Annotated in this window: 48 protein-coding genes; 17 read left to right on the top strand and 31 right to left on the bottom strand. The window is 64.5% G+C overall.

Annotated elements, in window-relative coordinates:
• Positions 1 to 269 precede the first annotated feature (269 nt).
• Positions 270 to 1,904, top strand: a complete 1,635-nt coding sequence (locus QCE69_RS13195) for an NAD(P)/FAD-dependent oxidoreductase (protein WP_309931118.1) — start codon at positions 270 to 272, stop codon at positions 1,902 to 1,904.
• 5 nt (positions 1,905 to 1,909) lie between these two features.
• Here QCE69_RS13195 and QCE69_RS13190 read toward each other — a convergent pair whose 3' ends face one another.
• The 3 genes from QCE69_RS13190 to QCE69_RS13180 all read right to left on the bottom strand — a co-directional run bounded on the left by QCE69_RS13190 (position 1,910) and on the right by QCE69_RS13180 (position 5,971).
• A complete protein-coding gene (locus QCE69_RS13190) occupies positions 1,910 to 3,451 on the bottom strand; it encodes an altronate dehydratase family protein (protein ID WP_309931117.1) in 1,542 nt (513 codons plus the stop codon).
• 11 nt (positions 3,452 to 3,462) lie between these two features.
• Positions 3,463 to 4,746 (bottom strand): MFS transporter, encoded by a 1,284-nt coding sequence (locus QCE69_RS13185; protein ID WP_309810161.1) that lies wholly within the window; start codon positions 4,744 to 4,746, stop codon positions 3,463 to 3,465.
• 100 nt (positions 4,747 to 4,846) lie between these two features.
• Positions 4,847 to 5,971, bottom strand: coding sequence for a mannitol dehydrogenase family protein (locus tag QCE69_RS13180; protein WP_309918708.1), 1,125 nt, complete (start codon positions 5,969 to 5,971; stop codon positions 4,847 to 4,849).
• Between the two features lie 253 nt (positions 5,972 to 6,224).
• On the opposite strand from QCE69_RS13180, the gene QCE69_RS13175 reads away from it, so the two are divergent.
• Positions 6,225 to 6,923, top strand: coding sequence for a FadR/GntR family transcriptional regulator (locus QCE69_RS13175; RefSeq protein ID WP_309810157.1), 699 nt, complete (start codon positions 6,225 to 6,227; stop codon positions 6,921 to 6,923).
• Positions 6,924 to 6,983: 60 nt separating this feature from the next.
• Here the strand turns inward: QCE69_RS13175 and QCE69_RS13170 are convergent, their stop codons facing one another.
• Positions 6,984 to 7,304 carry a DNA-binding protein gene (locus QCE69_RS13170; RefSeq protein ID WP_309810154.1) on the bottom strand — a complete coding sequence of 107 codons (321 nt, stop codon included), beginning with the start codon at positions 7,302 to 7,304 and terminating at the stop codon, positions 6,984 to 6,986.
• Positions 7,305 to 7,681: 377 nt separating this feature from the next.
• On the opposite strand from QCE69_RS13170, the gene QCE69_RS13165 reads away from it, so the two are divergent.
• Positions 7,682 to 8,557, top strand: coding sequence for an SAM-dependent methyltransferase (locus QCE69_RS13165; RefSeq protein WP_309931116.1), 876 nt, complete (start codon positions 7,682 to 7,684; stop codon positions 8,555 to 8,557).
• Here QCE69_RS13165 and QCE69_RS13160 read toward each other — a convergent pair whose 3' ends face one another.
• Both QCE69_RS13160 and QCE69_RS13155 read right to left on the bottom strand, forming a co-directional pair.
• Positions 8,558 to 9,115: a DUF1415 domain-containing protein gene (locus tag QCE69_RS13160; RefSeq protein WP_309931113.1), complete on the bottom strand. Its 558-nt coding sequence runs from the start codon at positions 9,113 to 9,115 to the stop codon at positions 8,558 to 8,560.
• Positions 9,112 to 9,759 (bottom strand): TetR/AcrR family transcriptional regulator, encoded by a 648-nt coding sequence (locus QCE69_RS13155; protein WP_309931109.1) that lies wholly within the window; start codon positions 9,757 to 9,759, stop codon positions 9,112 to 9,114. Before QCE69_RS13155 ends, QCE69_RS13160 begins: the two co-directional genes overlap by 4 nt.
• Positions 9,760 to 9,897: 138 nt before the next feature.
• On the opposite strand from QCE69_RS13155, the gene QCE69_RS13150 reads away from it, so the two are divergent.
• Both QCE69_RS13150 and QCE69_RS13145 read left to right on the top strand, forming a co-directional pair.
• A complete protein-coding gene (locus QCE69_RS13150) occupies positions 9,898 to 11,181 on the top strand; it encodes an MFS transporter (protein WP_309918699.1) in 1,284 nt (427 codons plus the stop codon).
• A gap of 80 nt (positions 11,182 to 11,261) precedes the next feature.
• Entirely contained in the window at positions 11,262 to 11,858 is a 597-nt protein-coding gene (locus tag QCE69_RS13145; protein ID WP_309918696.1) for a nitroreductase family protein, read from the top strand.
• Positions 11,859 to 11,871: 13 nt separating this feature from the next.
• Here QCE69_RS13145 and QCE69_RS13140 read toward each other — a convergent pair whose 3' ends face one another.
• Together QCE69_RS13140 and QCE69_RS13135 are read right to left on the bottom strand one after the other, a co-directional pair.
• Complete coding sequence (locus tag QCE69_RS13140; RefSeq protein WP_309918693.1) at positions 11,872 to 13,335, bottom strand: MFS transporter; 1,464 nt, start codon at positions 13,333 to 13,335, stop codon at positions 11,872 to 11,874.
• Positions 13,336 to 13,423: 88 nt separating this feature from the next.
• Positions 13,424 to 13,663, bottom strand: coding sequence for a hypothetical protein (locus QCE69_RS13135; protein WP_309931676.1), 240 nt, complete (start codon positions 13,661 to 13,663; stop codon positions 13,424 to 13,426).
• Here QCE69_RS13135 and QCE69_RS13130 point away from each other — a divergent pair.
• The gene (locus tag QCE69_RS13130) at positions 13,554 to 14,804 is read left to right on the top strand and encodes an Hsp70 family protein (protein ID WP_309931107.1); all 1,251 of its coding nucleotides are present in this window, start codon (positions 13,554 to 13,556) and stop codon (positions 14,802 to 14,804) included. The two genes, QCE69_RS13135 and QCE69_RS13130, sit on opposite strands and share 110 nt — an antisense overlap.
• A gap of 70 nt (positions 14,805 to 14,874) precedes the next feature.
• Here QCE69_RS13130 and QCE69_RS13125 read toward each other — a convergent pair whose 3' ends face one another.
• The gene (locus tag QCE69_RS13125) at positions 14,875 to 15,078 is read right to left on the bottom strand and encodes a cold-shock protein (protein ID WP_309810134.1); all 204 of its coding nucleotides are present in this window, start codon (positions 15,076 to 15,078) and stop codon (positions 14,875 to 14,877) included.
• Positions 15,079 to 15,547: 469 nt separating this feature from the next.
• Here QCE69_RS13125 and QCE69_RS13120 point away from each other — a divergent pair, with 469 nt between their 5' ends.
• Positions 15,548 to 17,140 carry an APC family permease gene (locus QCE69_RS13120; RefSeq protein ID WP_309931105.1) on the top strand — a complete coding sequence of 531 codons (1,593 nt, stop codon included), beginning with the start codon at positions 15,548 to 15,550 and terminating at the stop codon, positions 17,138 to 17,140.
• Positions 17,141 to 17,204: 64 nt separating this feature from the next.
• Here QCE69_RS13120 and QCE69_RS13115 read toward each other — a convergent pair whose 3' ends face one another.
• From QCE69_RS13115 to hemA, 6 genes are all read right to left on the bottom strand, one after another.
• On the bottom strand, positions 17,205 to 17,990 hold the full coding sequence (locus QCE69_RS13115) for a class III extradiol ring-cleavage dioxygenase (protein WP_309918684.1): 786 nt from the start codon (positions 17,988 to 17,990) through the stop codon (positions 17,205 to 17,207).
• Positions 17,991 to 18,096: 106 nt separating this feature from the next.
• Positions 18,097 to 18,699 (bottom strand): UbiX family flavin prenyltransferase, encoded by a 603-nt coding sequence (locus QCE69_RS13110; protein WP_309918681.1) that lies wholly within the window; start codon positions 18,697 to 18,699, stop codon positions 18,097 to 18,099.
• 17 nt (positions 18,700 to 18,716) lie between these two features.
• Positions 18,717 to 19,028, bottom strand: a complete 312-nt coding sequence (grxD, locus tag QCE69_RS13105) for a Grx4 family monothiol glutaredoxin (protein ID WP_309810121.1) — start codon at positions 19,026 to 19,028, stop codon at positions 18,717 to 18,719.
• An 84-nt stretch (positions 19,029 to 19,112) separates the two neighbouring features.
• Positions 19,113 to 19,949 (bottom strand): peptide chain release factor N(5)-glutamine methyltransferase, encoded by an 837-nt coding sequence (gene prmC, locus QCE69_RS13100; protein ID WP_309931102.1) that lies wholly within the window; start codon positions 19,947 to 19,949, stop codon positions 19,113 to 19,115.
• Entirely contained in the window at positions 19,946 to 21,028 is a 1,083-nt protein-coding gene (gene prfA / locus QCE69_RS13095) for a peptide chain release factor 1 (RefSeq protein ID WP_309918675.1), read from the bottom strand. Before prfA ends, prmC begins: the two co-directional genes overlap by 4 nt.
• Before the next feature lie 95 nt (positions 21,029 to 21,123).
• Positions 21,124 to 22,419: a glutamyl-tRNA reductase gene (hemA, locus tag QCE69_RS13090; RefSeq protein WP_309931100.1), complete on the bottom strand. Its 1,296-nt coding sequence runs from the start codon at positions 22,417 to 22,419 to the stop codon at positions 21,124 to 21,126.
• Positions 22,420 to 22,770: 351 nt separating this feature from the next.
• Here hemA and QCE69_RS13085 point away from each other — a divergent pair, with 351 nt between their 5' ends.
• The 3 genes from QCE69_RS13085 (at position 22,771) to QCE69_RS13075 (ending at position 25,611) form a co-directional block, all read left to right on the top strand.
• Entirely contained in the window at positions 22,771 to 23,043 is a 273-nt protein-coding gene (locus tag QCE69_RS13085; RefSeq protein WP_309918669.1) for a hypothetical protein, read from the top strand.
• 95 nt (positions 23,044 to 23,138) lie between these two features.
• A complete protein-coding gene (locus tag QCE69_RS13080) occupies positions 23,139 to 24,968 on the top strand; it encodes an aminopeptidase P family protein (protein WP_309931098.1) in 1,830 nt (609 codons plus the stop codon).
• Between the two features lie 19 nt (positions 24,969 to 24,987).
• Positions 24,988 to 25,611, top strand: a complete 624-nt coding sequence (locus QCE69_RS13075) for an HAD-IA family hydrolase (protein ID WP_309931096.1) — start codon at positions 24,988 to 24,990, stop codon at positions 25,609 to 25,611.
• Between the two features lie 19 nt (positions 25,612 to 25,630).
• Here the strand turns inward: QCE69_RS13075 and QCE69_RS13070 are convergent, their stop codons facing one another.
• The 4 genes from QCE69_RS13070 to ychF all read right to left on the bottom strand — a co-directional run bounded on the left by QCE69_RS13070 (position 25,631) and on the right by ychF (position 30,309).
• On the bottom strand, positions 25,631 to 26,758 hold the full coding sequence (locus tag QCE69_RS13070) for a DUF748 domain-containing protein (protein WP_309918663.1): 1,128 nt from the start codon (positions 26,756 to 26,758) through the stop codon (positions 25,631 to 25,633).
• Positions 26,759 to 26,912: 154 nt separating this feature from the next.
• Complete coding sequence (ettA, locus tag QCE69_RS13065) at positions 26,913 to 28,580, bottom strand: energy-dependent translational throttle protein EttA (protein ID WP_309810097.1); 1,668 nt, start codon at positions 28,578 to 28,580, stop codon at positions 26,913 to 26,915.
• A gap of 152 nt (positions 28,581 to 28,732) precedes the next feature.
• The gene (locus tag QCE69_RS13060) at positions 28,733 to 29,038 is read right to left on the bottom strand and encodes a DUF3761 domain-containing protein (protein WP_309931094.1); all 306 of its coding nucleotides are present in this window, start codon (positions 29,036 to 29,038) and stop codon (positions 28,733 to 28,735) included.
• Between the two features lie 176 nt (positions 29,039 to 29,214).
• Positions 29,215 to 30,309 carry a redox-regulated ATPase YchF gene (gene ychF, locus QCE69_RS13055; RefSeq protein WP_309918657.1) on the bottom strand — a complete coding sequence of 365 codons (1,095 nt, stop codon included), beginning with the start codon at positions 30,307 to 30,309 and terminating at the stop codon, positions 29,215 to 29,217.
• Between the two features lie 232 nt (positions 30,310 to 30,541).
• Here ychF and QCE69_RS13050 point away from each other — a divergent pair, with 232 nt between their 5' ends.
• The 4 genes from QCE69_RS13050 (at position 30,542) to QCE69_RS13035 (ending at position 35,255) form a co-directional block, all read left to right on the top strand.
• Positions 30,542 to 31,714 carry a UbiH/UbiF family hydroxylase gene (locus tag QCE69_RS13050; RefSeq protein WP_309931092.1) on the top strand — a complete coding sequence of 391 codons (1,173 nt, stop codon included), beginning with the start codon at positions 30,542 to 30,544 and terminating at the stop codon, positions 31,712 to 31,714.
• 68 nt (positions 31,715 to 31,782) lie between these two features.
• Entirely contained in the window at positions 31,783 to 32,514 is a 732-nt protein-coding gene (locus tag QCE69_RS13045; RefSeq protein WP_309931089.1) for a DsbC family protein, read from the top strand.
• Positions 32,515 to 32,662: 148 nt separating this feature from the next.
• On the top strand, positions 32,663 to 34,462 hold the full coding sequence (locus QCE69_RS13040) for a PDZ domain-containing protein (protein WP_309931645.1): 1,800 nt from the start codon (positions 32,663 to 32,665) through the stop codon (positions 34,460 to 34,462).
• Positions 34,463 to 34,658: 196 nt separating this feature from the next.
• Positions 34,659 to 35,255: an NAD(P)H-dependent oxidoreductase gene (locus tag QCE69_RS13035; RefSeq protein ID WP_309918650.1), complete on the top strand. Its 597-nt coding sequence runs from the start codon at positions 34,659 to 34,661 to the stop codon at positions 35,253 to 35,255.
• Between the two features lie 115 nt (positions 35,256 to 35,370).
• Here the strand turns inward: QCE69_RS13035 and QCE69_RS13030 are convergent, their stop codons facing one another.
• The 8 genes from QCE69_RS13030 to rpe all read right to left on the bottom strand — a co-directional run bounded on the left by QCE69_RS13030 (position 35,371) and on the right by rpe (position 42,614).
• The gene (locus tag QCE69_RS13030; protein ID WP_309931087.1) at positions 35,371 to 36,150 is read right to left on the bottom strand and encodes a uracil-DNA glycosylase; all 780 of its coding nucleotides are present in this window, start codon (positions 36,148 to 36,150) and stop codon (positions 35,371 to 35,373) included.
• A gap of 9 nt (positions 36,151 to 36,159) precedes the next feature.
• Positions 36,160 to 36,831, bottom strand: coding sequence for a CYTH domain-containing protein (locus QCE69_RS13025; protein ID WP_309931085.1), 672 nt, complete (start codon positions 36,829 to 36,831; stop codon positions 36,160 to 36,162).
• A gap of 21 nt (positions 36,832 to 36,852) precedes the next feature.
• A complete protein-coding gene (trpC, locus tag QCE69_RS13020) occupies positions 36,853 to 37,638 on the bottom strand; it encodes an indole-3-glycerol phosphate synthase TrpC (protein WP_309810076.1) in 786 nt (261 codons plus the stop codon).
• Positions 37,639 to 37,649: 11 nt separating this feature from the next.
• Positions 37,650 to 38,684, bottom strand: a complete 1,035-nt coding sequence (gene trpD, locus QCE69_RS13015; protein ID WP_309931083.1) for an anthranilate phosphoribosyltransferase — start codon at positions 38,682 to 38,684, stop codon at positions 37,650 to 37,652.
• Between the two features lie 14 nt (positions 38,685 to 38,698).
• Complete coding sequence (locus QCE69_RS13010) at positions 38,699 to 39,286, bottom strand: aminodeoxychorismate/anthranilate synthase component II (RefSeq protein WP_309810071.1); 588 nt, start codon at positions 39,284 to 39,286, stop codon at positions 38,699 to 38,701.
• 12 nt (positions 39,287 to 39,298) lie between these two features.
• Complete coding sequence (trpE, locus tag QCE69_RS13005) at positions 39,299 to 40,795, bottom strand: anthranilate synthase component I (protein WP_309931082.1); 1,497 nt, start codon at positions 40,793 to 40,795, stop codon at positions 39,299 to 39,301.
• Positions 40,796 to 41,187: 392 nt separating this feature from the next.
• Positions 41,188 to 41,928: a phosphoglycolate phosphatase gene (locus QCE69_RS13000; protein ID WP_309918636.1), complete on the bottom strand. Its 741-nt coding sequence runs from the start codon at positions 41,926 to 41,928 to the stop codon at positions 41,188 to 41,190.
• Positions 41,925 to 42,614 (bottom strand): ribulose-phosphate 3-epimerase, encoded by a 690-nt coding sequence (gene rpe / locus QCE69_RS12995; protein WP_309810063.1) that lies wholly within the window; start codon positions 42,612 to 42,614, stop codon positions 41,925 to 41,927. Before rpe ends, QCE69_RS13000 begins: the two co-directional genes overlap by 4 nt.
• Before the next feature lie 261 nt (positions 42,615 to 42,875).
• Between rpe and apaG the strand changes: the two genes are divergently transcribed.
• Positions 42,876 to 43,250 carry a Co2+/Mg2+ efflux protein ApaG gene (apaG, locus tag QCE69_RS12990; RefSeq protein WP_309810061.1) on the top strand — a complete coding sequence of 125 codons (375 nt, stop codon included), beginning with the start codon at positions 42,876 to 42,878 and terminating at the stop codon, positions 43,248 to 43,250.
• A 101-nt stretch (positions 43,251 to 43,351) separates the two neighbouring features.
• The gene (locus tag QCE69_RS12980) at positions 43,352 to 44,605 is read left to right on the top strand and encodes a murein transglycosylase A (protein WP_404987318.1); all 1,254 of its coding nucleotides are present in this window, start codon (positions 43,352 to 43,354) and stop codon (positions 44,603 to 44,605) included.
• A gap of 68 nt (positions 44,606 to 44,673) precedes the next feature.
• Here the strand turns inward: QCE69_RS12980 and paaK are convergent, their stop codons facing one another.
• From paaK to paaN, 4 genes are all read right to left on the bottom strand, one after another.
• On the bottom strand, positions 44,674 to 45,975 hold the full coding sequence (paaK, locus tag QCE69_RS12975) for a phenylacetate--CoA ligase PaaK (RefSeq protein ID WP_309918627.1): 1,302 nt from the start codon (positions 45,973 to 45,975) through the stop codon (positions 44,674 to 44,676).
• Positions 45,976 to 46,044: 69 nt separating this feature from the next.
• Positions 46,045 to 46,431, bottom strand: coding sequence for a hydroxyphenylacetyl-CoA thioesterase PaaI (paaI, locus tag QCE69_RS12970; RefSeq protein WP_309931644.1), 387 nt, complete (start codon positions 46,429 to 46,431; stop codon positions 46,045 to 46,047).
• A 69-nt stretch (positions 46,432 to 46,500) separates the two neighbouring features.
• On the bottom strand, positions 46,501 to 47,292 hold the full coding sequence (gene paaG, locus QCE69_RS12965) for a 2-(1,2-epoxy-1,2-dihydrophenyl)acetyl-CoA isomerase PaaG (RefSeq protein WP_309931076.1): 792 nt from the start codon (positions 47,290 to 47,292) through the stop codon (positions 46,501 to 46,503).
• A gap of 169 nt (positions 47,293 to 47,461) precedes the next feature.
• Positions 47,462 to 49,171 carry a phenylacetic acid degradation protein PaaN gene (gene paaN, locus QCE69_RS12960; RefSeq protein ID WP_309931074.1) on the bottom strand — a complete coding sequence of 570 codons (1,710 nt, stop codon included), beginning with the start codon at positions 49,169 to 49,171 and terminating at the stop codon, positions 47,462 to 47,464.
• 136 nt (positions 49,172 to 49,307) lie between these two features.
• Between paaN and QCE69_RS12955 the strand changes: the two genes are divergently transcribed.
• Positions 49,308 to 50,084 (top strand): enoyl-CoA hydratase, encoded by a 777-nt coding sequence (locus QCE69_RS12955; protein WP_309931071.1) that lies wholly within the window; start codon positions 49,308 to 49,310, stop codon positions 50,082 to 50,084.
• The last annotated feature ends 233 nt before the right edge of the window (positions 50,085 to 50,317 follow it).

Raw genomic sequence — 50,317 nt, 5'->3', positions numbered from 1 at the left:
CACCCCTTCCCATCCCGAACAGGACCGTGAAACGACTCCACGCCGATGATAGTGCGGATCACCCGTGTGAAAGTAGGTAATCGTCAGGCTCCTCATGCTACAAACAAAAACCCCACCCCACAAAGGTGGGGTTTTTGCGTTTCAGACCGCCACAGCGCGCACTGCTCCCGTGGCTTCGACCATAACGCGCCGATCAGAAACAAATCAAAACCCCCGCGCGCTAGAATTTCTCTTTTGTATCCGCCAAGGCAAATGCCTACCGAGTTCCCATGCTACGTCTAAGCGAAATCAAGCTCCCGCTCGATCATCCCGAGTCTGCGATTGAAGCTGCGGTCGTCGCTCGTCTCGACGAGATCGGCGTATCGGCCAAAGAACTCGTGCATTTCCACGTGTATCGCCGGGCGCACGACGCGCGCAAGCGTGCAGACATCAAGCTCACGTACATCATCGATGTCGAATTGCAGGACGAAGCGCCCGTCCTGAAGCGTCTCGAAATGCGGCCGCTTCCGCACTGCGGTGCTACGCCAGACATGGCCTATCACTTCGTCGCGAAAGCACCGGCGGAATCGACGCAACTTAGGCCCGTCGTGATCGGCATGGGTCCTTGTGGATTGTTTGCCGGCTTGATCCTGGCCCAAATGGGTTTTCGTCCAATCATCCTCGAGCGTGGCAAAGCCGTTCGCGAGCGCACCAAGGACACATGGGGTCTGTGGCGGCGTAACGAGCTCAATCCCGAGTCGAATGTGCAATTCGGCGAAGGCGGCGCCGGCACGTTCTCCGACGGCAAGCTCTACAGCCAGATCAAGGATCCGAAACACTACGGCCGCAAGGTGCTCGACGAATTCGTCAAAGCCGGCGCGCCCGAAGACATCCTGTATCTGAGCCGGCCGCACATCGGCACATTCCGGCTCGTCAGCATGGTCGAAAAGATGCGCGCGGAGATTCATCAACTGGGCGGGGAAGTCCGATTCCAGCAGCGCGTCGAGGATATCGAGATCGAAGGCGGCAAGGTGCGCGGCCTGCGTCTGTCTTCCGGCGAGACGCTGCGGTGCGATCACATCGTGCTCGCGATCGGCCACAGCGCCCGCGATACCTTCCAGATGCTCCATGACCGCGGTGTCTACATGGAAGCGAAGCCGTTTTCACTCGGGTTCCGTATCGAGCATCCGCAAGGTGTGATCGATCGCAGCCGCTTCGGCAAGTTCGCCGGACACGAGAAACTGGGCGCCGCCGACTACAAGGTCGTCCACCACGCCAGCAACGGCCGCGCGGTCTACAGCTTCTGCATGTGCCCGGGCGGAACGGTGGTCGCGGCGACGTCGGAGCCGGGGCGCGTCGTGACGAACGGCATGAGCCAGTACTCGCGCGCCGAACGCAACGCCAATGCGGGCATCGTCGTCGGCATTACGCCGGATGATTATCCGGGCGGGCCGCTCGCCGGCATCGACTTCCAGCGCAAGTGGGAAGAGCGCGCCTTCGAACTGGGCGGTCACGATTACTGCGCGCCAGGCCAGCTGGTGGGCGACTTCATCGCCGGGCGGCCCTCGACGTCGCTCGGTTCGGTGACGCCGTCATACAAGCCGGGCGTCAAGCCGACCGACCTGAGCACCGCGCTTCCCGACTACGTGATCGAAGCGATCCGCGAAGCCCTGCCCGAACTCGACAAGAAGATCAAAGGTTTCGCCATGCACGATGCCGTGCTGACGGGCGTTGAGACGCGCACGTCGTCGCCGTTGCGGCTGCGTCGGAAGGATGATTATCAGAGCGTCAACGTCGAAGGACTGTATCCGGCGGGCGAGGGCGCCGGTTATGCGGGCGGCATCTATTCCGCGGCGATCGATGGCATCGAGGTCGCGGAAGCGCTCGCCCTGAAGATGATGGCTGAGCACGCCGCGACCGCTTGAGGCAATCAAGTCACCACACCCACCTGCCAGGGCACGAACTCGCTTTGCCCATAGCCGTGCAGTTCACTCTTCGACGCCACGCCTGACGCGCAGTCGAGCATCATCTGGAAAATCTGTTCGCCGAGTTGATCGATGGTCGCGCTGCCGTCGATCACGCCGCCGCAGTTGATGTCCATGTCCTCCTCCTGCCGCTCCCACAGCGCGGTATTGGTCGCGAGCTTGAGCGAGGGCGAGGGCGCGCAGCCGTAGGCGGAGCCGCGCCCGGTCGTGAAGCAGATCAGATTCGCGCCGGACGCGACCTGACCAGTGGCCGACATCGGATCGTAGCCGGGCGAATCCATGAACACGAAGCCCTTCGCGTCGATGCGCTGCGCATACTCGTAGACCTCGACGAGATTCGTCGTGCCGCCCTTCGCGACCGCGCCCAGCGATTTTTCGAGAATGGTCGTCAATCCGCCGACCTTGTTGCCGGCCGAAGGATTGTTGTCCATCGCGGCGCCGTTACGGGCACAGTAATCCTCCCACCATTTGATGCGCGCGAGCAGCTTTTCGCCGACCTCACGCGTGACGGCCCGTCGCGTCAACAGGTGCTCGGCGCCATACACTTCCGGCGTTTCCGAGAGAATTGCGGTGCCGCCGTGCGCGACGAGCTTGTCCACTGCCGCGCCCAGCGCCGGATTCGCCGAAATGCCCGAATAGCCGTCCGATCCGCCGCACTGCAGGCCAACGATCAGATGCGCCGCCGGAACCGGCTCGCGCGTGACACGATTTGCCTCCGCCAGCATGTCCTTCACCATCGCGATGCCGCGCTCGATCGTCTTCCGCGTGCCGCCGCTGTCCTGAATGGTGAAGCTGCGCAGTTTCTCGCCGTCCTTGAGCCCGCTCGATTCGAGCACGCCCGAAATCTGGTTCGTCTCACAGCCCAGGCCGACGAACAATACCGAGTAGAAATTCGGATGCACCGCGTAACCCGCGAGCGTGCGGCGCAGGATGCCGAGCCCGTCGCCTTTCATGTCGATGCCGCATCCCAGCCCGTGCGTCAGCGCAATCACGCCGTCCACGTTCGGATAATCCGCCAGCGCTTCCGGATGAACGTCGCGCCGGAAATGATCGGCGATGGCCCGCGCGACCGTCGCCGAACAATTCACGCTCGTCAGCACGCCGACGAAATTGCGCGTCGCCACCCGGCCGTCGTCGCGGCGGATGCCCATGAATGTGGCGGGCGCGTCGACGAAGGGCGTCGGATGGAGATCGACGCCGAATTCGTGTTCGCGCGTGAAATCGGCCATCGAGAGATTCTGGGTGTGGACATGCTGACCGCGCGCAATCGCCTCGCGCGCCACGCCGATGATCTGGTTGTAGCGCTTGACCGGCTCGCCGGCGGCGATGTCGCGGGTGGCGATCTTGTGTCCCGGCGGAATCAGCCCGGTGACGACGAGATCTTCAGATGCGATGCGCGCGCCTGAAACCAGCTGACGCGTCGCGATCACGACGTCGTCTTTCGGATGCAGCCGGATGACGGCATGGTCGTTGAGTGGGGTGGACATGGTTTATGTTCTCAGACCGTGGAGGGGGCGTGGCTGTCGCGCCGCGCCTGTTCTTCTTCGGCGCGATTGAGCGGTTCGATCTTGCCGACAATCACAAGATAGCTGAATGCGCCCAGGAAGCAGAAGCCGCCCGCGACGCACAGCGGAATCACGAACGAGCCCTTGGTGATGGCGAGCATCACGCCGGTGAAGGTCGTGATGACGATGCCCGCCAGATTCGACGCGAAATTCTGGATGCCGCCGATGGACGCGACGTGATCCGGCGTCGGTGCGACGTCGCTCGGCAACGACCAGATGCTGGCCGCGGCGAACGCGAGGCTGGCGTAGGCGATGCCGAAGAACGCGAGCATCAGGTAGATGTTCTCGACGAACGCGCAGAGCGTGATGACCGAGGACAGCAGCATGCCGCCGACCATGCAGGTCTTGCGCGCGGCGGTGAGGCTCCAGCCGCGCTTGAACAGCGCGTCGGAGACCCAGCCGCCGAACCAGCCGCCCGGAATCGACATCAGCGCGGGAATGGTGCCGAGCGTGCCGAGCGACTTGAGCGAGAAGCCGTGTGCCTGGACGAGATAGCTCGGAAACCAGGTGATGAAGAAGTAGATCACGAAGTTCAGGCAGAAGAAGCCCAGCATCATGCCCCACAGCGTGCGGTACTTGAACAGCGACGCCCACGACACCTTGTTGCGCGGCGCGACCGGCACCGGCGCGACATCGGTTTCACCGGTCAGGTCGCCGCGCGACTTGTTCCGGTAGATCACGAACCAGCCGAGAATCCACGCGAAACCGATCACGCCGGTAATGACAAACGACGCTTCCCAGCCGAACGTGCTGATGATCAGCGCGACGACCGGAATCGACAGCGCGGAGCCGACGCGCGAGCCGCTGTCGAAGATGCTGGTGGCGAACGCGCGCTGTTCCTTCCTGAACCATTGCGACACGAGTTTCGCGCACGACGGATACGCGCCCGCCTCGCCGATGCCGAGCATCAGGCGGCAGCCGAACATGCCGGCGACGCTCGTCGCGACGGCCGTCAATGCCGTGAAGACCGACCACCACCCGACCGCCAGCGGCAGCGCGATGCGCGCGCCGACGCGATCGACGAACCAGCCGAAGGGCATCTGCATCAGCGCGTAGCTCCAGAAGAAGCCGCTCAGGATGAAGCCCATTTCGGCGGGACCGATGTTGAGCGCCTTCTCGATCTGCGGCGCCGCGACGGCGAGGTTGGCGCGATCGATGTAATTGATCGCGATGGCCAGAAAGGCGAGAAAAATCACTACCCAACGCATTTTGCGCATTGCTTGTCTCCTCCGTGATGGGGCGGCACTTTTAATGTCTGATGACGTCGCCGCAATGCCGGCGCGGCGCGTCGTGATTCGAAAAGGGTCGTTCCGCTCTTCAGGCGGATTCGAGGGCGTCGCGCAGACGCTTCTGCGCGAGATCGAGCTTGAGTTCGCGCGCCAGATCGATCACCGGCTGAAAGCGGCGTTGCTTCTTTTCGCCGTGGTTCCGCGCGATGTCGGCGAGCCGGTGTACCAGGAACGGGTTCTCGAAACGGTCGCGCACGCTCGCCACATAGTCCGTGGCGACGTCGCGTTGTCCGAGCGCCGCGAAAACCGGCAGCACTTCATCGCGCCAGGTCGCTTCGAGCGGATCGCGGAAGGCGGCGTCGCGCATGGCGTCGAGGACGGTCATGTCGGCTGCGGCGTCGCGCGTGCGCCAGATTTGCGCGAGCATCGTGTGGCCGAGATTCAGCAGGAAGAGCTTGAGGCGCTCGTAGTGGGCGAGGTCGTCGGTGATCACGATGTCCTCGTGCTCGCACGGCAGCACCATGCCCGCCCGGCGCTCGATCGCCCACAGCGCGTACGGCTCGGCGATCGCGCCCACCGGCGGGATCGGCTCCGACACGATGCGGTCCACGAGCGAATTCACCCACACGCAGTCGTTCGTCAGATAGTCGATGTAGGCCGCACTCAAGTCCCAGCCGCGCGCCACGCCGATCACCAGATCGCGCAGCGTGTCGCCATTGCGGGACACCAGTTCGCAGGGCAGCAGCGTGATCGGCGCGGCTCCGGCGGCGAAGCGCGCGTGCAGCAGCACCGCGAGCTTCGCCGCGAAACCGCGCGGCGCGCGCGGGCTGTCGAGCAGGTCGCGCGTGTCCTCGTCGAAGAGGGCGTAGCCGGCATCCGCCGTGTTCGAGACGATAACCTTCACCTCTCGCTCAATGCGCGTCCTGAGCAACGGCCAGTCCTCGTCCGCATGCAGCGCTTCGCCGATGGCATCGCACTCGATGGTTGCGTCGATGGTCTCGTCCCGCCGGCGGCCGCGAATCCGCACCGGATAGCGGCCCGTTTTTTTCAGCGCCTCGATGCGGGCACGGCTGTCCGCGCTGGAGGTCGTCTGCACGACCGTGATCTTGCCGAGCGCTTTTGCCGGATCGCGCCGCGCCGCTTCGGCGACGAAGAAATCCACGTGCGCCTGCAAGAATCGGCTCGTGCCGAACTGGAGAATGGGGTGGCTCATGAATATGCGGGGCCGTTCTGACCGTCGGCGCGAGCGCTCGTCGGTCGTTTATCAAGGTGGGAACGGTTCCAGATCGCCGGAAAAAAAAGTGGCCAACCTGGCCTTACCGGATTGCATACTAGTGGCTCGAAATGGAATTGGTCAAGCCACTTGAAGGCGGCCGGTTCGAGGGTGAGCGCGGTTTTGCGGTGCTCGTCCCCTTCGGCTGATTACAATCCACGTTTTCCCCGACTCGAAAGCAGGAGCCCAGCACGTGAGCGTGAAACCTCCCGAGACGCGCCGCCTTTATCTCCAGATCGCCGACAAGTTGCGCGGGTTGATCGAGCAGCAGGATTTCGCGCCGAATGGCCGCCTGCCATCCGAGCGCGAGCTCGCGCAGCGGCTCGGCGTATCGCGGCCATCGGTGCGCGAGGCGCTGGTCGCGCTCGAACTGGAAGGGCGTGTCGAGATCCGCATGGGATCGGGGGTGTATATCGTCGCCGCGCCGGTCGCCAAGCCTCCGGCCACCGAGACGGAGCTCGGCGAAAGCCCGATCGAGATCATGAACGCGCGCAGCGTGATCGAAGGCGCGATTGCCGCGAGCGTGGCGCCGTTCGTCAAGCCGAAGGCGTTGAAGGCGCTGCGCGCGCTGTACGAATCGATGGCGCGCGAAGTCGCGAACGGCCAAGTGCCGATGGCCGCCGATCGCGCGTTCCACATCGCGATCGCGCAGATGGCCGGCAACGACGTGCTGGTGCGCACGGTCGGCAGTCTGTACGACGAACGACATAGTCCGTTGTCATCGACCTTGCGTGGGCACTTCGAAGGGGAGGAAACGTGGCTCGCCGCACTGGGCGAGCATCGGGAGATTCTGGAAGCGCTTGAAGCGCGCGACGCCGTCCAGGCGCAGGCCGCGATGCAGCGGCACATGCGTCAGTCGGCGGCGCGGCTGATGACGAGACGCAAGGGCTGAAGCCGGTACGGGTCCGCGACGCGCACCGGATTCAGCGAGCCGTGATGCCCGGCTCGCCGTTCAACCCGGATAGGCTTCATCGACTTTCAGACCAGCCAGCTTGAAGATGACGCGCAGCGTCTGCGGCGCGATTTCGCGGCGCGAGGCCAGCGTCGTCAGGACAAAGTCCATGACCTTCGCGTACTTCAGCATGGTCAGGCAGCTTTCGATATCAGTGGAGCCGTCGCGCATCGATTCGGCCAGGCGCAACATCTCCACGGAAATCTCTCGGGCCATCTCCAGTTCGAGTTGCTGCTTCTCGCTCCACGCGGGCATCGCCGTCAATGCTGCGAGCATGTCCTGGAACTGCTTCTCTGCTTTCTTGTCGGGGATCGCGTCCATCGCCGTCCTCTCATGTTCGTGGCGCCGGCGAGTCGCATCGCCGCGCTGTGCGTTAGGTGTTACGTAACAAAGCCGGGTGCGGTGACATCGCGGCGCGTGTCGAAGCGTGGCCTGCCAGCTTGCTGCTCCTGCGTGCCGCACCGGTACGCGATGCGGCGCCGCGCTGTGTGTCGTCTCTTCCAATGGCCTCATTGTCGGACGGTGCACAATCTGTTCCATGCGTTCTGCCGCTACGCATTAGCCGATCAGCCGATGGCCGGAACACAGAGCGTCTTTGCGCTTTTGGGTAAACTTCCCCTTTTCAGGCGTGAGTACCAGCGGTTAGCGCACATTCAGCGCAAACACGCTCCGCCTTATTTTTTCGACAGACCTTCACGATGACCAGGAAGTCCCCCGCGCCGGGTTCGGAGAGCCCCGATCCCTCCACCAAACACGAGATCCGTCCCGAACAGTCGATCGAACTGCTGAAGGAACTCCATATCCTCACGCGCGACGGCAAGATGAATCAGGACAGCCGCCGCAAACTGAAGCAGGTCTACCACCTCTATCAGTTCATCGAACCGCTGCTCGCCGACGTGCATGCGCGCCAGGGAGCGGTATCGCTCGTGGATCACGGCGCGGGCAAGTCTTATCTCGGGTTCATTCTCTACGATCTGTTCTTCAAGACTCTGCGCGATCGGTCACACATCTTTGGAATCGAGACGCGTGAAGAACTGGTGAAAAAGTCAGAGGAATTGGCGGCCCGACTCGGGTTTACCGGGATGTCGTTCCTCAATCTGTCGGTGGCCGAATCAATGCATTCCGACCGCTTGCCGGCTTCGGTTGATGTCGTCACCGCGCTGCACGCATGCAATACCGCCACCGACGACGCCATCCAGTTCGCTCTGCAGAAGAAGGCGAAGTACATCGTGGTCGTGCCGTGCTGTCAGGCGGAAGTAGCCTCGGTGCTGCGCAAGAACAAGGGGCACTCGCTCGCGAAGAACGTGCTGACGGAAATGTGGCGGCATCCGCTGCACACGCGCGAATTCGGGAGTCAGATCACCAACGTGCTGCGCTGCCTGCAACTCGAATCGCACGGTTATCAGGTGAGCGTGACGGAACTCGTCGGCTGGGAGCACTCGATGAAGAACGAGTTGATCGTCGCGCAGTTCAAGGACTTGCCGCGCGGGCGGCCGGCGCAACGGCTGTCGGAAGTGCTCGAGACGCTCGGACTGGATGAGTTGCGCGAGCGTTTTTTCACGCCCGCGCATTGATCAGCTTTTATCGTTCATCCACGCATTGAGGCCGTCGGGGCCGAGGCGGCGCAGGGTGTCGATGTTGCGTTCGTAGATATCCGAGGCATCGGGAAAGGCCGCCACCGCGCGGTCGATGCTGGCCTCGCGCAGCAAGTGAAAGATCGGATAGGGCGCGCGGTTCGTGTAGTTGTCGATGTCGTCCGGCTCGCTGCCTTCGAACTGATAGTGCGGATGGAAACTCGCGATCTGCACTTCGCCCGCAAGTCCCATGTCGCCGAGCAGACGGTCGGCAAAGAACAGGGCGTCGTTGTACTCGGCGAAATCAGCGAAAGCGTGGGGCGTGACGAACAACGTCGTGTCGACGACATCCGGATCCGTCTCCTTCAGCAAACGAAGCTCTTCGGCCAGTTCCACGACGAGGTCGTCCACCGCGCGCGCCTCGCTCACCACGTAGCGGATCTGTTGCTTGACATGCACGCTCTTCGCGAACGGACAGAGATTCAGTCCGATCACTGCGCGCGTGAGCCAGTGCTGCGTTGCCGCGACGACGTCTTCGGAGGAACTGCCTGGCTTCATGCGTTTTCCTGTCCGGGTTGGGCCTTGCAGGCCGCGTTGATCAACATGCGCGCGATGCGCGGCGCCGCGACCAGCGGACCGGAGCCCGGGCCGTAAGTCTGACTGCTCGCATAGACGCCCTCGACCAGCAGCGCGAGGGAATCGGCGAGTTCATGCGGCTGGGCAGCCCCCGCCGCCGTCGAGATTTCGATAAGCCGATTCATCAGATATTTTTTATTGCGCTCGACCGGCTCGCGCGCCGCGTACTCCGGATCGCCGAATTCGCATGCGACGTTCAGGAACGGACAGCCGCGATAGTCGGGTGCGGACGCGCGCTTCACCAGATCGTCGAACGCCTGGATCAGCTGCTTGACCGGCTCGCCCGGATGCTTTTCGACGCTCGCTTCGAAGCGTCCCCGAAAGCGCTCGTCCATGCGGTCGAGATACGCCACCACCAGCTCGTCCTTTGATGCGAAGCGCCGGTACAGGCTCATCTTGTTGACGCCGGCGCGCTCCACGACCGCATCGACGCCGATGGCGCGAATACCGTCGCGATAAAACAGCTCCTGCGCGGCATCCAGCAACTGTTCCTGCGCCGTCGCGCCGTCCGTGCGGACACTGCGGCGGGCAGGGCCTTTGGGTTGTTCCGCGGATGTTCGTGTCAAAGTCGCTTCCTCGTCATGCGAACTGCATGCTTGACATGTTACAGATCGGTCACTAAGCTCGCAACTCTGATGTGACAGACCGGTAACGAGTGATGTCGTCCGGGGCAAAAATCAACGGAACCACGGATTGGAGCGGCGATGAATTGGGTAGCGAGGCGGCTGAACGGCCGGATGCATTACGGATGGATCGCGGTGGGCGTGGTGTTTTTCGTGCTGCTCGCCGCGGCGGGCACGCGGGCGACGCCGAGCGTCATGATGCTGCCGCTCGAAAAGCAGTTTGGCTGGTCGCGCGGCACGATTTCGCTGGCGATCTCGATCAATCTGGCGCTGTACGGCCTCGCCGGGCCGTTCGCCGCGGCGGCGATGCAGCGCTTCGGCGTGCGCCGCACAGTATTGACCGCGCTGACCACGCTGGCGGCGGGCGTCGCGCTCTCGTCGATGATGACCGCGCCCTGGCAAATGGTGCTGGTCTGGGGCGTGATGGTGGGCAGCGCGACGGGCGTCGCCGCGCTGACGCTCTCGGCGACCATCGTCAACCGCTGGTTCACCACGCATCGCGGTCTGGCGATGGGCATTCTCACCGCCAGCTCGGCCACCGGCCAGCTCGTGTTCCTGCCGTTCCTCGCGTCGATTTCCGAGCACTACGGCTGGCGTCCTGTCGTGTTCGTCGTCGCGGGCGCGGCGGTGATCGTGCTGCCGTTCGTCGCGTGGCTCCTGCCTGAACGGCCGGCGGATCTGTCGCTGCGTCCGGTCGGCGAGAAGGCCGATCTGCCGCCCGCCGCCATTTCCGCCCCGAAGAACCCGATCAAGGTCGCGTTCAGCACGCTCGGCATGGCCAGCAAGACGCGTGATTTCTGGCTGCTGTTCTTCAGCTTCTTCGTCTGCGGTGCGAGCACGAACGGCTATGTCGGCACGCATCTGATCGCCATGTGCTCGGACTACGGCATGACGCCGGTGCAGGGCGCCAGCCTGCTCGCGGCAATGGGCATCTTCGACCTGTTCGGCACGACGCTGTCCGGTTGGCTCTCGGATCGCTTCAATGCCCGCGTGCTGCTGTTCTGGTACTACGGGCTGCGCGGGCTGTCGCTGATCTACTTGCCGTATGCGTTCGGCATCGACTTCTTCGGCCTGCCGCTGTTCGCCGTGTTCTACGGTCTCGACTGGATCGCCACCGTGCCGCCGACCGTGCGCCTCGCCACCGATGTCTACGGCAAGGAAAGCGCGCCGATCGTGTTCGGCTGGGTCGTGGCGGGACATCAGCTGGGCGCGGCGTTCGCGGCGCTCGGCGGCGGGATGCTGCGTTCGAGTCTCGGCAGCTATACGGTCGCCACGATGATTTCGGGCGGGCTGTGCCTCGTCGCGGCGGTGATCGTGCTGCGCATCAATCGCGCGGGACGTGCGATGGGCGTGGCGGCGACTTGAAGTGGTGAAATGAAGCGGCTGCGCTTGACTTGATATCCTTGACGGCCTGCCTGCTTATCCAACCGTCAAGGACTCGAACCATGAACGCAAAACCCGCTCCGACCGATATCGACATCCACGAACTGATCGCCGGCCGCTGGAGTCCGCGCGCCTATTCCACGGAGCCGGTCGGTCGTGCGCAGCTGCATCAGGTGTTCGAAGCGGCGCGCTGGGCGCCTTCGTCAAGCAATCAGCAGCCGTGGCGTCTGATCGCGTTCGACCGTCAGCGCGACGAAGCCGCCTTTCAGCGCGCATTCGACACGCTCATGCCCGGCAACCAGAAGTGGAACGGCAACGTGCCGGTGCTGGTCTGCGTGACGGCCGCGACGCTCACGGCGAAGGGCGAGCCCAACCGCACGGCCGCCTACGACACGGGCGCGGCCGCGATGGCGCTGGTCCTGCAGGCGCACGCGCTCGGCCTGGCGGCGCATCAGATGGGCGGCTTCGACCGCGACGCGTTCCGCCAGGCGTTCTCGATTCCCGAGGATGTGCAGATCATCGCGATGGTGGCGGTCGGTCATCACGGCGATGCCAGCCAGCTCGACGAGGCGTTGCAGGAGCGTGAAGCCGCACCGCGCGTGCGCAAGGCGCTCGGCGAGACGGTGTACGAAGGCGCGTGGAGCCGCGCGTTCGAATAAATCCCGCCGTGCCTTACTGCTCGTCCGCTGCCGACAGCGGACGAGCCACGTCTTCCAGCGACTTGCGCTCCGCCGCGACGCCCCAGATGCCGGCGACGACCGCAGCCGCGATCATCAGCACCGAGCCGATCAGATAGCCCGCGAACACGGCGCCGCGCTCGTGCGTGTCGATCAGATGCCCGAACAGCGCCGGCCCGATGATGCCGCCCAGCGCCGTGCCGAACGCATAGAACACGGCAATGGCGAGCGCCCGTATTTCCAGCGGGAAGGTTTCGCTGACTGTCAGGTACGCCGAACTCGCCGCCGCCGAGGCAAAGAAGAAGATCACCATCCACGCGATGGTCTGCGTCGTCACGTTCAGCATGCCGTGCATGAACATCCAGCCGCTGATGGTCAGCAGCACGCCGGACGTCGCATACGTGAACGCGATCATGCGGCGGCGGCCGAGCACGTCGAAGAGCTTGCCGAGCAGCACCGGCCCCAGGAAATTGCCGGCGGCGAACGGCAGCACGTACCAGCCGATGTGATCGCCGGGCACGTGATAGAAGTCCGTCAGCACCAGCGCGTAGGTGAAGAATATGGCGTTGTAGAAGAACGCCTGGGCGGTCATCAGCGTGAGACCCACGAGCGAGCGGCTGCGATGCGCCTTGAAGAGCGTATGTACGACCTCGCTGAGCGGCGTGCCCTCGCGCGCGCGCAGGCGCAGCGGCTTGACGGGCGTGTCGGGAATCGTCACGCCATGCTGCCGGAAATGGGCCTCGATTTCCTCGACCACCTGCTTCGCTTCGTCCGCGCGATTGTGCGTGATGAGCCAGCGCGGGCTCTCCGGCACCCACATCCGCATAAAGAGGATCGTGAGCCCGAGCACCGCGCCGATCAGGAAGCACGCGCGCCAGCCCCAGTCGGGCGGCAGCAGGCCGGGGTCGAGCAGGACCAGCGATCCCGCCGCGCCGATGCCCGCGCCGATCCAGAACGTGCCGTTGATCGCCAGATCGGTCCAGCCGCGCAACCGGGCGGGCGTGAACTCCTGGATCGTCGAATTGATCGCGGTGTACTCGCCGCCGATGCCGGCGCCCGTGAGGAAGCGAAACAGCACGAAACTCGCGAGATCCCATGAGAACGCGGTGGCGGCGGTCGCGGCCGCGTAGAGGAACAGCGTGATGAAGAACAGCTTGCGGCGGCCGAGCCGGTCCGTCAGCCAGCCGAAACCCAGCGCGCCGAGCACCGCGCCCGCGATGTACGCACTGCCCGCAATGCCGACGTCGGCGTTCGAAAATTGCAGCGCCGGACTCGTCTTCAGCGCGCTGGCGACGGCGCCCGCGAGCGTTACCTCGAGTCCGTCCAGCAGCCAGGTGATGCCGAGCGCGAGCACGATCAGCGTGTGGAAGCGTCCCCAGGGCAGGCGGTCGAGGCGCCCGGGCAGATCGGTTTCGATGATGCCCGGCTGCGTGGCGTGCTCCGTCGGTCGATCGTTCAAACGGTTCTCCTCGTCATTGTTTTGCTCATGTCGCCTGTCGTACGCCGCGAAAGCGCGGAAAAACGCAGGCGGCTTTCGAACGAGCAAGTTACATTCCGCTTTTGTCGAATGAAGTCAACGGTTTAAAAATCTCCAGCCGCGGTTGATGCCTACCGGGGAACGTGTTAAAAACGCCGTCCATGTCCAACGCGGCGTCCTGGCGGACGTGGCTCAGCATCATGAATTTTTGCGCGATCGATTTCGGCACGTCGAATTCCGCCGTCGCCCTTCCGGACGGCCCCGCCATTCGACTGGCGCCCGTCGAAGGAGAGGCGACCACGTTGCCCACCGCCGTCTTCTTCAACACCGACGAAAATAGCCAGGCCTACGGACGCGCCGCGCTGGAGGCATACATCGACGGTTTCGACGGCCGCCTGATGCGATCGATGAAGAGCATTCTCGGCTCGGCGCTCGCCGACAGCACGACGGATCTCGGCGACGGATCGGCCATCAAGTACGCCGACGTCATCACGCTGTTCTTGCAGCACCTGAAGCAGAAGGCCCAGGCGATCGCCGGCGAGCCGCTGTCGCGCGCGGTGCTCGGCCGCCCGGTGTTCTTCGTCGACGACGATCCACGCGCCGACAACCTGGCGCAGAAGCAGCTCGAGGCGTGCGCGCATGCCGTCGGCTTGCGCGAGATCCACTTCCAGTACGAACCAATTGCCGCCGCCTTCGATTACGAAGCCGGCCTGACGCAGGAAGGGCTCGTGCTGGTCGCGGATATCGGCGGCGGTACGTCAGACTTTTCGCTGGTGCGCGTTGGTCCGGAGCGCGCTCGCGAACTCGACCGCAAGAGCGACGTGCTCGCGCATCACGGCGTGCATGTCGCCGGCACGGATTTCGACCGCCGCGTCGAACTCGCGACCGTGCTGCGCGAGCTCGGCTATCAATCGCTCGATCCGCAAGGACGGGAAGTGCCGAGCCGCATCTATTTCGATCTCTCCACGTGGCATCTGATCAACACCGTCTACACGCCCAAGCGTGTCAGCGAGCTGCAGCTGATGCGCCATCTCTACCCGGAGGTGCGTCATCATGACCGCTTGATGCGCGTTGTGGATCGCCGGCTGGGGCACGCGCTCACCGCGCATGCGGAGGAGGCGAAGATCGAAGTCGCCGCGGGCGGGGCGACGGAAATCGACATGGAAGAGGTGGAGGAAGCGTTGCGCGTCGCCTTCGACGAAACGCGCTTGATCGAGGCGGGCGCGGAGGAAACGCGGCGCATCGTGGACGCCGCGCGCGAGACCATCCGGCGTGCGGGCGTCGCGGATACGGACGTCGGCGCCGTGTATTTCACAGGCGGGACGACCGGGCTGCGGTTCCTGTCGCAGGCTTTGGCGGCGGCGTTTCCTGCTGCGCAGCCGGTGTTCGGCGATCGCCTCGCCAGCGTGGCGAAGGGCCTCGGCATCTACGCACAGCGCGTTTTCGCGTGATTCCGCCCGAACGCGCGCCGCAAATAAAAAACCCCGCGCAGGCGGGGTTTTTTTACGAATCAGGCGGAACTTAGGCCGGCTTGATGTTCGCGGCTTGCTTGCCCTTCGGGCCAGTCTTCACTTCGTAGGTAACCTTCTGGTTTTCCTGAAGCGTCTTGAAGCCTTCGACACGGACTTCCGAGAAGTGCGCGAACAGATCTTCGCCGCCGCCATCCGGAGTGATGAAGCCAAAGCCCTTTGCGTCATTGAACCACTTGACGGTACCGGTTTCCATGTTACTTGTTCCAAAAAAATGATGAATAAGGCCGAAGCCCAGGGGTGCAAAAGATCAAGGAAGGGGCAATGGGGCCAACCGGAGTACCGTGATGGCGAACTCGAAAGAACCAATTCACTCGCCACTTGAAATCCTGCAAGAAGCTTTATACGGCGAAACCATTTCGCGGTCAATTAATATCCGACAACTCCAAGGGATTTTTTAACGCCATACGGATTTCAGCCGCGATGAGCGAAATCTTGTGCCGCATTGCACGAAAAAGAGGCAAAAAAAGGTGAAACTGCTCGCCCTCCGCACCGCATTCGAAAGGTGCAACCGTTAAACTACGCGACCATTTTCGAAGGGTTGCACCGGACATGCCGGGTTGGCGGGAATGATTCTGGCAACTGGTGCGGCCGCGGCCTGGCGCCGATCGAAAACCGGCCAAGCCGCAAGCAGCATGAGCGGCGCGAGACAACGGAGAAAAGAAGTGAAAAGTTCGATACAGAGAAACATCGGCCCGATGGCCCTGATGCTGACCGGTCTGGGATCCATCATCGGGTCGGGATGGCTCTTCGGGGCATGGAAGGCCGCCAAGATCGCCGGACCTGCCGCGATCGCCGCCTGGGTGATCGGCGCGATCGTCATCCTGGCGATCGCGTTGACGTATGCCGAACTGGGCGCCATGTTTCCCGAGTCCGGCGGCATGGTGCGCTACGCCCGCTATTCGCATGGCGCGCTCGTGGGTTTCGTCAGCGCGTGGGCGAACTGGATCGCGATCGTTTCGGTGATTCCGATCGAAGCCGAAGCCTCCATCCAGTACATGAGCACCTGGCCCTACGAATGGGCGCATGCACTGTTCGTCAACGAGTCGCTGACGCCGACCGGCATTGGTCTCTCGGCGTTGCTCGTGATCATCTACTTCATGCTGAACTACTGGGGCGTGAAGGTGTTCGCCCGTGCGAACTCGCTGATCACGGTCTTCAAGTTCCTCATCCCGGGCGCGACCATCGCGGGGCTGATCTTCGCCGGATTCCACCCGGAGAACTTCGGCACGTCGTCGACTTTCGCGCCTTATGGCTGGCCCGCGGTGCTGACCGCCGTCGCGACCAGCGGCATCGTGTTCAGCTTCAACGGTTTCCAGAGCCCGGTGAACCTCGCCGGCGAGGCACGCAACCCGGCGCGCAGCGTGCCGTTCGCGGTGATCGGCTCGATCCTGCTCGCGCTCGTGATCTACGTGCTGCTGCAGATCGCGTATATCGGCGCGGTGAATCCCGCTGATGTCGCGAAGGGCTGGGCGCATTTCAACTTCGCGTCGCCGTTTGCGGAACTGGCGCTGGCGCTCAACCTGAACTGGCTTGCCATCCTCCTGTATGTGGACGCCTTCGTCAGCCCGAGCGGCACCGGCACGACCTACATGGCGACGACCACCCGCATGATCTACGCGATGGAGCGCAACGGCACGATGCCGAAGATCTTCGGCAACGTGCATCCGTTTTACGGCGTGCCGCGTCCGGCGATGTGGTTCAACCTGTTCGTCGCGTTCATCTTCATGTTCTTTTTCCGTGGGTGGAGCTCGCTGGCCGCGGTGATTTCGGTGGCGACGGTGATCTCATATCTGACGGGCCCGGTGAGCCTGATGGCGCTGCGCCGCGCGGCTCCGGACCTCGAGCGTCCGCTCAAGCTGCCGATGATGGGCGTGGTCGCGCCGTTCGCGTTCGTGTGCGCGTCGCTGGTGCTGTTCTGGGCGAAGTGGCCGCTCACCGGCGAAATCATTCTGCTGATGGTCGTCGCGCTGCCGGTGTACTTCTACTTCCAGGCCAAGGCGGGCTTCGCCGGCTGGGGACGCGATCTCAAGGCTGCGTGGTGGCTGGTGGCGTATCTGCCGTGCATGGCGGTGATGTCGCTGATCGGCAGCAAGGATTTTGGGGGTAGTGGATTGCTGCCGTACGGCTGGGATATGGCCGCAGTCGCTGTGCTGGCGCTGGTGTTCTACTACTGGGGCGTGCACACCGGATATCGCACCGCGTATCTCGACGAGCGCGAAAGCCGCGACGACGTCCTTCACGAAGTCGGCGCCTGAGCGTTCCGGCATCTTGTAGCGAGACAGAAAACCGCCTGAGTGGCTGCTCAGGCGGTTTTTTTCATCATGCGTCCGAGAAGACGTAGTTCGTCATCGCCAGCGCGCGCTGGAAGGTTCCGAGCGACTGAATGCCGAGCGTGTAGTCATCCGCGGCGGCACCGAGCGCGCTGAACACCGGCAGCAGATGTTCGTCCGTCGGGTGCATCAGCGCCGCATGGGGCGCGCGCGCACGATAGTCGAGCAGCGCGTCGATGTCGCGTGCCGCCATGCGGTCCTCGAACCAGTCGGTGAATTCGGTGACGCGCGGATCGGCATCTTCGGGACGCGCGCTGAAATCGGCCATGCGCAGGTTGTGCGTGATCTGGCCGGAACCGACGATCATCACGCCCTCATCGCGCAGATCCCGCAGCGCCCGGCCCATGCCGAAATGATGCGCGGCGTCCAGGTGCGGCTGTATCGACAGCTGTGCGACCGGTACGTCGGCGTCCGGGAACATCAGCAGCAGGGGCACCCATGCGCCGTGATCCAGACCATGTTCGGTCGTCGCGGCGGGAATGCCCTGCGCGCCGAGCAAGGCGGCGGCGCGCTTCGCCAGATCGGGTGCGCCGGGCGCCGGGTAGCGCAGGTCGTACAGCGCACGCGGAAATCCGTAGAAGTCGTGGATGGTTTCCGGCCGCTCGGCGATGCTCGCAACCGGCTGCGCGGTGCCCCAGTGCGCCGACAGCATCAGGATCGCGCGCGGGCGCGGCAGCGTCGCGCTCAGCGAGGCGAATTCGGCGGAAGGCATCGACGGGTCGATCGGCAGCGTCGGCGCGCCGTGGGAAATGAAGACGGTGGGTGTCGGGCTCATGACGGCAAGGTTCCTATGGACTATGTCGTCAATGTAGGGCCGCTCGGGGCGTTAATAAACGTTCTGCAAGGCAACGGATTATGTCGCCATTGTTGCTAATAACGCACTAGTCGAGCGTTGCGCGCAATCCCTGCCACGCCGACGCAACCGGCTGCCCGAAGCCAAACAGATCGATGACGCGCGCCACGGTGTGGTCCACCATTTCGTCGATCGTCGCGGGCTTCTGATAGAACGCCGGCAACGGCGGAAAGATCACGCCGCCCATTTCCGTGACCGACGTCATGTTGCGCAGGTGCGCGAGGTTGAACGGCGTTTCCCGCACAAGCAGTACGAGTCGGCGCCGTTCCTTGAGGACGACATCGGCGGCGCGGGTAATCAGATTGTCAGAGAGACCGTGCGCGATGCTGCCGAGTGTGCGCATCGAGCAGGGCGCGACCACCATGCCGTCGGTGGCGAAGGAGCCGGAAGCGATGCTCGCGCCGACATCGCGCACGCTGTGTACGACATCCGCCCGCGCGTGGACGGCGGCGCGGTCGAGATCGAGTTCGTGCTGGATATTGAGCCAGCCGGCGCTGGAGACGAGCAGATGCGTCTCGACGCCGCCCAGGCGGCGCAGCATGTCGAGCAAACGCACGCCGTAGATGGCGCCTGTCGCCCCGGTGATTGCGACGATCAGGCGTCGCTGCGGGGCGGGCAGGCTGGTTGGCATCGGCGGGCGAGTGGGACTCAGGCGGCGGCGAAGAGCTGCTGCAGTTCGCCCGACTGATACATCTCCATCATGATGTCCGAGCCGCCGATGAACTCGCCGTTCACGTACAGCTGCGGAATGGTCGGCCAGTTGGAGAACTGCTTGATGCCCTGACGGACGGCGTCGTCTTCGAGCACGTTGACGGTGGTGATCTTGTCGACGCCGCAGGCCTTCAGGACCTGGATGGCGCGGCCCGAGAAGCCGCACATCGGGAATTGCGCCGTGCCCTTCATGAAAAGCACGACGGGATTCGATTCGACGATCTGCTTGATATGTTCTTGCGTATCCATGGCGTTCCTGCGCGTGAAAGTCGGGGGACTGATGGTTGAAATGATAGCGGATTTCGCTTTTGAGAGCTGACGACGTCCGGCGCTTCAGGCCGTGAAAACGCCGCCCGTGCAGCGCTCGATGCCGGCGAGATCGCGCAGCGAATGCACGTCACTGAAGCCGCGCGCCTGCAGGAGACGCCGCACGGCGTCAGCCTGATCGTAGCCATGCTCAAGCCACAGCGTGCCGTTCACCGCGAGCAAGAACGGCGCTTTTTCGACAATCTCGCGAATCGCCGACAAACCGTCGGATTCGTCGGTCAGCGCGCCGCGCGGTTCAAAGCGCAGGTCGCCTTGTTCGAGATGCGGATCGCTGCTCGCGATATAGGGCGGATTGCTGACGATCGCCTCGAACAGCAGCGACGGTTCGAGGTTCGCCGTCCAGTCGCTTGCGACGAAGGTAACCGGACCGCCCGCGCGCGCGGCGTCGAGCAAACGCACGGCATTTGAGCGCGCGACGTCGAGCGCGGCCGGCGAGCGATCCACGGCCCACACCTTCACATCGGGCCGCGCGTGTGCCAGCGACACCGCGATCGCGCCGCTGCCCGTGCCCAGATCGAGCACGCGCGGGTTCGGCGTGCCGGCAATGATGCCGAGCACGGTTTCCACCAGCAATTCGGTTTCCGGACGCGGAATCAGCACGTCGGGCGTGACCTCGAAGTCGAGGCCGAAGAATTCGCGCCTGCCGACCAGCTGCGCGATGGGCTCGCCATTCAGACGGCGCGCGACGAGCGCCTCGAAGTGCGCGACGGACGCGTCATCGAGCGGTTCCTGATCGCGCGTGATGAGTTCCGTGCGGCGCCAGCCGAGCACGTGCATCAGCAGCACGCGCGCGTCGAGCGGCGGCAGTCCGGACGCACGCAGCACGTCGGCCGCAGTGCTCACTCCGCTTCCCCGAGCGCCGCCAGCAATTCCGCCTGATGCTCGGAGACGAGCGCGCCGATCAGCTCGTCGATATCGCCGTCCATGATGTATTCGAGCTTGTAGAGCGTCAGGTTGATCCGGTGATCCGTCATGCGTCCTTGCGGGAAGTTGTAGGTGCGGATGCGTTCCGAGCGGTCGCCCGAGCCGATCAAACTCTTGCGCGTCGCCGCTTCCTTGGCGTGCTGCTCGTGATACTGCTTGTCCTTGATGCGCGCGGCCAGCACCTTCAGCGCGCGGTCCTTGTTCTTGTGCTGCGAGCGGTCGTCCTGGCATTCGACGACGATGCCGGTCGGCAAGTGCGTGACGCGCACGGCCGAATCGGTCTTGTTGATGTGCTGCCCGCCCGCGCCCGACGCGCGGAACGTATCGATGCGCAGATCGGCCGGATTGATCACGACTTCGCTGATTTCATCGGCTTCCGGCATCACGGCGACGGTACACGCCGAAGTGTGGATGCGGCCTTGCGTTTCGGTCGCCGGCACGCGCTGCACGCGATGCCCGCCCGATTCGAACTTGAGCCGCGAATACGCGCCCTGTCCGGCGATGCGCACGATCACTTCCTTGTAGCCGCCGAGATCAGACACGCTCTCCGACATCGTCTCGGCGCTCCAGCGGTTGCGCTCGGCGTAACGCAGATACATGCGCAACAGGTCGCCCGCGAACAGCGCCGATTCATCGCCACCCGCGCCCGCACGGATTTCGATGAAAATGTTGCGCTCGTCGTTGGGGTCCTTCGGCAGCAGCATGGTCTGCAGATCGCCTTCGATGGTTGCCATGCGCTCGCGCGCCTCGCCGATCTCCTCCTCGGCGAAATCGCGCATCGACGGATCGGCGAGCAGTTCCTGCGCCGTGGCTTCATCGGTGAGCGCCTGCCGCCAGAGCGCGTATTGATCGACGATCGGGCTGATTTCCGCGTGCTCGCGCGTGAGCTTGCGATATTGGTCCATGTCGGACGTGACGTCCTCACGGCTCAACAGTTCATTGAGATCGACCTGCCGTCTGGCGAGCTGGTCGAGCTTGCTTTGCATGCTCGTTTTCATCGTGCGGAGTTGGCGCGGCGGGCGCCGGGAATGACTGCGATCAGGAAGCCGGCGCTGGCGGCGCGCGGCCTTGGAGAATAGCAAAGATGGAGCCGCTAACGGTCCGACGAATCGGCCTTGTCGCCGTGGCGGTAGAAGCCGCTCATCAGGTCGATGAGCTGGCTGCGTTCCTCGCTGCTCGCGCGATTGAGCGCGTGCGTGGGACCGTGGATCAGCTTGTTGGTGAGCGCCTGCGACAGCGCTTCGAGCACGGCCGCGGGGTCGTCGCCGCGCGACAGCATCTTGCGGGCGCGTTCCACTTCGGCGCGGCGCAATGCGTCGGCCTGCGTGTGCATGTGGCGGATGACCGGCACGATGCTGCGCGCATCCAGCCATTGCATGAAATTCTGCACCCGCGTTTCGATGATCGATTCCGCCTGCGCCACCGCCGCCTGACGCGATGCATTGCCTTCGCGCACGATGGCGCCGAGGTCGTCGACGGTGTAGAGGAATACGTCGTGCAGGTTGCCGATTTCCGGTTCGATGTCGCGCGGCACGGCCAGGTCGACCATGAAAATGGGCCGGTGACGGCGCGCGCGCACGGCGCGCTCGACCGCGCCCAGTCCGATGATGGGCAGCGTCGACGCCGTGCACGACACGATGATGTCGAACTCGTGCATGCGCGCGGGCAGGTCGGACAGCGGAATGGCGCGGCCGTTGAAGCGGCCGGCGAGCTTCTCGCCGCGTTCGGCGGTGCGGTTCGCGACCACCAGTTCACGCGGATTCTGCGCGGCGAAATGGGTGGCGCACAGCTCGATCATCTCGCCCGCGCCGATGAACAGCACGCGCTGGCCGGAGATGTTCTCGAAGATGCGCTGCGCGAGGCGCACGGCGGCGGCGGCCATGGACACCGACTGCGCGCCGATTTCCGTGGTCGTGCGCACTTCCTTCGCGACCGCGAAGGTGCGCTGGAACAGCTGGTTCAGATAGGTGCCGAGCGCGCCGGCTTCCGAGGCCGTGCGCACCGCATCCTTCATCTGTCCGACGATCTGGGTTTCGCCGAGCACCATCGAGTCGAGGCCCGAGGCGACGCGGAAGGCGTGGCGCACGGCTTCCGATTGCGGCAGCGCGTACACGTGCGGCGCGAGTTCGGGAACCGGGATGGCGTGATACTTCGACAGCCATTCGATGGCGGCTTCGCGGGCGGCGGAGTCGTCGGTGGCGCAGTAGAGTTCGGTGCGATTGCAGGTCGACAGGATGGCCGCTTCGGGCGAAACCTTCGCGAGCGGACCGAGCCAGATGTCTTTCAGCGCGCCCAGGGCGGGCTTGAGCTGTTCGAGCGGAAACGCCACGCGTTCGCGCAAGGCGACTGGCGCAGTGTGATGATTGATTCCGATCGTGAGGAGCTGCATTGTTTTAACGATGCTCTTGGCCTAAGCCGATGGCCTTTCAATAGCCCAATATTATAGCGTTTCGCGTGAATCTTCATTTATAGGGGCTATTTGACGCGCACGCGGTCCAAACCGGCTGAAAGCCTTGCGGGTATTGGCTGGCGCGGTCTGAGAGGCATGTGCGGCCCGACGCGGCTGATCGACGCACGAACGGTCTTTTCCCGCTTTTTGCCCGTCAGTCCGTAGTCTTGCCTTCGCCAAATCCGGCCCCTAAACTCAGCCTTCCACTTTCGAAGACCCCGGATCGCGCATGTTCGACTCTCCCCCTGTCTCACGCGGCCGCCCGGCGCTTGCCATGGAGCACGGCCGCTGATGGGCTGGCTCGGACTGATCTTCCTGGGTGCGGTGATCGGCGCCGCGAGCTGGTGGCTGCATCCGCTGCGGCGCGCGGGACGCGTCGGCCGCGGACCGGCGGGACGGATCTGGACGGCGGTTGCGGCTGGCATACTGGCGAGCATCGTGGCGCGCATGCTCGGCAACATCGTCGATCTTTATCACGACGGCGACACGCTCGAATGGCTCGCGTGCGCGGTCTTCGCGTTGCTCGTCGTGACGTTCACCGTCGGACTGGCGGCGCGCCGCTGATTTCTTTCCCGGCGGACAGCGGGCGATCCTCGCTGCCCGTCGCGCCCTCTGAAGCGCCAAAGGGCTTTCAAGCACGTTTCGAAGCAGGTGACCCCATGAACGATCGCATTGCAGATTCCGCTATTCCCGAGCCGTCCACGTTTGCGCGCCGCATCGACGCGCTGCGCCGCCAGATGGCGCTCGACCATCTCGCCGCCGTACTCATTCCGTCCGCCGATCCGCATCTCTCCGAATATCTGCCGGAACGCTGGCAGGGACGTCAGTGGCTTTCCGGCTTTACGGGTTCGGTCGGCACGCTGGTCGTGACCGCGGATTTCGCGGGCGTCTGGGTCGACAGCCGCTACTGGACGCAGGCCGAAGCCCAACTGGCCGGAACCGGCATCGTGCTGATAAAGATGATGGCCGGTCAGCAGAGCGCGCCGCATGTCGAATGGCTCGCGGAGCACGTGCCGGAGGGCGAGACCGTGGCGGTGGACGGAACCGTGCTCGGCGTCGCGGCGTCGCGCGCGCTGGCCGATGCGCTCGACGCACGCGGCATCGTGCTGCGCACGGATCTCGATCTGCTCGAGGCCGTCTGGCCCGCGCGTCCGGGCCTGCCCGATGCACCCGTCTACGAACACGCGGCGCCGCATGCGAGCGTCGCGCGCGCCGACAAGCTGGCGCAATTGCGCGAGTCGATGCGCGCGAAAGGCGCTCAGTGGCATTTCGTGTCCACGCTCGACGATCTCGCCTGGATCTTCAACCTGCGCGGCGGCGATGTGAGCTACAACCCGGTGTTCGTCGCGCATGCGCTGATCGGCGCCGATGACGCGACGCTCTTCGTCGCCGACGGCAAAGTGCCGGAAGCGTTGCAGCAATCGCTCGCGCGCGACCACGTGCGCGTCGCGCCGTATGCGGACGCGCCCGGCGCGCTGGGCGCGTTGCCCGCGGGCGCGACGCTGCTGATCGATCCGCGCCGCATCACGCATGGCTTGCTGGAGAAGGCGCCGTCGACGGTCACGATTGTCGAGGCAGTGAATCCGTCGACCTTCGCGAAGTCGCGCAAGACCGCGGCCGAAGCCGAGCACGTCCGCGCGACGATGGAGCAGGACGGCGCCGCACTCGCCGAATTCTTCGCATGGTTCGAGGGCGCGCTGGGCCGCGAGCGCATCACGGAACTCACCATCGACGAAAAGCTGACGGCGGCGCGCGCGCGCCGGCCGGGCTTCGTCACGCTGTCGTTCGGCACGATCGCGGGCTTCAATGCCAACGGCGCCATGCCGCATTACCGCGCAACCGAGGCCTCGCACGCGGTGATCGAGGGCAACGGGCTGTTGCTGATCGATTCGGGCGGCCAGTACCTGAGCGGCACGACCGATATCACGCGGGTCGTGCCGGTCGGCGAGATCACGGCGGAACACAAGCGCGACTTCACGGTCGTGCTGAAGGGCACGATGGCGCTTTCGCGCGCACGCTTTCCGCGCGGCATCCGCTCGCCGATGCTCGATTCGATCGCGCGCGCGCCGATCTGGGAAGCGGGCGCGGACTACGGCCATGGGACGGGCCACGGCGTCGGCTACTTCCTGAACGTGCACGAAGGTCCGCAGGTCATTTCCCACTACGCGCCCGCCGAACCGTGGACGGCGATGGAAGAGGGCATGATCACGTCGATCGAGCCGGGGCTTTACCGGCCGGGCAAGTGGGGCATCCGCATCGAGAATCTCGCGATGAACCGCGCCGCCGGGAAGACCGAGTTCGGCGATTTCCTCGAGTTCGAGACGCTGACCCTGTGTCCGATCGATACGCGCTGTATCGACCTGTCCTTGCTGCGCGAGGATGAACGCGCGTGGCTCAATGCCTATCACGAGACGGTGCGCAGGCGCGTGTCGCCGCAAGTGTCGGGCGCGGCGCTGGCGTGGCTCGAGGCCCGCACTCAAGCCATATGACCAAAGGGAGCGTCGGACCATGGCCATCCAGGCAGTCGTGTTCGATTTCGGCGGCGTGCTGATCGACTGGAATCGGGATTATCTGTACCAGCAGCTGATCCCCGACGAAAGTGAGCGCCGCTGGTTTCTCGACAACGTCTGCAAGATGGAATGGGTCGTGCAGCAGGACGGCGGCCAGACCATTGAAGCGGGCACGGCCGAGCTGATCGCGCTTCATCCCGGCCATGAAGCGTTGATTCGCGCCTTTTACGCGCGTTGGCCCGAGATGGTGGCGGGCGTGCTGGACGAGGGCGTCGCGCTGATGGAGCGGCTGGAGCGCGCGGACGTGCCGCTGTTCGGGCTCACCAACTGGTCGGCGGAAACCTTTCCTTATGCATGGGAGCGTTTCGACGTGCTGCGCCGGTTTCGCGAAGTGGTCGTGTCGGGGCGCGTCGGGCGGGTGAAGCCCGATCCGCGCATCTTCGCGCTGATGTTCGACGAAATCGAAAAGCATCTGCCGGGCGTGCAGCCGTCCGAACTCGTCTTCATCGACGACAACCTCCACAACGCGCAGGCCGCGACCGCGCTCGGCTGGCATGGCATTCACCATACGGACGCATCAAGCACGGAAGCGCAATTGCGGGCGTTGAAGCTGGCGTTCTGATCGAACGAAGCGAAGCGCGCTACTGCCCCAAGAGGTTCTTCAGCGCGTTGCCGATTCCCCGCACGGTATCACCCGTGCCCTTCGCGACGCCTTCCACGCTCACGCCGAGCGCCTTCGCGAAACCCGCCGTCAGCTTCTTCGAGAGGCTTTCGCTCAGCGAGAACTTCGGATCGCGCAGATCGCCGTCGAGCACGAAATCGAGCTTGATCTGCTCCTTGCGGTCTTTCAGCGCGGCGATGGCGGCCTTGGTCGGGATCGAGAGAAAGGTGTCGAGCGGATTGCCCGAGTCGCTGATCTGCAGATGATTCAACACCAGCGAGCCGGGTGCGTGAATGCGGTTGTCCTTCACGGTGGCATCCACGGTCATGTCGATGGTGCCGCCCGTCACCGCCGCGCGCGCGCCCGCCTTCTTCAAGAGATACGGATCGAGCGTCTGGACATCGACGGAACGCAGTGTCGCGCGCGTCTGCGAATCCTTGCTCGCAATGACCATCCAGCCGCCCCACGACACCGTGCCGGTATGCTGCGGACCCTTGATCGAGCCGGACATGGACAGGTCGGTGCGCTCGTTGAGCGCAGGCAGGTGAAGACGATCGATGGTCGCGCGCGCATCGCCGATCAGCACGCGATACGGCGGGTTCTGCACGGAGCTGTCGAAGAACTCCATCGAGCCGCGCTCGAACGAGACTCGGTCGATGACTTTTTCCTCTTGCGCGTGCTCGTCGGCCTGACTGTTGTCCGACTTTGCGTCGGCGGCGCGGGCGGTTTCCTTCAGACCGGGCAGGATGCGCACGCGGCCATTGGCGGAACGGACGATCGACAGATAGTAGTTGTCGACGCTCACACTGCGCAGGTGGATGGGGCGCGTGATGAGCGAGCGCATGTCGACGTCGAGCACGATGCGTTCGGCGCGCATCGCGTCGCCGGTGGGCCAGTCTTTCGGGCCGCGCAGGCGCACGCGTGACAGCGTCACGTGGCCGAAATCCACGTCGATTTCCTCGACCGACCCGTTTGGACCGAGCGTCTCGAGAATCCGCTCTTTCATCTGATGCACGACGAACAGCCATCCGCCGATCGCCACGACGACGAGCGCCACGATGATCCCGACTGCCCAAAGCGCTCCCCGCCGCGCGCCCGATCCCGCCATCTGCGTGTGTCTCCCGGAAGTCCTGCTGAAAAGTCGCCGCGCTGTGTAGTCTTGTCTGACAAAAAAGACTGGCGACCGCGTCCCCCACAGTCGCCACTTTCGCGCCGGATGTCGGTGCGCGCGCCCGCACAAGCGCGCGGGCGGCGCTGCGGGCTTAGCGCGTGATCGGCTTGTAGCGCAGGCGCTTCGGCTTGGCGGCTTCCTCGCCGAGACGCTTGCGCTTGTCGGCCTCGTATTCCTGATAGTTGCCGTCGAAGAACTCGACGTGCGAGTCGCCTTCGAACGCCAGGATGTGCGTCGCGATGCGGTCGAGGAACCAGCGATCGTGCGAGATCACCATGACGGAGCCGGCGAATTCGAGCAGCGCGTCTTCGAGCGCGCGCAGCGTTTCGACGTCGAGATCGTTCGACGGTTCGTCGAGCAGCAGCACGTTGCCGCCGGCGATCAGCGTCTTCGCCAGATGCAGGCGTCCGCGTTCGCCGCCCGACAGGTTGCCGACGATCTTCTGCTGGTCGCTGCCCTTGAAGTTGAAGCGGCCGATATACGCGCGCGACGGCGTTTCGTACTTGCCGACGGTCAGGACATCCGCGCCGCCCGAGATTTCCTCGAACACGGTCTTGTCGCCGCCGAGCGCGTCGCGGCTCTGGTCGACGTAGGCGAGCCTGACGGTCGGACCCTTGACGATTTCGCCCGAATCCGGCTGCTCCTTGCCGGTCAGCATGCGGAACAGCGTGGACTTGCCGGCGCCGTTCGGCCCGATGATGCCGACGATCGCGCCCGCCGGAATCTTCATGCTCAGGTCGTCGATCAGCAGGCGGTCGCCATAGGACTTGCTGACGTTCTTGAACTCGATGACTTCATTGCCGAGACGGTCGCCGACCGGAATGAAGATTTCCTGCGTTTCGTTGCGCTTCTGGTATTCCTGGCTATTGAGTTCCTCGAAGCGGGCGATACGCGCCTTCGACTTCGCCTGACGGCCTTTCGGGTTCTGGCGCACCCATTCGAGTTCTTTCTTGATGGCCTTCTGACGCGCGGATTCGCTGGATTCTTCCTGCTTCAGGCGGTCTTCCTTCTGGTCGAGCCAGCTCGAATAGTTGCCCTTCCACGGGATGCCGTGGCCGCGGTCGAGTTCGAGAATCCACTCGGCGGCGTTGTCGAGGAAGTAGCGGTCGTGGGTCACCGCGACGACGGTGCCGGGATAGCGCGTCAGGAACTGCTCGAGCCATTCGACGGATTCGGCGTCGAGGTGGTTGGTCGGTTCGTCGAGCAGCAGCATGTCGGGCTTTTGCAGCAGCAGCTTGCAGAGCGCGACGCGGCGCTTCTCGCCGCCCGACAGATGTTCGATCTTCGCGTCCCAGGCCGGCAGGCGCAGTGCGTCGGCGGCGACTTCGAGCTGCTGCTCGGGGCTGCCGCCGTCGCTGGTCGAGAGGATGGCTTCGTACTTCGCCTGTTCGGCGGCGAGCTGGTCGAAGTCGGCGTCGGGTTCGGCGTAGGCGGCGTAGATTTCATCGAGCTTCTTCTGCGCCTGGAAGACGTCGCCGAGACCTTCCTCGACCGCTTCGCGCACGGTCTGCTGCGGATCCAGTTGCGGCTCCTGCGGCAGATAGCCGATGTTGAGGTTGGGCATCGGCGTGGCTTCGCCTTCGATGTCGCGGTCGACGCCCGCCATGATGCGGATCAGCGTGGACTTGCCGGAACCGTTCAGGCCGAGCAGGCCGATCTTCGCGCCCGGGAAGAACGACAGGGAAATGTCTTTCAGGATCTGACGCTTCGGCGGCACGATCTTGCCGACGCGGTTCATGGTGAAGACGTATTGGGCCATGTGGATGTCTTGGGTGGTCGTCTGGTGAGAAGTGCGGCTGCCGCGCGCGTGCGGTGCGGCAGCCGATGCTATCCGGCGGCGCGGGAAGGTGGCGCCGCCCGCGCGCGGTGCGCGGCGGGCTGAAGCGTCATTGTACTTCGCGAGGCGATCCGCTATTGCCAGCGCGCGACGCCGCCGTGACGCGAGCAGGTGCCGCTGTGATGCCGGCTGAAACTGTAGGAACCGTCGCGGCACTGGGCGGTGGCGCCGGCGGGCACGTTGCCGGAACGGGAGCGCGCGGGCGCGTGAACGGTGTCGCCGTCGCGGTTGGTGTAGTGGCCGTGGCTGTCGAGATCGGATTCGTCGGGTTGCTGCGGGTAGGGGAGATTCTGGTAGGCGAAGGCGGCCGGCGTCCAGATGAGGCTGGCGGCGATGAGCCAGGCGGCGTAGATGCGGGCGGGGAAGTGTCTCTTCTTCATTGTTTTTCTCTGCTTGTTGTTGTGGGTGGCGCAGATGCGTGGCGCAGGCTGGGGCTGCCTCGTTCGTTTCTTCGTTTTTTCGCTGTCGTGCTTCGTCGCGGTCGAAAAAAAAACGGAGTCCCTTTTATCGGGGACTCCGCTTCGTGAGGCAAGGTGGTTTGACGCTTTTTGACGATTTACACGTTGAACAGGAAATTCATGACATCCCCGTCATGCACGACATATTCCTTGCCTTCCGCGCGCATCTTGCCGGCTTCCTTGGCGCCTTGCTCGCCCTTGAAGGCGACGTAGTCATCGAAGGAAATGGTCTGGGCACGGATGAAGCCGCGTTCGAAATCCGTATGGATCGCGCCCGCCGCCTGCGGCGCCGTGTCGCCGATATGGATGGTCCACGCGCGCACTTCCTTCACGCCTGCCGTGAAGTACGTCTGCAAGCCGAGCAGCTTGAAGCCGGCGCGGATCACGCGGTTCAGGCCCGGCTCGGTCATGCCCATGTCGGCGAGGAAGTCGGTCTTGTCGGCGTCGTCGAGATCGGCGATTTCCGCCTCGATCGCCGCGCACACCGCGACCACCGGCGCATGCTCGGCCTCGGCGTGCTTGCGCACTGCGTCGAGATACGGGTTGTTCTCGAAGCCGTCGTCCTTCACGTTGGCGACGTACATGGTCGGCTTCGACGTGATCAGGCAGAACGGCTTGATGAGCAGCAACTCTTCGTCGCTCAGCGAGAGGCCGCGCACGGGCTTCGCCTGGTCGAGTTGCGCGCGCACCTTTTCGAGCACGGCGACGAGCTTGATCGCTTCCTTGTCGTTGCCCGACTTGGCGGCCTTCGAATAGCGCGACTGCGCCTTCTCCACGGTCGACAGGTCCGCGAGCGCGAGTTCCGTGTTGATGACTTCGATGTCCGCGATCGGATCGATCTTGCCCGCGACGTGGATCACGTTCTCATCGTCGAAGCAGCGCACGACGTGCGTGATGGCGTCGGTTTCGCGGATGTTGGCGAGAAACTGGTTGCCGAGGCCTTCGCCCTTCGACGCCCCTGCGACCAGTCCGGCGATATCGACGAACTCGACCACGGCCGGCAGGATGCGCTCGGGCTTGACGATGTCGGCGAGCGCCTGGAGACGCGCATCCGGCACTTCGACCACGCCGACGTTCGGCTCGATGGTGCAGAACGGATAGTTCTCGGCGGCAATGCCCGCCTTGGTCAACGCATTGAAGAGGGTGGACTTGCCGACGTTGGGCAAGCCGACGATGCCGCATTGGAGGCTCATGGGATCCTTCGAACTGGTGAGACGGCGCGAGTCGCGCGTTTTCGTCAAAAATGGTGCGCGATGGACGGGCGATGACGCCCGCTCCGACCGGCGGCCGCGTGCCGCGGCCAGGCAAGCCGCTATTGTACCGTTGCGTACCGTTGCGCCGGACCTCGAAGGTCGGCGGGCCTGAGCCTGCGCCCGCATCTGCAAGCCCCCAAACCCCTCCGACCCCCACAGCTATAATGCCCGGATGACTTCGCACCCACTGAAATTCCACGCGATCGTCGTCGGCGGCGGGCTCGTCGGCAAGACGGCCGCGCTGGCACTCGCGCAATCCGGGCTGCGCACCGCGCTCGTCGCGTCGCGCGCCGCCGGCCTGCCGCCGGGCGCCGCGTTCGATTCGCGCATCTACGCGCTGTCGTCCAGCTCGCAGGCGCTGCTCGAACGGCTGCGCGTCTGGCAGGCGCTCGACCGCTCGCGCCTGGGGCCGGTGTTCGACATGCGCGTGTTCGGCGATGCCCACGCCGAATTGCACTTCTCCGCCTTCCAGGCATCGGTGCCGCAGCTGGCGTGGATCGTCGAATCGTTGCTGATCGAGCAGTCGCTCGACGCCGCCTTGCGCTTCCAGCCGAGCCTGTCCTGGTTTGAATCGCGCGCGCAAGGCATGACCGTCGAGGCCGACGCGGCCCACATCGCGCTCGCAAGCGGCGAGTCCCTCGAAGCGGATCTGATCGTCGGCGCCGATGGCGCGCATTCCTGGGTCCGTGCGCAAATGGGCGCGAAGATGACCCGTCGCGATTATCGCCAGACCGGCGTCGTCGCCAATTTCAAGGCCGAGCGGCCGCACGGCGAGACCGCCTACCAGTGGTTCCGCGATTCCGAAATCATCGCGCTGCTGCCGCTCCCGGGCGATCACGTGTCGCTCGTCTGGTCGGCGCGCACCGAGCACGCCGACGACCTGCTCGCACTCGATCCCGCGCAACTCGCCGCCCAGGTCGAAACCGCGACGCAAAACCAGCTCGGCACGCTCGACTGCGTGACGCCGGCGCAAGGTTTTCCGCTCGGGCTGCAGACCGTCGACCGGCTGATCGCGCCGCGCGTGGCGCTCGTCGGCGATGCGGCGCACCTGATTCACCCGCTCGCCGGCCAGGGCATGAACCTCGGGTTGCGCGACGTCGCCGCGCTCGCGGATGTCATCGCCAACAAGGAGTCGTTCCGCGATCTCGGCGACCCGACCCTGTTGCGCCGCTACGAACGCGCGCGCCGCGAAGACATCCAGAAGCTCATGTTCGCCACGGACGGCCTGCAGCGGCTCTTCGCCGTGCCCGGCACGTTCGCGCGCGCGGTGCGCAATACCGGCATGGCGTTCGTCGGCGCGCAGCCGCTGGTCAAGCGCTGGCTGGTGTCGGCGGCGCTCGGTTGAAACAAGACATTGATTGATATTCCGACGCGCGGCATTCGCGCGACGCTGGCCGACTCACAGGAAACCGCATGAAAACCATTCTTCGTTCTGCGCTCGCGACGGCTGCGGCGCTTGCCGTCACGCTCGGCGTGACCGGTCCGGCCCATGCCGACGCCACCACCGACAAACTCAAGTCGACGCTCGAGTCGCGCATGGGCGACGCCAGCATCAAGAGCATCGACAAGACCGCGATTCCCGGTCTCTACGAAGTGAATCTCGGCTCGCAGATCATCTACAGCGACGCCACCGGCAACTACGTGCTGATCGGCGATCTCGTCGACACCCGCAGCAGCAAGAACCTGACCGAGGCGCGGCTCTCGGAAACCAACAAGATCGACTTCGCGAAGCTGCCGTTCGAGAACGCGGTGAAGGTGGTGAAGGGCAACGGCAGCCGCAAGATCGCCGTGTTCTCGGATCCGAACTGTCCGTACTGCAAGCAGCTCGAAACCACCCTCAAGTCCATCGACAACGTCACGGTCTACACCTTCCTGTACCCGGTGCTGTCGCCGGATTCCACGGCCAAGTCGAAGTCGATCTGGTGCGCGAAGGATCGCGGCAATTCATGGGAAAGCTGGATGCTGGATCACAAGGCGCCGGCCACGGCCGCGAACTGCGACACCACTGCAATCGACAAGAACCTGAAGCTCGGCCGCACGATGAACGTGACCGGCACGCCGACCGTCTTCCTCGCCGATGGCCGTCGTCTGCCGGGCGCCGTGCCCGCCGACCGGCTGGAGAAGGAACTGTCGGCCGCGCAGTGAGCGCGATGCGGCACGAGCACGGAGGCGCCTGGCGCCTCCTTTGTTTTACGGGCTCCGGTTCGCCGGCCGGGGCCGCGGGCATAACGGGCGCAAAGCGCGCAAGCGGCACGCCCGGCACAAGAACAAGGACCACGCGATGACACCTTCCCTGCAACCGGTGCATTACAGCATCGTTCCGAAAAAACCCGCTGCGCATCTTTTCGAAGTCACGCTGACCGTCGCCGACACCGATCCGGCCGGCCAGCGCTTCATGCTGCCGGTGTGGATTCCGGGCAGCTACATGATCCGCGAGTTCGCGCGCAACATCGTGACCTTGCAGGCCTTCAACGCGGCGGGCCGCAAGGTCGCGATCGACAAGATCGACAAGCACGCGTGGCAGGCGGCGCCCGTCGAAGGCCCGCTCACGCTGCGCTATGAGGTCTACGCGTGGGATCTGTCGGTGCGCGCCGCGCATCTCGACGACAGCATCGGCTTCTTCAACGCGACGAGCGTGTTCCTCGCGGTGGAAGGGCAGTCGGGCGCGCCGTGCGTGGTCGACATCCAGTCGCCCGAGGGCGGGGCGTATCGCAACTGGCGCGTCGCCACGGCGCTGCGCGAAGCGCGCGGCACGAAGCGCTACGGCTTCGGGACCTACGAGGCCGACAACTACGACGAACTCGCCGACCATCCCGTCACGCTCGGCGAATTCGCGCTCGGCAGTTTCACCGCGCATGGCGTGAAGCACGACATCGTGATCTCGGGGCGCGTCGTCAATCTCGACATGAACCGGCTCCAGGCCGATCTCAAGCGCGTCTGCGAAGCGCAGATCGCGCTGTTCGAGCCGCGCACGAAGCGCGCGCCGATGGACCGCTACGTGTTCATGACGCTGGCCGTCGGCGATGGGTATGGCGGGCTCGAGCATCGCGCATCGACAGCGTTGATCTGCAATCGCACGGATCTGCCGGTGCAGGGCCGGCCGGACCTGAGCGACGGCTATCGCACCTATCTCGGCCTGTGCAGCCACGAATACTTCCATACGTGGAACGTGAAGCGCATCAAGCCCGCGACCTTCGCACCGTACGATCTGTCGCAGGAGAATTACACGACGCTGCTGTGGCTCTTCGAAGGCTTCACGTCGTACTACGACGACCTGATGCTCGTGCGCAGCGGCCTCATCACCGCCGGCGACTACTTCAGCCTGCTCGGCAAGACGATCGGCGGCGTGCTGCGCGGCGCGGGACGTTTCAAGCAGTCGGTCGCGCAAAGCTCGTTCGACGCGTGGGTGAAGTACTACCGCGCCGATGAAAACGCGCCGAACGCGATCGTCAGCTATTACCAGAAAGGTTCGCTGGTCGCGCTGGCGTTTGATCTGTCGATCCGCGCGCAGACCGACAACCGCAAGTCGCTCGACGATGTCATGCGCCTGCTGTGGCAGCGCTACGGACGCGACTTCTATCACGGCAAGGCGCGCGGCATTCGCGAGGAAGACGTCGAGGCGCTGTTCGCCGAAGCCACCGGCGCGGACCTGCGCGCGCTGTTCCGTGACGGCGTGCGCGGCACCCGCGACCTGCCGCTGGATGCCTTGCTGGAGCCGTTCGGCATCGCGCTCGCGGCGGATCTGCCCGGCAACGGCGCGGCGCGCAAGCCCACGCTCGGCGTGCGCGTGCGCGGCGGCGCGGAGTGCGCGCTCGCGGTCGTCCACGAGGGCGGCGCGGCGCAGAAGGCCGGATTGTCGGCGGGCGACGTGCTGGTCGCGATCGACGGTCTGCGCGTCACCGGCTCCAATCTCGACAGCCTGCTGTCGCGCTATCTGCCGGGCGCGAAGGTGGAGATCCATGCGTTTCGCCGCGATGAATTGCGCCGCACGGAACTCAAGCTCGACGGGCCCGAGGTCGTGCGTTACCTGCTGACGGCCATCGACGGACGCGGCCCGTCGAAGCAATGGCGCGAGCGCTGGCTGAAAGGCTGAGGCGTCCGAAGCCGGCGGGCGGATTGTTCTACCCCTGCAACAATCCGTCACGGGCGAATGGCTTTTAATCGATCGTCGAAAGGGGAGAATGCTTCCTAAGCCGGGCGCAGACAGCGCCCGAATCCCGAAAGCTCTGCATGGGACACCGTGAGCGATCAAGCGCGCGCAGTGCCCCGACAAGGAACAGGAAGCCATCATGACGACGATTCTGCAAATCAATTCCGCCGCTCGTTCGCAAGGCGCCCAATCGACGCTGCTCGCCGACGAACTCACGGCAAAACTGCAACAAAGCAACCCGGGCGCGAAGGTTGTCGTGCGCGACCTGCTCGGCGCGTCGCTGCCGCATCTCGACGACGCCACGCTCGGCGCCTTCTTCACGCCGGCCGACCAGCGCAGCGCGGAACAGGCGGCTATCAACGCCAAGAGCGAAGCGCTGATCAACGAACTGCTGGCAGCGGACATCGTCGTGATCGCGGCGCCGCTGTACAACTTCGGCATCTCGTCGCAACTGAAGACCTATTTCGACTGGATCGCCCGTTCGGGCATGACGTTCCGCTACGGCGCGAACGGTCCGGAAGGCCTGGTCACGGGCAAGAAGGTGTTCGTGGTGTCGGCGCGTGGCGGCAAGTACGCGGGCACGCCGAACGATTCGCAAACGCCTTACCTGAAGACTTTCCTCGGCTTCCTCGGCCTGACCGACGTGAACTTCATCTACGCCGAAGGCCTGAACATGGGTCCGGAAGTGGCGGGCGCGGCGCTGGCGTCGGCACGCGAGGCGATCGCGGCGCTGTAAGCGTCTCGCTCCGGCAGCAAGGCATCAAGGCATCAAGGCATCAAGGCATCAAGTAAAACGCCCCGCTGATATTTGTCAGCGGGGCGTTTTGCGTCTCATGGCTTGCACGGAAGCGTCAGGCCAGCAGTTCAGGCTCGGCGGGCAGCCGCCAGTCGATCGCCGGACGGCGATGCTTCGTCAGGTATTCATTGGCGAGCACGAAATGCCCGCAGCCGAAAAAGCCGCGATACGCCGACAACGGCGACGGATGCGCCGACTCCAGCACGCAATGCGCCTTGCCCGTGCCTTCGATCAAGCCGCGCTTCGCCTGCGCGTGCGCGCCCCACAACATGAACACCAGTCCGTCATGGCGCAGCGCCATTTCGTGGATCAGCGTGTCGGTGCATTGCTCCCAGCCGCGTTTCGCGTGACTGCCGGCGCGGTCGCGTTCCACCGTCAGCGACGTGTTGAGCAGCAGCACGCCTTGCTTCGCCCATGAATCCAGGCAGCCGTGGGCGGGCGCGGGGAAGCCCAGGCTCGCGTGGATTTCCTTGAAGATGTTGCGCAGCGACGGCGGCGGACGCACCGGCGCGGGTACCGAGAACGCCAGCCCGTGGGCCTGCGGCGCGCCCTTGTCCTCGCCGTGATACGGATCCTGGCCGAGAATCACGACCTTCACGTCGGCGGGGCGCGTGAGACGGAGCGCGCGGAAGACATCGGCGGGATAGACGGTCTTGCCGGCGGCGCGCTCGGCATCGACGAACGCGCACAGCGCTGCATAGTGCTTGCTGTCGATGAACGGTTGCAGGTGGCGGCGCCAGTCGGCGGGCAGCGCTTCGAACTGGCTTTCCAGCGTCGTGCCGGGCGACGCCGGCGCGTTGCCGGCATCCTCGAAGAGAGAAGACTGTTGGCTCATGCTGGGCAATCAGGCGTCGGGATGCTTCTCGTGCTTTTCATCGCGATGCTTTTCATCCGGCTGCTTGCGCAACAGATAGCCACGCTGCGCCTTGCTGAGATCTTCCGGCGTCAGTTCCGGAAATGCGCCGCGCAGTTCGGCGGCGAGCAAGGACAGCGCGCTCTCCTCGCCGGATTTCAGTTCCAGTTCCAGTTCGCTGATTTTCGCGCGACGCGTCTCGCCGTCGACATCGGCGGTGATGTCGCCCAGGTCCAGCGCCACTTCGATCTGCGAACCCTCGCGTTCGAGGTCCCACACGATGCGCCGGAAATCGGTCTTGAACAGCGCGATCAGTTCGGGCGCGGCGCGCTCCAGCGTCTCGCGCGCGCTTTCGTCGTCGCAGGCGTCGAGCAGCGCGTCGATCTGCAGCGCGTCGCGCTCGACGGGCAGCTCCCACTCCTGACGGTTGCTCAGGCCCGCGACGCTCTTGCCCAGCGTCTTGTAGGTCTGCAGCCATTGTTCCGGCGTGCGGCGCAGGCGCAGCGCGGACTTGGCTTTCGCCAGCGCGCAGGCGGAGGTGTCGAAGTAGACGTTGGTCAGTTGGATCGGCCGCCCCGGGCCGGTGTGTTCGTCGAAGAAGCGTGCGACGTCATCATGCTGCGACGGCGCAAGCGCGAGTTTCAGTTCCCGTTCGATGCCCAAGGTCCGGTCCCGTCGATGAGTTCAAAAAAACATGCGCGCGAGTTCCGCGCCAGGATCGTCGGCGCGCATGAACGCTTCGCCGACCAGGAAGGTATGCACGTGCATCGCGCGCAGGCGGTCGACATCGACACGCGACAGAATGCCCGACTCCGTCACGACGATGCGATCCTCCGGCACCATCTCCAGCATGCCGATGGTCGTCTCGATGCTCGTTTCGAAGGTGCGCAGGTTGCGGTTGTTGATGCCGATGAGCGGTGTCTTCAGCGTGAGCGCGTCGCGCAGTTCGTCGGCGTCGTGCACTTCGACCAGCACGGCGAGACCGAGCGAGTGCGCGTAGGCCTCGAGGTCCTGCATGTGCGAGAGTTCGAGCGCGGCGGCGATCAGCAGGATGCAGTCGGCGCCCATCGCGCGCGCTTCCATGACCTGATACGGGTCGACGATGAAGTCCTTGCGCAGCACCGGCAGGCTGCACGCGGCGCGCGCTTCCTGCAGGTAGGCGACGCTGCCCTTGAAGAACTGCACGTCGGTGAGCACGGAGAGGCACGCGGCGCCGCCTTGCTCGTAGGAACGCGCGATCTCCGCGGGCACGAAATGCTCGCGCAGCACGCCTTTCGACGGACTCGCCTTCTTCACTTCGGCGATGACCGCGGCCTGATTGGCCGCATGCTTCGCGCGCAATGCGCCGACGAAGTCGCGCAGATCACGCGACGTGGCTTCGAGCCGCAGCTCTTCGAGCGGCGCGCTGAGTTCCGCCGCGCGCACTTCCTCGCGCTTGACCGCGATGATGCGGTCCAGGATGTCACTCATGTTGGCTTCCTTTACTGCTTCGCAAACTGCTGCGTGAACTTGACGAGCGTGTCGATCTTCTCGCGCGCCGCGCCGCTCTCGATGGCCTCGCGCGCGGCGGCCATGCCGGCTTCGATCGACTCGACGACATCGGCCGCATAAAGCGCCGTGCCGGCATTCAGCGTGACGATCTCGCGCGCGACGCCGGCCTTGTTGTTGAGCGCGCCGAGCAGCATGGCTTTCGATTCCTGCGCGTCCTGCACCTTCAGCGAACGGTTCGACACCATCTGCAGGCCGAAGTCCTCGGGATGGATCTCGTACTCGGTCACTTCGCCGTTCTTCAGCTCGCCGACGCGCGTGGCGGCACCGAGCGAGACTTCGTCCATGCCGTCCTTGCCGTACACGACGAGCACGTGCTTCGCGCCCAGGCGCTGCATCACGCGCACCTGGATGCCGACGAGGTCTTCATGGAACACGCCCTGGAGCTGGTTCGGCGCGCCGGCCGGATTGGTCAGCGGACCGAGAATGTTGAAGATGGTGCGCACGCCGAGTTCGCGCCGCACCGGCGCGATGTTCTTCATCGCCGGATGATGATTGGGCGCGAACATGAAGCCCATGCCAGTCTCGGCAATCGATGCCGCCACCTGTTCCGGCGACAGGTCGATATTCACGCCCAGCGCCTCGAGCACGTCGGCGCTGCCGGACTTGCTGGACACGCCGCGATTGCCGTGCTTCGCGACCTTCGCGCCGGCGGCCGCGGCCACGAACATCGACGCAGTGGAAATGTTGAACGTGTGCGAACCGTCGCCGCCGGTGCCGACGATGTCGACAAAATTCGAGTTGTCCTCGACCTCGACGTGATTCGCGAACTCGCGCATCACGGTGGCGGCCGCGGCAATCTCGCCGATGGTTTCCTTCTTCACGCGCAAGCCGGTGATGATGGCGGCGGACATGACGGGCGACATCTCGCCGCGCATGATCTGGCGCATCAGATGCAGCATTTCGTCGTGAAAGATCTCGCGGTGCTCGATCGTGCGCTGCAGCGCTTCCTGTGCAGTAATGGTCATGTTGTCGAGCCTGTTCAAGCGCGTTGTCCGGATACGGCCGTGTGCTTTACGAAATTTTCGAGCAGCGCGTGGCCATGTTCTGACAGGATCGATTCCGGATGGAATTGCACACCTTCCACTTCGAGTTCACGGTGGCGCACGCCCATGATCTCGCCGTCCGGCGTCCACGCGGACACTTCCAGACAGTCGGGCAGGGATTCGCGTTCAATCGCCAGCGAGTGATAGCGCGTCACGTTGAAGTGTTTGGGCAGGTCGGCGAATACGCCTTTACAGTCCGTCTCGATCTGGCTCACCTTGCCGTGCATGATGGTCTGCGCGCGCACGACGCGTCCGCCGAATGCCTCGCCGATCGCCTGATGACCGAGGCAGACGCCGAGAATGGGCAGCTTGCCGGAGAATTCGCGCAGCACGTCGAGCGTGATGCCCGCGTGTTGCGGATTGCTCGGTCCCGGCGAGAGGCAGATGCGCTCGGGCGCGAGCTTCGCGATTTCATCGAGCGTGATCTCGTCGTTGCGAAACGTGCGCACGTCTTCGCCGAGTTCGCCGAAGTACTGGACCAGGTTGTAGGTGAAGGAATCGTAGTTGTCGATCATCAGCAGCATGGTCTTGTCTCCTCAGAAGTCGCTGTCGAGGCCGTCTTGCACTTGCTCGGCGGCGCGGAGCACGGCGCGCGCCTTGTTCTCCGTTTCTTGCCATTCGGATTCGGGCACCGAATCGGCGACGACGCCCGCTGCCGCCTGCACATACAGGTTGCCCTTGTGGATGACGCCGGTGCGGATCGCGATGGCCAGATCCATTTCGCCGCTGAACGACAGGTAACCGACCGCGCCGCCATACAGCCCGCGCTTGATCGGTTCGAGTTCGTCGATCAGTTGCATCGCGCGGACCTTCGGGGCGCCGGACAGCGTGCCGGCGGGGAAGGTGGCGCGCAGCACGTCGAAGTTGTTCATGCCGTGCTTGAGCTTGCCTTCGACCGAACTCACGATGTGCTGCACGTGCGAGTACTTTTCGATGACCAGCTTGTCCGTCACCGTAACCGAGCCCGTCTGCGCGATCCGGCCGACGTCGTTGCGGGCGAGGTCGATCAGCATCACGTGCTCGGCGACTTCTTTCGGATCGTTCAGCAGTTCGGTCGCGAGTTCGGCGTCGCGCTCGGGCGTGTTGCCGCGCGGACGCGTGCCGGCGAGCGGGCGGATGGTGACGATGTGATCGTCGGCGCGCTTTTCCTGGCGCACCAGGATTTCCGGCGACGCGCCCACCACGTGCACTTCGCCGCCGAAGTTGTAGTAGTACATGTACGGCGACGGATTCAGCGAGCGCAGCGCGCGATACAGCGACAGCGGATTGTCCCGGAACGGCTTGGTCAGACGCTGGCCGACCTGCACCTGCATCAGTTCGCCCGCCGCGATGTACTCCTTCGCGCGCCGCACGGCGTTCAGGTAATCGTCCTTCTTGAACTCGCGGAAGGTTTCGGTGCGCACGCTCGCCGACGTCACCGGCGGCTGCACCGTCGCACGCAGACGCGCACGCAGTTCGCGCAGGCGCTGCTTCGCGCGCGCGTAGGCTTCGGGGCGGGTCGGGTCCGCGTAGACGATGAGGTAGAGCTTGCCCGCGAGATTGTCGATGACCGCGACTTCCTCGGTCAGCAGCAACTGGATGTCGGGGAGATTGAGATCGTCGGGGGGCGCGGTGTCGGCGAGCTTCTTCTCGATGTAGCGTACCGCGTCATAACCGAAATAGCCGGCCAGGCCGCCGCAGAAGCGCGGCAGGCCCGGACGGGTCGCCACCTTGAAACGCTTCTGATAGGTCTCGATGAACGCCAGCGGATCGCCTTCATCCGTCTCGACGACGTTGCCATCCGTGAGCACTTGCGACTTGCCGTTCTGTACGGTCAGGATGGTGCGCGCCGGCAGGCCGATGAACGAGTAACGTCCGAAGCGCTCGCCGCCCACGACGGATTCGAGCAGGAACGAGTTCGCGCCATTGCGCTCGGGCTGGGCGAGTTTGAGATAAAGAGAGAGCGGGGTTTCGAGGTCGGCGAGGGCTTCGGCGATCAGCGGAATGCGGTTATAGCCTTCGTTCGCCAGGGATTGGAATTCGAGTTCGGTCATGTTGCGATCCTTTGCGTGCCGGGCGGGGTTCGGGAGGCGCGGCATCGGGGAAAAGCGGGCGCTGCGGGCGGTCGGTTCCCGTGATCATCGCATACGGCGACCTTGCCGCTTCGACGAGGCGAAGCGGCTCCGGGCGAATCATTCACGCGGGACGCGCGAACGAGGTTCGGCTCGATGCGCGGTGTGCGCAAGATGCACGTAATACGGTTCGACAGAAACGGCGCGGAAATGCGCAGCGAAACAAAAAACGGATGCTGAAGCGGATGCGGCAGGGAGCGACATGGCTTCAGCGGACCTCGGGCGAGGTTAGCGCGACCAGCGACGCCAGGGCCAGGCTCCCCGGTCGATGCTGCTCAGACTCCGTTTTCTGTTGAGAAACATGATTGATGGACTTATTCAGTCAGGGTGGTATCCGGCGGCGCCAAGGTGGCGGCTATCGCCAGTGCTGCCGTGCGCAGCGAGGAGACTATACCATCGGACTTCACCGATTGCACAGGCTTCCCATGATTGTAACCGTACGGAACCGTCAAGGTTGCGAGGCCTGCCGCACGGCCCGCGAGGGCATCGTTCTCGGAGTCGCCGACGGCCACGGTTTCGCGCGTCAGCACGTCGAGACGTTCGCAGGCGGTGATCATCGGCAGGGGATCGGGCTTCTTCGCGGGCAGCGAGTCGCCGCCGAGAATCACCCTGAAATAATCCGCGATGCCGAAGTGCGCGAGCAGTTCCACCGCGAAGCGATGCGGCTTGTTGGTCACGCAGGCAAGCGCAATGCCGAGCTCGCGCATGGCATCGAGCCCTTCCCTCACTTCGGGGAACAGCGTCGAATGCTTGCCGTTGACCTTCGCGTATTCGCTCTGATAGATGGCGAGGGCGTCGTCGAACTGGGCAACCGCCTGCGAGTGCGGCAGCCGCGCCGCGAGCACACTACGAATCAGGTTCTCCGAACCCTTGCCGACGTAGTCCGTGACTTCGGCACGCGTGACCGGCTGATCCACCGCGATGCGCGCGAGCATCGCGTTCAGCGCGGCGACGAAGTCGTCCGCGGTGTCGACCATGGTGCCGTCGAGATCGATGATGGCGGCGCGGATGGGCCGGTTCACGAAAGGCGCCTGCGCCGCTGCTGTGTCGCTCATGCCTGTGCTCCCGCCTTGGCGAGTTCGGCGCGCATGGCGTCGATGACCTGCTTGTAGTCGTGCTTGCCGAAGATGGCCGAGCCCGCGACGAACGTATCCGCGCCGGCCGCGGCAATTTCCGCGATGTTGTCGATCTTCACGCCACCGTCGATTTCCAGATGGATCGTGCGGCCTGTGCGTTCGCGATAGGCGTCGATGCGCTTGCGTGCTTCACGCAGCTTGACGAGTGCCTCGGGAATGAACGACTGGCCGCCGAAGCCCGGGTTGACCGACATGATGAGCACGAGGTCGAGCTTGTCCATCACGTAGTCGAGATAGTTGAGCGGCGTGGCCGGATTGAACACGAGGCCGGCCTTGCAGCCGTGATCGCGGATCAGCGAGAGCGTCCGGTCGATGTGAACCGACCCTTCCGGATGGAAGCTGATGACGTTGGCGCCGGCCTTGGCGAAATCGGGCACGATGCGGTCGACCGGCTCGACCATCAGATGCACGTCGATGGGCACGTCCACGTGCGGGCGGATGGCCTCGCACACCATCGGGCCGATGGTCAGGTTCGGGACGAAGTGGTTATCCATGACGTCGAAGTGAATCCAGTCGGCGCCGGCGGCGACGACGTTGCGGACTTCCTCGCCGAGGCGGGAGAAATCCGCCGACAGGATGCTGGGAGCGATATGGAATGGCGCCATGGATGTAGAGAGAGGTAGCGACTTGGAAGCGTGATTTTAACTCGCGTTGATCAAACGAGTCCTTCGTCCGAACGGCTTAGGACGAATGCGCGGAATGCACGGATGTGGCGTCGCGGCGCCGCGCGTGTTGCGGGCACGCCGCGCATCAAGCAGAATGCCAGACCAATGGCGGCGCGGCTGCGCGCCGTTTCCCGGATCTGGCCGCGGCGCTGCGGCCGGTCGCTTGGTCGATGTCTTCATCGACCTGTCACTGGAACCACGATGGCTCAGTACGAATTCAGCGTATCCGTGGAAACGCGGTATCTGCCGGAGCAGTCGGACCCTGATAGCCGGCAGTACGCTTTTGCCTACACGCTGACGATTCGCAATACCGGCGAGGTCGCGGCGCAGTTGATCTCGCGTCACTGGATCATCACCGACAGCAACGATCACGTGCAGGAAGTGAAGGGGCTCGGTGTGGTCGGACACCAGCCCTTGCTGCCGCCGGGCGAGCAGTTCGAATACACGAGCTGGGCGGTGATCGCCACGCCGGTCGGCACGATGCGCGGTGAGTATTTCTGCGTGGCGGAAGACGGTGAGCGCTTCGAGGCGCCGGTGGCGGAATTCGCGCTGCACATGCCGCGCACGCTTCATTGAGCGCCGCCCGCGACGTCGCATTACGGCATGTTCAACGCCGTTTTGCCGGATCGTTGCTGCGGTTCTGCTGCTTTTTCTTGCCTGACGCCGTCCATACGACGATGAAGATCAGCAAGCCAAGCGCCACGAGCGACTCGAGCGCGAAAATAAGCATTGGGTATTCGTCGAACAGATCAGACATGGTGGTTCCCATCAAGAACGAGCATTGTAGAGGTTTCTCGCGGACAGCCGCGCAGTCAGCCACACGGGCTGCGGCCTGGGCCGCGTCGATCGCAACCGCCGTCCTGCTTGCCTCGTGCGGCGGCGGCAGTTATGTGAAGCCCGGTCCCACCACGGCGACGGGCACGCCCATCGTTCCGGGCCAGCGCGCCGCGTCGCGTCTCACGCCGGTGAGCTGGCAGCAGGTGCCAGGCTGGCAGGACGATTCACTGATCGGCGCCACAGCGGCACTGCGTCAGAACTGCAGCCGGCTTGCGCGTCAGGCTGGCTGGCAGAAGGCTTGCGCGGCGGCGCAGCAGCTCGACGATCTCGACATGTCGGCGGCGCGCAGTTTCTTCGAGGCCTATTTCACGCCCTTCCAGCTCGCCAATAACGACGGCACGCTCGACGGCCTCGTGACGGGCTACTACGAGCCCTTGCTGCGCGGCTCGCGCACGCGTCACGGGCCGTATCAGTACGCGCTGTATCGCTGGCCGTATCGCTACAAGGCGGGCTCGGCGCTGCCGCCGCGCGCGCAGCTCGAACGTTCGGGCGTGTTGACCGGCAACGAACTGGTATGGGTCGACGATCCGATCGAAGCGTTCTTCCTGCAAGTGCAGGGTTCGGGGCGTGTGACGATGGAAGACGGCAGCGTGATGCGCGTCGGCTTCGGCGGCACCAACAATCAGCCGTACCGGTCGATCGGCAGGGAGTTGCTCGATCGCGGCGAACTGACGCCCGCGCAGGCCACCATGCAGGGCATCAAGGCGTGGGCCAAAGCCAATCCGGCGCGGGTCGATGCCCTCCTCGACGTGAATCCGCGCTTCGTCTTCTTCCGCGAAATGCCTTCGAACGAGGCAATGGCCGCAAGCCTTGGCGACGGTCCGATCGGCGCGCTGGGTGTGCCGTTGACGCCGGAACGTTCGATCGCGGTGGATCCTTCGGCGATTCCGCTCGGCACGCCGGTGTTCCTGCAGACGACGCGTCCGCTCAGCAATCAGCCGATGAACCGTCTCGTATTCGCGCAGGACACAGGCTCGGCGATCAAGGGCGGCGTGCGCGCTGACTACTTCTGGGGTCTGGGCGACGACGCCGGCGATCTCGCGGGACGCATGAAGCAGGGCGGCCGCATGTGGCTGCTGATGCCGAACTCCTGATCGCGGCCTGGCGCAGCGGTTGATGAAAAGCTCGCGGCCTTTGGGTTCGCGAGCTTTTTTTCGTGCGTTTAAGACAGGTTCCTGCGATCGACCACGCGCCGCGCCTTGCCGACCGACCGTTCGATGCCGTTCACGCCGAGCACGTTGATCACGGCGCTGACGCCGATCATCGCCTTGATGTCGTAGGCGAGCGCGGCTTTTGCCGTGTCGAGCGCGCCCAGGTCCGGCGCCGATTCGGGACAGGGTTCGACGTTCAGGGTCAGCACGTCGAGCGGCCCTTCCTTGGTCAGCACGATCTGGTAGTGGGGCGCGAGCACGGGACGCTTCAGCAGCAATTCCTCGATCTGCGTGGGGAAGACGTTGACGCCACGCACGATCATCATGTCGTCCGAGCGGCCGGTGATCTTTTCCATGCGGCGCATCGTGCGCGCCGTGCCGGGCAGCAGCCGCGTCAGGTCGCGCGTGCGATAGCGGATGATCGGCAGCGCTTCCTTCGTGAGCGACGTGAAGACGAGTTCGCCGAATTCGCCGTCAGGCAGCACTTCGCCCGTATCGGGATCGATGATCTCGGGGTAGAAGTGGTCCTCCCAGATGGTCGGGCCATCTTTCGTCTCGGCGCACTCCGACGCCACGCCCGGTCCCATCACTTCGGAAAGACCATAGATATCCACGGCATCGATGCCCATGCGCGTCTCGATGGCGCGGCGCATGTCGTTCGTCCACGGCTCCGCGCCGAAGATGCCGATGCGCAGCGAGCAGTTCGCCGGCTCGATGCCCTGGCGTTCGAGTTCGTCCGCGATCGACAGCATGTAGCTCGGCGTGACCATGATGATGTCGGGGCGAAAGTCCTGGATCAGCTGGACCTGCTTTTCGGTCTGGCCGCCGCCGAACGGTATGACGGTGAGACCCGCGCGTTCCGCGCCGTAGTGCGCGCCGAGACCGCCGGTGAAGAGCCCGTAGCCGTAGCTCACGTGGACCTTGTCGCCGCGCCGCGCGCCGGCCGCGCGAATGGAACGCGCGACGAGATTCGCCCAGTTGTCGAGATCCTGCGCCGTGTAGCCGACCACGGTCGGCTTGCCTGTCGTGCCCGAGGAAGCGTGAATGCGCGACACGCGTTCCTGCGGCACCGCAAACATGCCGAAGGGATAGTTGTCGCGCAGGTCTTTCTTCGTGGTGAACGGGAAGCGCGCGAGATCAGCCAGCGACGTGACTTCGTCGGGATGCACTCCGGCTTCATCGAACTTGCGCCGGTACACCGGCGAATTCTCGTAGGCGTGCTTGAGCGTCCATTTGAGGCGCTCGAGCTGCAGCGCGACGAGTTCGTCGCGGCTCGCCTTCTCGATCGGCTCGAGCGGCAGCGGTGCGTTCATTGCTGTCTCCTTGAAGCTGACTGTGCGGCGCGGCTTGATATCCCCGTCCGCTTTCATGAATGAGTTCGGTCAGACGGGTATGACGGTGCCCTTGATCTGCGCGGACTTGCCGCGGAACAACGCCACCGGCTCGCCCTCGCGGTTCGTCACGCGGATGTCGTAGATGCCGGTGCGCCCGCTCAGCGTCTGCTCGACGGCTTCGGCAGTGAGACGATCGCCGCCTCGGACGGGACGCAGGAACTCGATCGAACAACCTGCCGCGACGGTGCTGAGGTTGTACGAGTTGCACGCGAAGGCGAACGCGGAATCCGCCAGCGTGAACATCAGGCCGCCGTGGCAGATGGCGTGGCCGTTGAGGAAGTCGGCCCGCACATCCATTTGCAGACGCGCATAGCCCGGCCGCACTTCGATCAATTCGATGCCGAGCGCGCGCGAGCACGCGTCGGCTTCGTACATGGCGGTGGCCGTGGCTTCGGCGAGTTCTTGAGGTGTCACAGGGTTCTCCGTGTTTGCGGATGCGTGCGCTTACAGCCCTTCGAAGCGCGGCGAGCGCTTCTCCTTGAATGCGGCGACGCCTTCGATGTAGTCGTGCGATGCGCCGAGCGTGCGTTGCAGATCGCGTTCGAGGTCGAGTTGCTGGTCGAATGTCCGGGTGGCGCTGGCCCGCATGGCTTGCTTGATCGCGGTTACGGCGCGGGCAGGCTGCTGGGCGAGCTGAGCGGCGAGGCCGGCGGCCGCCTGCTGCAACTCGCCGTCTTCGACCACGCGCCAGACGATTCCCCACGCTTCCGCCTTCTCCGCGCCGAGCTTTTCGCCGGTGAGCGCGAGGCCGAGCGCACGGGCTTCGCCGACGCGGCGCGGCAGGAGCCAGGTGCCGCCCGAATCGGGCACGAGCCCGATCTTCACGAACGCCTGGATGAAGCTCGCCGAACGGGCCGCGATCACGAGGTCGCAAGCCATGGCGAGATTGGCGCCCGCACCGGCCGCCGTGCCGTTCACCGCGGCGATGATCGGCAGCGGCGATGCCTGGAGGCGACGCACCAACGGGTTGAAGTGAGCCTCGATCAGGTCGCCGAGATCGGACATGGCGCCTGGCGTGAAGTCGAGGTCGGCCAGGTCCTGACCCGCGCAAAATCCCCGGCCCGCGCCGGTGATGACGAGCGCGCGCGCAGGGCTTGCTTCGATTTCGGTGAGCGCCTGATTCAGCTCGCGATGCATCTCGCGCGTGAAGCTGTTCAGCTTGTCGGGACGATTGAGCGTCACGGTTGCGACGCGCGTTTCGCCATCGACATGGAACAACACGGATTTTTCGGACATGAATTCTCCTCTGTCGCCGATGCTTGCCGCAGCGGCGCGTGGCGGGTTCGTTTCGTTACCGTTCCAATACTAGCCGCGCGCCGCGCCGCTTTCCATTCGGCCGAATGGCATAGGCCGCTTGCACCCGGCAGCGGGTGCAGTCGGCATTGCACGTTTTGTGTCGCGCGGCTTAGGCCGTCTGGACGACTTCCGCTGGCGCGGCCTCCGGCGCAACATGGACCCGGCTTTGCACCACGCGGAAGCGGTTCGCCACGAAAGCGGCGTCCGAGAGCGCGGCGTTGGCTGCCGGGTTCGCACCCGTGCCGTGAAAGTCGGAAAACGCGGCGGTCTGGTTGACGAACACTCCGCCGGTCAGGTTGATCGAGAGCGCCACGCCGCCCTGGATGGCCGCTTCGTGAGCAGCGTCGATCACCTTGTCGTCGGTGCTGTAAACCGAGAGCGTTAGCGCGCCGTGTTCGTGCGCGATGGCGCCGGCCAGTTCGAGCGACTGCGCGGTCGAATCGGTGGCGACGACAAACGAGATCGGACCGAACCATTCACGGGTGAACCTGGCGTTGTCCGTCCGGGCGTCGAGCGTGAGCATCAGCGGTGTGTGCACGCGCGCTTGCGGGAAGTTCGGGTGCGTGAGCGACTGGCTGTCGAGCAGCACGTCGCCGAGTTTGCGTGCCTCGGCAATACGCTCCACGACACCCTCGTTCTGGATCGCGCCCGTGAGTTCGACGGCGCGGGCCGGGTCGGAAGTCAGCTTTTCGACGGCGCCTGCGAGCGTGCGGGCGACGTCGTCGAAGCTCAGTTGGCCTTCGGCGGTGCGAATGCCGTCACGCGGCACGTAGATGTTCTGGGGCGCCGTGCACATCTGGCCCGAGTAGAGCGCAAGCGAGAACGCGATATTGCGGGCGGCGGCCTTCATGTCGTCAACCGAGTCGATGACGATCTGGTTCACGCCCGCCTTCTCGGTATAAACCTGGGCCTGATGCGCATGGCGTTCGAGCCAGGTGCCGTTCTGCGTGCTGCCGGTGAAGTCGATGAGCTTGATTTCGGGGCGCACGGCGAGTTCCTGGACCAGCGCACCGTCGTTCGGTTCGGTGGCGAGCAGGGTCACGACGTTCGGATCAAAGCCCGCTTCGCGCAGCACGTCACGAGCGATGCGCACGGTGATCGCCAGTGGCAGGATCGCACCCGGATGCGGTTTGACAATGACGGTGTTGCCGGTTGCGAGATCGGCGAACATGCCTGGATAGCCGTTCCAGGTCGGGAACGTGCAGCATCCGAGCACGAGACCGGTGCCGCGCGGAACGATAGCGAAGCGCTTTTGCATCGCCAGCGGCGGGTTCTTGCCTTGAGGCTTTTCCCAGTGTGCTTCGGCCGGAATGCGGCGCAATTGGTCCCAGGCATAGACCACGGCTTCGAGCGCGCGATCCTGGGCGTGCGGGCCGCCTGCCTGGAAGGCCATCATGAATGCCTGGCCGGTGGTATGCATGACGCTGTAGCCGATCTCGAAGCTCGCGCGATTCACGCGCGCGAGAATTTCGAGACTCACGCCAACCCATGCACGCGGTCCGGCGGCGCGCCAGGCGGCCTGCGCCTTCGAGGCTGCCTGGATGAGGGTGTCGGGAAAGGACTGCGGATAGCGGACATCGAGATCAATGCCGAACGGCGAACGCTCGCTACCGACGGTTTCACCCGTCGAAGGCTGATCCAGTTCGAACGTCTTTCCGAGATACGCTTTGAACGCGGCTTCGCCATCGGCATTGGCCGTTTCCCCGTACACTTTGGGGCTCGGCATTTCGGCAAACGGGCTCCAGTAGCCGCGCGTTTCAATGGCGGCGAGCGCCCGATCGAGGGTCGCTTCGTGCTTCGTGAATAGCGGATGTGTCATGGTCGCTTGAGGAGAACGGAGGAAGGCGCCGGGTTAAATAATTAACCGACCGGTTGGTTGGTAATGTTAGCATCATCGGGTTGGGGTGACGAACTGTTTTCATTAGGGCTTACCTGAGGATCGCAAGGAGGAGCGAATGGCATACGAAAATCTGCTGGTCGAGACGCGCGATCGCGTCGGACTTATTACGCTGCACCGTCCGAAGGCGCTGAACGCGTTGAACGACGCGCTGATGAACGAGTTGGGAAGTGCGTTGAAGGCATTCGATGCCGACGAGAACATTGGCGCGATCGTTCTGACCGGCAGCGAGAAGGCGTTCGCTGCGGGCGCGGATATCGGCATGATGGCCAGTTATTCGTATATGGACGTCTACAAGGGCGACTACATCACGCGCAACTGGGAGGCCATCCGCTCCATTCGCAAGCCGGTGATTGCGGCGGTGGCGGGATTCGCGCTGGGAGGCGGTTGCGAACTCGCGATGATGTGCGACATCGTCATCGCCGCGGACACCGCGAAGTTCGGTCAGCCGGAAATCAAGCTCGGCGTGATTCCGGGGGCGGGCGGGACGCAGCGTCTGCCGCGTGCCGTGTCGAAGGCCAAGGCGATGGACATGTGCCTCACCGCACGCATGATGGACGCAGCCGAAGCTGAGCGTGCAGGTCTGGTGTCGCGCGTCGTCGGTGCTGATCGACTTCTCGACGAGGCCATCGAGGCCGCGACGATCATTGCCGGCTTCTCTCTGCCTGCCGTGATGATGGCCAAGGAGGCTGTCAATCGCGCCTATGAGACGACACTCTCCGAAGGCGTGCATTTCGAGCGGCGCCTGTTCCATTCGCTGTTCGCGACTGAAGACCAGAAAGAGGGCATGGCGGCGTTCGTCGAGAAGCGGAAGCCTGTGTTCAAGCATCGGTGATGGTGCATCGAAAAGTGCTTGCGCTTCTCGATCCGGGTCACTAGAATTCCGTTCCTTCGCGATTCGATGAACGCGAAGGGAGCGGGAAAGACGGGTTGGACGTCGCGCTATGGGGCAGGTGGTGAATACACCGAGCGCGGTCAGCGAGAAAGGAAGTTCGAATTTCTTGTTGACAGACTTCAAAACGTTGTTCATAATCTCGTTTCTCTGCTGCTGATGCAGCGACGCAAGAC

Origin of the sequence: Caballeronia sp. LZ032 (genome assembly GCF_031451315.1) — a bacterium.
Lineage (GTDB): Bacteria > Pseudomonadota > Gammaproteobacteria > Burkholderiales > Burkholderiaceae > Caballeronia.
The sequence above is the reverse complement of the archived record's forward strand: the minus strand, read 5'-3'. Positions and strand labels throughout refer to the sequence as shown.

Coding starts and splice junctions, on each gene's coding strand:
- QCE69_RS13195 (WP_309931118.1), top strand. CDS start 270: ATGCTACGTCTAAGCGAAATCAAGCTCCCGCTCGATCATCCCGAGTCT.
- QCE69_RS13190 (WP_309931117.1), bottom strand. CDS start 3,451: ATGTCCACCCCACTCAACGACCATGCCGTCATCCGGCTGCATCCGAAA.
- QCE69_RS13185 (WP_309810161.1), bottom strand. CDS start 4,746: ATGCGCAAAATGCGTTGGGTAGTGATTTTTCTCGCCTTTCTGGCCATC.
- QCE69_RS13180 (WP_309918708.1), bottom strand. CDS start 5,971: ATGAGCCACCCCATTCTCCAGTTCGGCACGAGCCGATTCTTGCAGGCG.
- QCE69_RS13170 (WP_309810154.1), bottom strand. CDS start 7,304: ATGGACGCGATCCCCGACAAGAAAGCAGAGAAGCAGTTCCAGGACATG.
- QCE69_RS13165 (WP_309931116.1), top strand. CDS start 7,682: ATGACCAGGAAGTCCCCCGCGCCGGGTTCGGAGAGCCCCGATCCCTCC.
- QCE69_RS13160 (WP_309931113.1), bottom strand. CDS start 9,115: ATGAAGCCAGGCAGTTCCTCCGAAGACGTCGTCGCGGCAACGCAGCAC.
- QCE69_RS13150 (WP_309918699.1), top strand. CDS start 9,898: ATGAATTGGGTAGCGAGGCGGCTGAACGGCCGGATGCATTACGGATGG.
- QCE69_RS13145 (WP_309918696.1), top strand. CDS start 11,262: ATGAACGCAAAACCCGCTCCGACCGATATCGACATCCACGAACTGATC.
- QCE69_RS13130 (WP_309931107.1), top strand. CDS start 13,554: ATGAATTTTTGCGCGATCGATTTCGGCACGTCGAATTCCGCCGTCGCC.
- QCE69_RS13125 (WP_309810134.1), bottom strand. CDS start 15,078: ATGGAAACCGGTACCGTCAAGTGGTTCAATGACGCAAAGGGCTTTGGC.
- QCE69_RS13115 (WP_309918684.1), bottom strand. CDS start 17,990: ATGAGCCCGACACCCACCGTCTTCATTTCCCACGGCGCGCCGACGCTG.
- QCE69_RS13110 (WP_309918681.1), bottom strand. CDS start 18,699: ATGCCAACCAGCCTGCCCGCCCCGCAGCGACGCCTGATCGTCGCAATC.
- grxD (WP_309810121.1), bottom strand. CDS start 19,028: ATGGATACGCAAGAACATATCAAGCAGATCGTCGAATCGAATCCCGTC.
- prfA (WP_309918675.1), bottom strand. CDS start 21,028: ATGAAAACGAGCATGCAAAGCAAGCTCGACCAGCTCGCCAGACGGCAG.
- hemA (WP_309931100.1), bottom strand. CDS start 22,419: ATGCAGCTCCTCACGATCGGAATCAATCATCACACTGCGCCAGTCGCC.
- QCE69_RS13085 (WP_309918669.1), top strand. CDS start 22,771: ATGGGCTGGCTCGGACTGATCTTCCTGGGTGCGGTGATCGGCGCCGCG.
- QCE69_RS13080 (WP_309931098.1), top strand. CDS start 23,139: ATGAACGATCGCATTGCAGATTCCGCTATTCCCGAGCCGTCCACGTTT.
- QCE69_RS13075 (WP_309931096.1), top strand. CDS start 24,988: ATGGCCATCCAGGCAGTCGTGTTCGATTTCGGCGGCGTGCTGATCGAC.
- QCE69_RS13070 (WP_309918663.1), bottom strand. CDS start 26,758: ATGGCGGGATCGGGCGCGCGGCGGGGAGCGCTTTGGGCAGTCGGGATC.
- ettA (WP_309810097.1), bottom strand. CDS start 28,580: ATGGCCCAATACGTCTTCACCATGAACCGCGTCGGCAAGATCGTGCCG.
- QCE69_RS13060 (WP_309931094.1), bottom strand. CDS start 29,038: ATGAAGAAGAGACACTTCCCCGCCCGCATCTACGCCGCCTGGCTCATC.
- ychF (WP_309918657.1), bottom strand. CDS start 30,309: ATGAGCCTCCAATGCGGCATCGTCGGCTTGCCCAACGTCGGCAAGTCC.
- QCE69_RS13050 (WP_309931092.1), top strand. CDS start 30,542: ATGACTTCGCACCCACTGAAATTCCACGCGATCGTCGTCGGCGGCGGG.
- QCE69_RS13045 (WP_309931089.1), top strand. CDS start 31,783: ATGAAAACCATTCTTCGTTCTGCGCTCGCGACGGCTGCGGCGCTTGCC.
- QCE69_RS13035 (WP_309918650.1), top strand. CDS start 34,659: ATGACGACGATTCTGCAAATCAATTCCGCCGCTCGTTCGCAAGGCGCC.
- QCE69_RS13030 (WP_309931087.1), bottom strand. CDS start 36,150: ATGAGCCAACAGTCTTCTCTCTTCGAGGATGCCGGCAACGCGCCGGCG.
- trpC (WP_309810076.1), bottom strand. CDS start 37,638: ATGAGTGACATCCTGGACCGCATCATCGCGGTCAAGCGCGAGGAAGTG.
- trpD (WP_309931083.1), bottom strand. CDS start 38,684: ATGACCATTACTGCACAGGAAGCGCTGCAGCGCACGATCGAGCACCGC.
- QCE69_RS13010 (WP_309810071.1), bottom strand. CDS start 39,286: ATGCTGCTGATGATCGACAACTACGATTCCTTCACCTACAACCTGGTC.
- trpE (WP_309931082.1), bottom strand. CDS start 40,795: ATGACCGAACTCGAATTCCAATCCCTGGCGAACGAAGGCTATAACCGC.
- QCE69_RS13000 (WP_309918636.1), bottom strand. CDS start 41,928: ATGAGCGACACAGCAGCGGCGCAGGCGCCTTTCGTGAACCGGCCCATC.
- rpe (WP_309810063.1), bottom strand. CDS start 42,614: ATGGCGCCATTCCATATCGCTCCCAGCATCCTGTCGGCGGATTTCTCC.
- apaG (WP_309810061.1), top strand. CDS start 42,876: ATGGCTCAGTACGAATTCAGCGTATCCGTGGAAACGCGGTATCTGCCG.
- QCE69_RS12980 (WP_404987318.1), top strand. CDS start 43,352: ATGAAGATCAGCAAGCCAAGCGCCACGAGCGACTCGAGCGCGAAAATA.
- paaK (WP_309918627.1), bottom strand. CDS start 45,975: ATGAACGCACCGCTGCCGCTCGAGCCGATCGAGAAGGCGAGCCGCGAC.
- paaI (WP_309931644.1), bottom strand. CDS start 46,431: ATGTACGAAGCCGACGCGTGCTCGCGCGCGCTCGGCATCGAATTGATC.
- paaG (WP_309931076.1), bottom strand. CDS start 47,292: ATGTCCGAAAAATCCGTGTTGTTCCATGTCGATGGCGAAACGCGCGTC.
- paaN (WP_309931074.1), bottom strand. CDS start 49,171: ATGACACATCCGCTATTCACGAAGCACGAAGCGACCCTCGATCGGGCG.
- QCE69_RS12955 (WP_309931071.1), top strand. CDS start 49,308: ATGGCATACGAAAATCTGCTGGTCGAGACGCGCGATCGCGTCGGACTT.